Genomic DNA, 57671 nt, shown 5'->3' on the forward strand with positions numbered 1-57671 from the left:
GATGGCCCAGGTGGATCGGGTCGAAGGTCCCACCGTAGTAGAGGTGGAGCTGGGATTGGGGATTGAGGATTGGGGATTCGGCAGAGCAAGGTTCCAGCGCTGCGGACTGGGGATCGGCGTCTGGGGAGATGGGAACCGCGGCGGCCTCAGTGGCAGTTGTCTGCGCTTCCTGGTTCGGGATTGCGCTGTTCTGAGCCTTCAGGGTCCCGGTCTCCACGTTCTGGCCTGCAGTCCCCACATCCACCGCTTTCACACCAGCAATCTCACCGCACGCGCTTCGGCCACGGCCACCAGCAGGCGCTCCAGGCCGACCCAGGCGTCGCCGTCGGCGCGGCCCTTGGCCATGCGATCAACCAGCCCGGCTTCGGCGACGAAGCGTTCCCAGCGGCGCGGTTCGGGATGCCGTTGCAGCGCGCGCTTGAACGGGGCCTGGCGCGATTCCCACAGCCCTTGCGCCTTCATTTCGGCAGCGAGGTTGCCGCCATTTGCCTGCACTTTCGCCAGCGATGCGGTACGCAGCAGTTCCTTGATCAGGATCGGCATCAGTGCGGCCACCGCCTCGCCTTCGGCGCGCAGGCCGGCAAGCATGCGGATCACTGCCGCCGGCTGCCCGGAGAAGGTGGTTTCGGCCAGCCGGAACACGTCGTAGCGGGCGGCATCGGCAACCAGCGACTCCATCGCCTCCAGGTCCAGTACCTTGCCGTCGGCCAGCAGTACCAGCTTGTCGATTTCCTGCGCGGCGGCGAGCAGATTGCCTTCCACCCGCTCGCTCAGGCGCTGCACCGCGGCAGCGTCCGCACGCAGGCCGTGGCTGCGCAGGCGGCGCTCGATCCAGTCGGACAATTCGTGCGGCTTGATCGCCCAGGCTACCGAGATGGTGCCGATGCGGCCGACCGCATCGGCCCACTTGCCCTGGTGCGCCTTGCTCCAGTCGTTGGCGGTGATCAGCAACACCACGTCCGGCGGCGGATTGGCGCAGAAGCGGGTGATGACATCGGCACCGTCCTTGCCCGGCTTGCCGCTGGGCAGGCGTATTTCCACCAGCCGGCGCGGACTGAACAGGCTGGGCGCGTTGAAGGTCGCATCCAGCTGGTTCCAGTCGAACTCGCGGCCATCGGCGTCGAAGACTTCGCGTTCGCCAATGCCTTCGGCGCGCGCTCGGGCGCGCACCGCATCGGCCGCCTCCAGCACGCGCAGCGTCTCGGGGCCGGCGATCAGATAGACCGGCTGCAACGGCTGGTTGGACTGGCCGGCAAGCTGCTCGGGGCGGAGTTCCATGACTGCGAGCGCGCGCGATGCTTAGTTGTTCGACGCAGGCGGCAACGCCGCCGGCACGCTCGACTCAGGCGTGGTCGGCTGCACTGGCGGCGTGGGAGCCTGCGGCAGCGGCGCGGTCGGCGTGCTTTCCAGCGTCTCGCCACGCTGCACGCGTGCGCGCACCACGCTGTCGATACGACGCAGGATCGAGGCCGACATGTCCTTGCGCAATTCGTCGGCAAGGATCTCGCGCTCGGTCGCGGTACCGGTGGCGTCTACCGGCGGCGACACGTAGTCGCGCGAGAGCTCGATCACCTGCTGCGGCACCAGCACCGCGCCATTGGCGGTGGTGACGGTGAAGATGGCGGCGTAGCGCAGGCTGTATTCCTGCGCACGACCCTGGCTGTCGATGGCGATCGGCAGATCGCCCCAGCGCTCGGACAACACCTGCACCTGCGCAAAGCCGGTCTTGGCGTCTTCGTCGGCCAGGGTGGCGCCGGCAGCCTTGAGGCCACGCCGCAGCAACTTGGCCAGCTCGCTGTACTGCACTGCAGACTGCACCTTGACCGCTGGCGTGTCCGGCGGCAACGCCAGCGAATTGCGCAGATGGAAGCCGCAGGCGGTGAGGCTCGAGACGAGCACGAGGGACGCAGCGAAGGCAGTAGGAAATCGAATCATGGGCACAGTCTGGATGAGCGCCCCGGCGGCGGCAACAGGCGGCTAGCCTGACCGACACCGCGTGAATGGGGCTTGAGAGCACCGCAGTAAACCTGCGGCGGCCGGTAATGACAAACGCGTCGCCACGCGCCAGTGAAATGAATCGGCAAGAACGACCGCAGCCCCCTTGCCTGCGCGCCGGTGCAGGAATTACCTGAAACCGCCGCATCAACCTAACCTACGCGCCGCCACGCCGATCCGGCGAACTCCCCGGAACGGCGCCTGCGACCCGACCAATCAGAACCAATCACCCCGCCACGATGTTCACGATCTTGCCGGGCACGATGATGATCTTGCGCACACTCATCCCTTCCAGGAACTTGGCCGCGTTCGGCTCGGCCTGCGCCAGCGCTTCGAGTTGCTCGCGCCCGGCATCGGCAGCCACCTCGATGGTGCCACGCAGCTTGCCGTTGATCTGCACCGCCAGGGTCAGCGCGTCGCGCACCAGCGCGGCGGCATCGACCTGCGGAAACGCGACATCTTCCAGCAACGTTTCGCCACGGCCCAGCACCTGCCACAGCGCGTGGCTGGCGTGCGGGGTGATCGGGTTGAGCAGCAGCACCATCGCTTCCAGCGCTTCCTGCCGGACCGCCCTGCCCTGGTCGCTGGCGTCGTCGAACTTGGCCAGCGCGTTGGACAGCTCCATCACCGCCGCAATGGCGGTATTGAAGCTGTGGCGGCGGCCGTAGTCGTCGCTGACCTTGCCGATGGTTTCGTGGGTCTTGCGGCGGATCGCCTTCTGCTCGGCACTCAACGCGGCGACGTCCAACGCGGCTGCAGCGCCCTCGCCCACATGCTTGTGCACCTGCACCCACAGCCGGCGCATGAAGCGCGCCATGCCGTCGACGCCGGCCTCGTTCCATTCCAGCGACTGCTCCGGCGGTGCGGCGAACATCGAGAACAGGCGCACGGTGTCGGCGCCGTACTTGGCCACCATCGACTGCGGGTCCACGCCGTTGTTTTTGGATTTGGACATCTTCTCGGTGCCACCGATGTGCACCGGCTGGCCATCGGCGATCAGCACCGCGCCGGTGACGCGGCCGCGCTCATCGCGCTGGATCTCGACATCGGCCGGATTGATCCAATCCTTGCCGCCATTGTCGGCGTCGCGATAGAACGTGTCGGCGATGACCATGCCCTGGGTGAGCAGGTTGGTCACCGGCTCGTCGCTGTCCACCAGCCGCGCGTCGCGCATGAGCTTGTGATAGAAGCGGAAGTACATCAGGTGCAGGATCGCGTGCTCGATGCCGCCCACATACAGGTCGGCCGGCATCCAGTAGTTGGCGCGGCGGTCGACCATGTCGCGTGCGTTGGGGCTGGTGTAACGCGCCACGTACCAGCTCGACTCCATGAAGGTGTCGAAGGTGTCGGTCTCGCGCTCGGCCGGGCCGCCGCACTCCGGGCAGGTGGTCTGGCGCCAGGTGGGGTCGGTCTTGATCGGCGAACCGGTACCGGCAAATTCCACGTTCTCCGGCAGCACCACCGGCAGTTGGTCTTCCGGTACCGGCACCGCGCCGCACTTGGCGCAATAGATCACCGGAATCGGGCAGCCCCAGTAACGCTGGCGGCTCACGCCCCAGTCGCGCAGGCGGTAATTGACCCGGCGCTGGCCCTGGCCCTTGCGCTCGAAGCGCTCGGCCAGCGCTTCGAAGGCGCCGCCGAAATCCAGCCCATCGAATTCGGCCGAATTGATCAGCTCCAGTTCGCGGCTCTTGTCGGTGTACCAGTCGCGCCACTGGGTGGCGTCCCAGGTCTGCTCGTCTTCATTGCGCGGCTCGCGCAGCTTGACCACCTGCACGATCGGCAAGGCGTACTTGTTGGCGAATTCGAAATCGCGCTGGTCGTGGCCGGGCACCGCCATCACCGCGCCGGTGCCGTAGCCCATCAGCACGAAGTTGGCCACCCACACCGGCACCTGCTCGCCGCTGATCGGATGTACTGCGGTCAGGCCGGTGGCCATGCCGCGTTTCTCCTGGGTTTCCAGCTCGGCCTCGGAGACGCCGCCGTGCTTGAGCGTTTCCAGCAGCGCGGCCAGTTCCGGGTTGGATTTGGCCGCATGCAGCGCCAGCGGGTGCTCGGCGGCGATCGACACGAAGGTCACGCCCATCAGCGTGTCCGGGCGGGTGGTGAACACGCGCAGCGGATCCAGCGCAGCGCCATTGGTGTCGCGCACGTCGAACTGGATCTCCAGCCCTTCCGAGCGGCCGATCCAGTTGCGCTGCATGGTCTTGACCGAATCCGGCCAGCCGTCCAGCTGATCCAGGCCGTCGAGCAGTTCCTGCGCGTAATCGGTGATGCGCAGGAACCACTGCGGAATCTCGCGTTTTTCCACCAATGCACCAGAGCGCCAGCCGCGGCCGTCGATCACCTGCTCGTTGGCCAGCACGGTCTGATCAATCGGGTCCCAGTTCACCACCGCATTGCGACGGTAGGCCAGGCCCTTGCGCATCAGCCGGGTGAACATGCGCTGCTCGTGCACGTAATAGTCCGGCGAGCAGGTGGCGAACTCGCGCGACCAGTCGATCGCGTAGCCCAGCGACTTGAGTTGCCCACGCATGTGTTCGATGTTGGCGTAGGTCCACTTGGCCGGCGCGGTCTTGTTCTTGATCGCGGCGTTTTCCGCCGGCAACCCGAACGCATCCCAGCCCATCGGCTGCATCACGTTGTGGCCGGTCATGCGCTTGTAGCGGCTGACCACATCGGAAATGGTGTAGTTGCGCACATGACCCATATGCAGCGCACCGGACGGGTACGGCAGCATCGACAGGCAATAGAACTTCGGTTTGTCCGAGTTCTCATCGACCTGAAAGGCGCGGGTGGCATCCCAGAACTGCTGGGCGGAGGTTTCGACCTGCTGCGGGTCGTAGACGTTCGGTTCGACGGTGGACATTGGGAGCGGATGCTCGGGCGGTGCAAAGCGGCACAGGGTACCGCAGTGCAGCAGGCGCTCCAAACCCGCGCGTCAGAAGGCGGGTTTGGCCGGCCAGCTCCAGCCGGCAACCGCCAGCCAGCCTACCCAGGCCAGGAACGCCACACGCTGGGCGATTGCCTGGCGCAGCAACCCCGGCGGCCCGAATGCCAGCACCGCCACCAGCAGCCCGGCGCCCAGACTCAGCAACGCCAGCGTGCGGGTATCGGACTGGTTGAGCAGCGCGGCGGCGATCAACAGCATGGCCGGCACGAACGCCACCGCCCATAGCAGCCAAGCGGTGGCGTGGGCCTGGCTGGCGCGGCCATCCAGGTCGGTGGGATCCAGCGGCAGCAGACCCATGCCCAGGAACGCCAAACCTGCCAGCACGATCAACTGCCCGCCCACGCGCAGGCTCCAGCCGGACTTGGCCGGCATGCGCGCCAGCAAACTGATGCCGGTGGCCATGCCCAACCCACCCACCAGCGCGAACGCCAGCAGGTTGAAGCCCAGCGCGTGCGGAACGCCGTCTGCGCCCAATAACGCCACCGGGTGGCTGGCCTGCAGATAGCCGGGCAACGCCAGCCCGAAGCCGGCCACCGCCAGCACGAACACGGTTGCCGCGATCAGGCCCAGGTAGCGCTGCGTGCCATCGATGCTCGCCATTCGTCTTGCTCCAACGCGGGGCGCAGGTTGCGCCGCCATGACGCGGCATTGTGGTGCCGGGGGCGGGTGGCGTGAACCCCTTATCTGATCCCGGCTGGCCTGATATCGGCCGGCCCGTTTGCTGGCGGCCTGGTTGTCGCCGGCCTCGGCCAGCCTTGTCATGGCCGGCCTGGCGCGCACCGACCTTGGGCCGGTTGGCCTGATCCCGGCCAGCCTTGTGTCGGCCGGGTTTGCCACCATTACGTCCCACTGTTGCCGTCATCTTTTCAGGAAGCCCATGTCCGACAAGCCGCACGTATTCGATGCCACCACCGACACCTTCGAGACCGAGGTCCTGCAGAAATCGTTGACGACACCGGTACTGGTGGATTTCTGGGCCACCTGGTGCGGCCCGTGCAAGTCGCTGACGCCGATCCTGGAAAAGCTCGCCGCCGACTACAACGGTGCGTTCGAGCTGGCCAAGGTCGATGTGGACAAGGAACAGCAGATCGCCGCCGCGTTCCAGATCCGCTCGGTGCCGACGGTCTTCCTGGTCAAGGGCGGCGAGCTGGTGGATGGTTTCCCCGGCGCGATGCCGGAAGGCCAGATCCGTGAATTCCTGACCCAGCATGGTGTGCTGCCAGCCGAGGCGCAGGTGGTCGAAGAACTCCCGCCGGCGCCGCTCGACCCGCAGGACCAGGCCGCCGCGCTGCGCGAGGCGATCGCCGCCGAGCCGGACAAGGACGAACTCAAGCTGGACCTGGCGCTGGCACTGCTCAAGACCGGCGACACCGCCGAGGCCGAGCAGCTGATCGACGCCCTGCCCGCCAACCTGGCCACCGACGACCGCGCGGTGCGTGCCAAGGCGCGGCTGAGCTTTGCCAACGTCCTGAAAGACGCGCCGGATGCGGACGCGCTGCAGGCCGCCGTGGCCGCCAACGGCGCCGACCTGCGTGCGCGCCACCTGCTCGGCGTGCGCCATCTGCTCGACGGCAACGATGAAGCCGCCCTGGAGCAATTTCTGGAGATGCTGCGGCAGGACCGCACCTTCGACGACAACCTGCCGCGCCGCAGCCTGATCGATGCATTCCGCGTGATCGAGGACGAAGACCTGGTCGGCCGCTATCGCCGCAAGATGTCGTCGTTGGTGTTCTGACAGCCGATGGCGCTGCGGCGTCACATGGACACGTAGGAGCGGACCCGGCCGCGACGAGGCGTTACCCGCCAGTCGCCGATAAGGTGTTCCCGGGTAGCGCGCCGTCGCGGCAAGGTCCGCTCCTACGAAGGCTGCCCCGCAACGGCGGGCCCTTGCCCGGGTGTGCACCAAGCGGCGAGGCACAGCGCGCGACTGCTCGGCCGGCGATGACGCGCAGTCTGGACCGGCTCGCAGCATGACACGACCACTTCAATGTCGACCTGCGGCATCCCTCCATACGCATGCGAATGTTATGCTGCGCATCTGCCCTTGCCATGGAATCTGGCCGCATGCGCGCTTCACTGTTCAAGCTCGGCATCAACCTGTGGCCGCCGTATCTGTTCGCCGGCATCCACGTCACCGTGCTGTCGGCCGATTACCGCTATGCACGCGTGGAGCTGCGCCAGCGCCCGTGGAATCGCAACTACGTCGGCACCCATTTCGGCGGCAGCCTGTTCGCAATGACCGACCCGTTCTGGATGCTGCTGACCATGCAGAACCTGGGGCGCGACTACTACGTCTGGGACAAGGCAGGCAGCATCGAGTTCGTCAAACCCGGGCGCGGTACGGTGAGCGCGGATTTCGTCATCGACGACGGCATGCTCGCCGAAGTGCGTCAGGCCACGGCCAGCGGCGAAAAACATCTGCGCTGGTTCGAAAACGACGTGCACAACCGCCAGGGCGAGGTGGTGGCACGGGTGCGCAAGCAGTTGTACGTCAAGCGCAAACCGGCACGCTGACACTGCGCCGTAGGCGCGCTGCCGGATGGCCAACACACTGCATCGGTTTCACGCGCGTCGGCTGGACGTGATCGTGGCGTGCGCAAGCCCGTCGTGCCTCCGCGCACGCTCACAAGGTGTTGCGCGCGGCATGCGGACTCTGGGGTCTCCCAACCCACACGGATTGTCTTCATGAAAACGATCAACGTCATCACCCTGGTGCTTCTTATCGTCGGCGGCTTGAACTGGGGCCTGGTCGGCCTGTTCCAGTTGGATCTGGTCGCCACGCTGTTTGGCGGGCAGGACGCGCTGCTGTCGCGTGTGGTTTACACGCTGGTCGGCGTCTCTGCGTTGTGGCAGCTGGTCCCGCTGTTCCGCAACGACCACACCGCGACCGATCACCACACCAGCCCGCACGTGCGTAATTCGTAAGCGTGCATCACCCGGCATGCAGCGTTGAGATGTCGCTGTCAGCCTGCAGCTTTCAATCCGCAATTGCAGTAGGCAACTGATCGATGACACGACGCCGGCACACTTGCCGGCGTCGTGCTGTGTGGCGCATGTGCTTTGCGTCTTGGCGCGTGGTCGGCAAGAATCAGTCACCTTCTCCGCTTGGCTGCCTTCATGCTCCTGCGCACCTTAGCTTCCGCCTGCCTGCTCGCGTTGTTGTTGCCCGCTGCCGCCAATGCGGCCTATCGCAGCCCGCAACAGATTCTGGACAGCTCGCCGGCCAGCGCATGGCGTGTGCTCGACCCGGACCGCACGCTGTACATGGAACTGGACGGAGGCCGAGTGATCATCGAATTGGCGCCGCAATTTGCGCCCGCCCATGTGGGCAACATCCACACCCTGGCGCACGAGCGCTTCTGGGACGGGCTGACCATCTATCGCTCGCAGGACAACTTCGTGGTGCAGTTCGGCGACCCGGACGGCGAAACCCCGGCCAAGGCCAAATCGCTGGGCGCGGCAAAGACACATCTGCCGGCCGAATTCGAACGCGCATCGCAGGGCCTGGATTTCCAGCGCCTGCCCGACAGCGATGGCTGGGCGCCGCAGGTGGGCTTTGTCGATGGCTTTCCGGTGGGCCGTGACAGCGCCAGTGGCAAGACCTGGCTGGCGCATTGCTACGGCACGTTAGGCGCCGGCCGCAACAACGACGAAGACAGCAGCATCGGCGCCGAGTTGTATGTGGTCACCGGGCAATCGCCGCGCCAGCTGGACCGCAACATCACCGTGGTCGGCCGCGTGGTCAAAGGCATGGAATTATTGAGCGTGACGCCGCGCGGCCCGGACCCGATGGGTTTCTACGAAGACCCTGCACAACGCGCACCGATCCGCGCCATTCGCCTGGCCAGCGAAGTGCCGCTGCCCGAGCGCACCCCTTTGCAGTTGTTGCGCACCGACAGCCAGACCTTTCGCGACGTGGCCGAAGCGCGCCGCAATCGCAAGGACGATTTCTACAAGCGCCCTGCCGGGCATATCGATCTGTGCAATGTGCCGTTGCCGGTGCGCGCGCCGCCAGCGGCCGGCTGATTCGGGATTCGGGATTCGGGATTCGGGATTCGGGATTCGGGATTCGGGATTCGGGATTCGGGAAAGCATAGCCAGGCTCAGACATTTTCAGACCTGCGCGCACGCTTAGCGTGCTCGCTCAGCGGGCGCGCTGACTGAAGGCCACGCTGCCCAGGATCAGCACCGCGGCCACCAGCATGGTCCAGGTCAACGGCTCGCCCAGCAGCGACCACGCCAGTAATGCGCCGAACACCGGCACCAGATAGGTCACCGTGGAGGCACGCGCCGGGCCGATGCGCTGGATCAACCGGTAGTACATCAAAAACGCCAACCCGGTGCACACCACACCGAGTGCGGTGGCGCAGGCCCAGGCCACCGCCGGCACCGGCGTGGTCGGCCACTGCCACCACGCCAGCGGTGCCAGCAGCAAGGCGCTGCAGCCCAGCGTGGATGCCGCCGATGCGGCCGGTGGCAGATCGCCCATATGGCGCTTCACCAGGTTGTAGCCGATGCCGTACAGCAGCGACGCGGTGGCGCCAGCCAGCGCCGCAGGCCCCACGCTCAATCCAGCCGACTTGCCGGTGGCCAACACCAGCACGCCGATGAAACCGATCAGCAACGCCAGCGCGCGACGCGTGCCGATCTTCTCGCCGAAAAACAGAAACGCGATCAATGCTGTGAACAACACCGTCATCGCATTGCAGATCGCACCGACCGCAGCCGGCGCGTGTTGCGCACCCCAGGCGAACAACAAAAACGGCAATGCCGAGTTGAGCACGCCGATCGCTGCCAGCATCGGCCAGCGCTGCAAGGGGAAGCGCTCGCGCGCCAGCCACAGAAACGGCAACAACACCAACGCACCCAGCGCCAGGCGAATTTCCACCAGCACCACGGTGCCGAACTTCGGCGCGGCTACGCGCATGAACAGGAACGAGCAGCCCCAGACGATGCCGAGGAAACCCAGTTCCAGCGGGGTGCGCCATTCGCGTGTTACCGCTCCCGGCTGTGTCGACGGGTGCGCACTCATGAACGTGCCTCCGGACGCTGCTGTGGTGTGCTGAAAAGGCAGGAAACAACACCAGGCAGGCAAACGGACATGGCACGATCATCGCTAAGGGGTAATGCAGCATCGGTTGCAACCGCAGGCACGACAAGCGCGTAATATCGAGGCGAGCCACAAATCTCACTCATGCCTCGATGAATCTGCGTCCGACCCTGTTACCTGCGCTGGGCGTGTTTGTCGCCGCTGCGCGCCACCAGAACTTCGCGCATGCCGCCGAAGAACTGCACCTCACTGCCAGTGCGGTCAGCCACCACGTACGCAAGCTCGAAGCACTGTTGGGCGCGACCTTGTTCCAGCGGCTGCCGCGCGGGGTCAAGCTCACCGCCGAGGGGCGTCAACTGGCCGATGCCGCCAGTGCTGCGCTGGCCGAAATCGCTGCGGTGGCCGGCAACCTGCATCCACGCGAAGACGCCATCCCGCTGCGCGTGACCACACTGCGTTCGCTGTCGTATTGCTGGCTGTTGCCGCGGCTGCCGCGCTTTTGTCGCGCGCACCCGCATATCCGCATGGACCTGCAATCGGACGCGGCATTTTCGCGCTTCGAAGAAGGCGGCCCGGATCTGGGCATTCGCTATGGCCAGGGCGCATGGCCCGGGTTGACCTCGCATCATCTGATGGACGACGAGTTGTTCCCGGTGGCCTCGCCGTCCTTGCCGGAGGTCGCCGCACTGCGTACGCCGGCGCAGATCGCGCAATTGCCGCTGCTGAGCGACATGTCGCCGCAAGGCTGGCGCGACTGGTTCCGCGCCGCGCAGGTGCGCGGCACCACGTTGCCGCCGATGCACACCTTCAACGACAGCACCGATGCCATGCGCGCCGCGGTCTATGGCCTGGGCGCAGTGCTGGCGCGCAAGCACATCGCGCAACCGTATCTGCAGCGCTACGAACTGGTACGCCTGCCCGGCCCCACCCTCAAGGCACGCTACGCCTACTACATCGTGCACCCCAGCCATCGCGTTCCCAGTCCTGCAGCGACGGCCTTTATCGACTGGCTAAAACGCGAAGCACTGGACGAACGCACCCCGATGCCGGCGCTGCCGGCCGAGTTGGTGACGTTGCCGGAAAGCGAGACCTTGAGTAAGGCGCGTGTGGGTCGACGATCGCGCAAGGCGTCGGCGTCGGAATGAGGTCGCGCAGGAATCGTCTTTGCATACAACACGGCGCGAGCATTCCTTCTGCCTCCGGGACATTGCCTCCTTCATGGGAGAAGGTGCCCGAAGCAGCAGCGAAGTCTGGATCTGCTGTCCCTTCTCCCTCCGGGAGAAGGTGCCCCGAAGGGGCGGATGAGGGTACGAGCGAAGCCTAGTGCAGTTAGACGACACAGAGGCTTCGCCCCGTACCCTCACCCCAACCCCTCTCCCGCAGGAGAGGGGCTTCATGTCGAGCGGGGAAAGCGCTCGTTGGGCTACACAGTCGATGGAGCATCTAACGCGCACCATCACCTCGTTTTTTCCTGTCGATGCCTAGGCTTTAGCTCCCCAACCCCTAGGACATTCCCATGCCAACTCTTCGCATGCGTATCACCGGCACCGACGACGACGCGCGTGCCATTGCCAATCTGCTGCAAAGCATCGAAGGCATCGAGCACGTGGAAGAAGTGGACGATCTGATGCCGCATCTGGACGACGATGATTCCAGCTCGGCCGGTCTGTCCGACGACGAAGGTCCGGGCAGCCACGAGTTCGAAGTGGAAGCCGGCAACGAAGCCACCGCGCAGAAGGTGCGCGATGCCGTGCAGGAACTGGCGCTGCAGCTGGACGTGTTTGTCGAATACGAAGTCGACGAAGGCTGAGCACGCCGCAGCGACGACTGCGCGGCCATGGCGCACGCGCGGTCCTCGCTCAGCGGTGTTGCATCACAGCGTTCGCTGCAATGCCGCCTGCGTCAGGCAGGCGGCGCGCACACGCACTCTCGCTTTTTAAATAAAGCCGAGCACGTGCAAGCTGGTGCAGCATCGCCGACCAGCTTGACCACCAGACCGAAAATGCTGCGCTGAGCCCGGCAGCTTCCCGACGTCACCGCGTAATGCGCCGCCGCCGCGCACGCCAGCGCCAGGCCTGCAGCAGCAACCAGCCGGCAATCACCGCGACCACGGCGACCGGCAGCAATGCCGCAACCGCGCGTATCACGAAGGCCACGCTGGACGCGAACACCTGGCCGAACTCGGCGCCCGCTTCGGCAATCTCGCCCCTGCCCTGCTCGCCGCCGGTGCTGCGGAAGTTGAGCGTGAGCAGTTGCGTGCGCACACGGCGTTGTTGCTGCGCCGCTTCTTGCTGAGTCTGTTGCGCCTCGGCTTCGATTTCGGCCAGGCGCTTGGACAATGCCAGCAGATCGGTCACCGCCAAATCGCGGCGTTGCTGCAATTCCAGCAAGCGTGCGTGTTCTTTCTGCAAACGCGCCTGCGCCAGGCCGGTGTCGGCGATCTGCTGCGCCAGGTCCTCGGCACGCGTGCTGCGCGCGGCGACATCGCCGTGCTGGCCGGCCAGTTGCACCATCGGCTCGATGCCATCTGGCGCCAGCCGCACGCTGACGCTGCCGCTGGGGTCGCGACCACCCGTTTGTTCGACTGCCAGCAACGCGCAGTCGCCGAACTGCGCCGCCTGGCAGGCATTGCGCACCGCCACGATACGTTGGCCGATCTGGTCGGCGGGCAGCTCGATGCGTACATCGTGCTCATACGCCAATGCATTGCCCTGCGCGGCGGGCGGCGCCGGTGCCGGAGCGCCACCGTCTGCGGCCATCTCTGCCGAGTGCCTGGCGCACCCGCTCAGCGCCCAGCCCAGCAGCAAGCCGACCGCGTAACGCTGCGCGCCGCGCCTCATCGGCTGGCTCCATCGACCGCATGTACCTGCAACGCGGTCAGATCCAGAGTGGGAAGGCAGCGCACATTGACCGCCACACTGGCCTCGCCGGTTCGGGGATTCATGCCCTCGCTGAACGGGGCAATGCCGCAGTGCGGGCAATGATGATGATCGACGTGATGCTGATTGAAGCGGTAGGTTCCCAGCGCCTCCGACTCACTCCGCAGACGCAGTTGCGTGCGCGTCCCGAACCACAGCAGGCCGCCGCGGCGACGGCACAACGAACAATTGCAGTCGTACGCCTCGGTGATCGGCGCATCGGTCTGAAGATCGAACGCGATGCGTCCGCAATGACAGCTACCGGCGTAGTGCATGGTGATCCTCCTTGGAATCAGGCCACTCTAAACCAATGGCGGATGCGGACAAGCGCGCACATGCCTATGCTGGCGGATTGCTTCGATCGGAATCCACCATGCGTCAACGCCTGCTCGTCCTCGCCCTGCTCGCCGGCCTCAGCGCCTGCCAGCAGCAGCCCGAATCACCCCGCGCCGGCACCAGTGATGCCAGCACCCAGGACGCACAGACGCCGGACGCGCGCTTTGCCGCACTGTCCAAGCGTGCACTCGACACCTGGATGCAGCTGTCGCCGGTCACTGCCACCCAGACCGGCGATCACCGCTTCGACACGCAGATCGACGACCTGAGCACCGCCGGCCGTCAGCGCAGCCTGGATGCGGGTAAACAACTGCTGGCCGAGCTGGATGCCATTGAGGTCGCCAAGCTGTCGCGCGAGAACCAGGTCGATGCAGCCATTTTGCGCAATCAGCTGCAATCGGAAATCTGGAACACCGAGGTGCTGCAAAGCTGGGCCTGGGACCCGCAGGTCTACAACGGCCTGGCCGGCAGTGCGCTGTACGGCTTGATGGCGCGGGAGTTCGCGCCGCTGCCCGAGCGGCTGACCTCCGCCACCCAGCGCATGGAGAAGATTCCCGGCATCTTTGCGCAGGCGCGCGAAAACCTGGACCCGGCCCGCGTGCCGAAGATCCACGCCGAGACGGTGGCCAAGCAGAACAAGGGCATCCTCAGCATCGTCGATACCTTTATCGCGCCCAACATCGGCCAGCTCGGCCCGATCGAAGCCGCGCGCGCGCAAGCGGCCATCGACAAGCTGCGCAAGGCCGTGGCCGAGCAGCAGACCTGGCTGGACACCGTGCTGGTGCCAAATGCCAAGGGCGATTTCCGCGTAGGCGCGCAGATTTACGATCAGAAGCTGAAATTCGCGCTGCTGTCGTCGCTGTCGCGTGCCGACATCAAGCAGCGTGCCGAATCCGAACTCAAGCGTGTGCGCAGCGAGATGTACGGCATCGCCCGCACGGTGCTCAAGGACAAGCCTGGCGCACCGAAACTGCCCGCTGCCCCCAGCGACGATCAGCAGCAGGCCGCGATCGAAGCAGCGTTGGAACTGGCCTATGCCGACAAGCCGGCACGCGACAAGGTGGTGGACGCTGCCAAGGCCGCACTGGCGCAGTCCACCGAGTTCGTGCGTCAGAAAGATTTGATGACACTGCCCGATTCGCCGGTGGACATCATCCTGATGCCGGAATTCCAGCGCGGCGTGGCGGTGGCGTATTGCGATTCGCCCGGCCCGCTCGACAAAAATCTCAAGACGTTTTATGCGGTGTCGCCGATTCCCGACGACTGGAACGAGAAGCAGGTCGATTCCTTCCTGCGCGAGTACAACAGCCGCATGATCCACCTGCTCAGCATTCACGAAGGCACCCCTGGCCATTACCTGGAAGGCTGGCACTCGGGCAAATTCCCCTCCACGCTACGCGCAGTACTGCGCTCGGGCATGTTCGCCGAAGGTTGGGCGGTGTATACCGAGCGCATGATGCAGGAACAGGGGTATCTGGATAACGACCCGTTATTCCATCTGGTGCAGCTCAAGTTCTACCTGCGCACCATTGCCAACGCCATCCTCGACCAGGGCGTGCATGTGGACGGCTGGGAGCGCGACAAGGCGATGCACCTGATGACCCACGACACCTTCCAGCAAGAGAGCGAAGCCTCGGGCAAGTGGGTGCGTGCGCAGTTGTCGTCCGCGCAGCTGCCAACCTACTTCGTCGGCGTGCAGGAACATCTGGATACGCGCAAGGCGGTGCAGGCCAAGCTGGGCGACAAATTCAACCTCAAGGCCTACCACGACCAGATGCTGTCGTATGGCGCCCCACCGGTGCGCTTTGCACGCGAGTTGATGTTGGATCAGCCGATCGAGTGAGTAGTCCCTTCTCCCCTCGGGAGAAGGTGCCCCGCAGGGGCGGATGAGGGTGCGGGCGAAGCTTCGTGTGGTCCAACTAGCGAGTAGCTTCGCTCCGTACCCTCACCCCAACCCCTCTCCCGACGGGAGAGGGGCTTAATGAAGAGCTGCCTACATCCCTTCTCCCCTCGGGAGAAGGTGCCCCGCAGGGGCGGATGAGGGTACGGGCGAAGCCTCGTGTGGCCCAACTAGCAAGTGGCTACGCCCCGTACCCTCACCCCAACCCCTCTCCCGTAGGAGAGGGGCTTGCCAGTGCCGTTGTTGCGCGTTTTAAGCAATCTACCAACCAACTACATCACCCATCCGCCGCAACAAACCCACCCGTCTGCCGCGCCCACAGCCGTGCATACAGCCCGCCCTGCGCGATCAATTCCGCATGCGTGCCGGTTTCGACGATGCGTCCCGCATCCATCACCACCAGCCGGTCCATGCGCGCGATGGTCGAAAGCCGGTGCGCAATTGCGATGACCGTCTTGTCGCCCATCAACGCGTCCAGACTGTCCTGGATCGCCGCTTCCACTTCCGAATCCAGCGCAGAGGTGGCTTCATCCAGAATCAGGATCGGCGCGTCCTTCAGCAACACGCGTGCAATCGCGATGCGCTGCCGTTGACCGCCCGACAGCTTGACCCCGCGTTCGCCCACATACGCATCGAAGCCGCGGCGGCCCTCGCCATCCACCAGCGTGTCGATGAAGCTCTCGGCGCGCGCCTTGCGCACAGCCTCCAGCATCTGCGCTTCGGTGGCCTGCGGCCGCCCGTACAACAGGTTGTCGCGAATCGAACGATGCAGTAACGAGGTGTCCTGCGTGACCAGGCCGATCTGCCCGCGCAGGCTTTCCTGCGTCACCTGCGCGATGTCCTGCCCATCGATCAGGATGCGCCCCTGCTCCAGGTCGTACAGCCGCAGCAGCACGTTGACCAAGGTCGACTTTCCCGCACCGGAGGGCCCGACCAGGCCGATCTTCTCGCCCGCACGCACCTGCAGATCCAGCCCGGCAATCACGCCGCCACGTTTGCCGTAATGGAAATGGATGTGCTCGAACTGCACCTGTCCCTGCGTCACCTGCAGCGGCACTGCATCGGGCACGTCCTGCACCAGCACCGGCTGCGAAATGGTCTGCATGCCGTCCTGCACGCTGCCGATATCTTCGAAGATGCCGTTGACCGTCCACATGATCCAGCCGGACATGTTGTGGATGCGGATCACCAGGCCGGTCGCCAGCGTGATCGCGCCCACGCTGATCTGGCCGCGGCTCCACAGCCACAACGCCAGCCCGCAGGTGCCCACGATCAGAAAGCCATTGGCCACCGCAATGGCGGTATCCATGACGGTGGTCACGCGCGTCTGGCCGCGATGCTTGACCGTCAATTCATCGATCGCATCGCGCACATACGCCTGCTCGCGGCCGGCATGTGCAAACAGCTTGAGCGTGGAGATATTGGTGTAGCCATCGACAATGCGCCCGGTCGCCTTGGAGCGTGCATCCGATGCGATCCACGCACGCGCCTTCATGCGCGGGACGAAGAACGCCATCAGCGCCACGTACACCACCAGCCAGAGCGACAACGGCAGCATCAACCATGGATCGGCCTGCGCAAACAGCCACAACGCGCTGCCGGTATAGACCACGATGTACCAGAGCGCATCGACCATCTGCACCGCCGATTCGCGTAGCGAAGTACCGGTCTGCATCACGCGATTGGCGATACGCCCGGCAAAATCGTTGTGGAAAAAGCCCAGGCTCTGCCGCACCACGTAGTTGTGCATCAGCCAGCGCGAGCGGTTGCTCAAGCCCGGCACGATCGCCTGATTGACCAGCAGGTTATGCAGGCCGGTGAACAGCGGCCGCGCGACCAGCGTGATCAGCGCCATCCACACCAGTTCGCCAGCATGGCGACGGAAGAACTCCGGCCCCGGCCGCTCGGCCAGCATGTCGACGATGCGACCGAGGAAGTCGAACATCGCCACTTCCACCAGCGCGAGCAGCAACCCGGCGATCAGCGTCGCCAGCAGGATCGGCCACAACGGCCGCAGATAATGCAGATAGAACCGCCATACGCTACGTGGCGGCATTTCCCGCTCGATCGGCGGGAAGACATCGATCAGGGATTCGAACCAGCGGAACATTGCAGACACTTTGGAAAAACCGGGAGATCAGGCTAGCCGATCACGCGTCAAGCCGCAGTGGCGTTGGCGCTGGATGGCTGTGTCGTCAAGGATGACGGTTCGCTACGGGTTGTCAGCCATGTCTAGTCGCGAACACGTGCCAGCAACCGGTTGACCTCGTCCAGATCGAAATGCGCCGGATCGAAGCGACCACCCAACGTCGCCAGCACTTGCACGTGTTGCGCATGGCTTGGGTCGTCGATGATCTGCAGAAATTCCAGGTAATCCTCGATGCCTTCGCTGTTTTCCGGCGGGCAGGCATTGGCGCCGTCCACGCAACGGGCGCCACGCAGGCCTGTATACGGCGGCAGGATCGCCTCCACCTGCAGGCGATGCTGCCAGCCCGCACCACTGCCGTAGAAATAATCGAACCACTCCAGCTCGCCCACCGCGCTTTCCAGCGTGACGCGGCCTGCATGCTTGAGCCGTGGGCGGTCGGGAACATCGAGCCCGGACTCGCCGTAGCGGCCGCCACCCAGGTCGAACTCGTACGGATGCGCGTTATTCCAGCCCATCGCCGGCTGCAGCACGCGATGCAGCGTTGCCAGGCGTAGCGACCCGGCCACCAGCAATCGGCGCCACACCAGCGGCATGCTACCCACCAGCGCGAGATGCAGCTGATACACCGGTACGGGTGCCTGCACCACCTGCTGTGCGGCTTTCTTTTTTTTGGCCTTGCTCATCGTGTCTTGGCTACCTGTTTGCGGTGCAAGTATGCAGCGATGCGCCACCGGCTGCATCGCTGCATACTTGCAGCCGCCCAATTGCAGGTGGTCAATATCGATGACGCATGCAAGGACGCAAGCAAGCGCACGCAGATGGCAGACGCGCTTTCAGTACCTCGCAGCGTGGCGTGGCGGCATCAAGTAGTTCCACCGCAGCGCGACGCCAGTTTGGCCCTGCATCTACAGAATCTGCGAAGCAACCTCAGCGCTGCTGCAGACTCGGCACCGCATCGGTCACGTGCGCATGGCGGCGCATGATCCAGTTGAACAGCGGCGTGGCCATCAGCGTGGACAGGATCGCCATCAGCACCAGCACCGAGAACAGGCCTTGCTCGATCACGCCGGCCTGCAAGCCGATATTGATGATGATCAGCTCCATCAAACCGCGTGCATTCATCAGCGACCCGATCGCCATCGCATCGCGATTGTTCTCGCCGGTGATCCGTGCAGCGGCCCAGCAGGCCAATCCCTTGCCAATGAACGATGCCGCCAGAATCGCCACGCCGGCCAGCATGATCTGCGGCTGCAGCAGCACGCTGAGCTGGGTCTTGAGACCGGAATAGGTGAAGAACATCGGCAGCAGAAAGACCACCACGAACGGCTGCATCATCTCGCGCAGTTTTTCGGTCAACGCGCCCCTGGGCAGGCAGACGCCGAGCAGGAAGCCGCCAAACACTGCATGGATGCCGATCGCATCCATCGCCCAGGCGCTGAGGCAGAACAGCATCAGGATCACCGCCAACACGCCGTTGCTCAGCGGCTGGTCCGCCACCACGTAATTCTCGAGCCGCCGCAGCAGATGGCGGCCGACAAAAATCATGAACAACGCGTAGGCCACGCCACCGCCGATGGCCAGATACGCGCCTCCCCAACTGCCGCCGAAACTGGCCAGCACGATCGCCAGAATGCACCACGCCGCCGCATCGTCGAACGCGCCGGCCGTCAACGCCAGCGTGCCCAACGGGCTATTGGTCAGACCACGCTCGTGGATGATGCGCGCCAGCATCGGGAAGGCGGTAATGGCAATGGCCGCGCCCAGAAACAGCGAAGCTTCCGTCAACTTGGCTTTTTCCGAAAACAAGCCATCCACGTTGATCAGCCACGGACACATCGCAAAGGCCAGCGCGAACGGCACCGCGATCCCCGCCAACGACACGCTCATCGCGCTGCGATAGCGCGCGCGGAAATGGTCGCTGCGGAAGTCGGTACCGACCAGGAACATGTACAGCCCCACGCCGAACTGGGCCAGCACGTACAGCACGTCCAGCGTCTGCTTGGGAAACAGCGCCGCCTGCACATCCGGCAGCAACATGCCGAACAACGAAGGGCCCAACGCCACGCCGGCAATCATCTCGCCCACCACTTGCGGCTGCCCCACCCGCTTGGCCAACAAACCCACCAGACGGCAGATCAGCAAGATCACTGCAGCCTGCAAGAAGAAATACACCGACATCTGCGGAGTGGTCATGCGCAAGGCAACATCTTTGAGGGTGCGCGGATCATATCGAGCCGTGCCGGCGGGCGATAGCCATCGTGCAGCTGGCACGCAGGCATCGCCCGGGGTCGGCAGGGCTGTGCTGCACCGGCAAGCCAAGCGACGTGGTGATGCGCGCCGAGCTCGGTTGCCCACACGCGCCGTGATCAATGCCTTGCTGACGCTCGTGCTGCAGCGCAGATCGTGATCCCGATGCGGTGCAGTCGGTTGGGGGGTAGCACTGGACGATGCGCCCAGGCTGCCGTGGCCGCCAGCCACTACACGCTCCGTGCATTGGCTGTGGCCCGCCTTCGCAACCAACAGCGCATCACTTCTGCGTCGGCTGCCCTTCTGCCACCGGCGTCAACACCAGATCCTGGAAATCGAAGCTGAAATCGGTCAACGGCGAGATTGCCTCCATGCGCATCTCCCGGACCGCGCCATCCGGAGTCAATGCGAAATTGACGAAGGCATCGGCATTCAAGCTGCGGTCGTCCCAGCGCACGATAAAGCTGTCGTGCTGCCAATGTTCCAGCGTGCCGACCAGCTGCGCGGTCTTGGAAAACTGCAGGCGCAGGCGCTTGCCATCCTGGCGAATCACCACATCGCCGTACCACGGGTCGCGATAGGTCGCCGCATAACTGCGCAACGGCAACGACGGCGTGGAGCGGGCTGCGCGTGCGTCCAGATGCTTCTTCCAGCTGGTGTCCGCATCGCTGTCGGCCTTGTCCACCGCCTTGGCATAGGCAGCCGTCCAGTCGGTGGCCGGCACCTGCAAGAACGCATCCAGCACCTGCAAGGTCACCGCATTGAACGCTGCACCGACTTCCTGATTGGTCAGCACCACCACGCCCAGGTGTTGATCGGGCACCAGAGTCAGCCGCGACACCATGCCCGGCCAGCCGCCGGTGTGCCACACCAGCCGATGCCCGCGATAATCGCTCAGGCTCCAGCCTTCACCGTAGCCGGCAAAGTTGGGGCGTGCTGCGGCCAGCTCCGGTACCGCCGGCTCGGCGATCGCAATCGGTGTGATCATCGACCACATGTCCTGCTGCCGCTTGGCACTGAACAACGCGGTGCCATCGGGCAACGCGCCAGCGGCCAGTTGCAGCTTCATCCACAGCGCCATGTCATGCGCGCTGGAATAGATGCCGCCGGCACCGGAATTGTTGGACCAGGTCAGCGGCGCGACCGTGCGCAACTCGGTGAAGTCGTACTTGGCATGGCCCACTGCCGCGTTGTCGCCAGGCTGCAGATGATCGGCGTTGAAACGCGTACCGCGCATGCCGACCGGGGCAAAAATGCGTTGCTGCAAAAACGCCGCATAGGTCTGACCGGACACCTGCTCGATGACCTTCTGCGCAACTGCATACAGGATATTGTCGTAGGCGTAGCGATCACGAAAACCGCCCTTCAACGGCACGTTGGCCAAGCGCTGCACGACCTCTTCGGTGCTGTAGCTGGTGGTCGGCCAGAACAACAGATCACCTGCGCCCAGGCTCAAGCCGCTGCGGTGCGCGAGCAGATCGCGCAGGCGCATCTCACCGCTGACATACGGCTCGGACATGCGAAACCACGGCAAGTGGTCGATGACCTTGTCGTCGAACGAGAGCTTGCCCTCGTCGGCCAGCATCGACAACGAGGCCGCCGTAAATGCCTTGGTGTTGGATGCGATGGCGAACAAGGTATCGGCCTGCACCGGCGCGGGCTTGCCGATCTCGCGCACGCCGTAGCCACGCTCCAGTACCACCTGTCCATCCTTGACGATGGCCACTGCAATCCCGGGCACATCGAACTGTTTGCGCACGCGCTCCATCTGCGCATCGAACTGCTGCATGCCAGCGGGAAGCTCGGCTGCCTGCGTTGTCGTCATCACGCCTGCCAGCATCAGCACGCCTCCACTCAGCCATCGGTTCAAGGTCACCAGCACGTCCTTATTTTCTCGATCAAATCGGTCCGCCGGCACTGTCCAACGACAGCGGCAGCGCTGCCACCAACACGCCGTTGGCATCGGCGTACAGCCAATGGCCCGGCACGAACGCCACCCCGGCGAAATTCACCGGCACCTCCACCTCGCCCAGATCGCGCCGCTCGGTGCGGCGTGGGCAAGCGCCCAACGCCAGCACGCCCAGCGGCAGCGTGGCGAGAATCTCCACATCGCGCACGCAGCCGTGGATCAACACGCCGGCCCAGCCATTGGCCACTGCCTGCGCGGCGATCTGGTCGCCCAGCAACGCGTGCTTCAACGAGCCCTGCCCGTCCACCACCAGCACCCGCCCATCACCAGGCGTGGCGGCCAGCTCGCGCACGCGCGAGTTATCCTCGAAACAGCGCACCGTCGCAATTGGCCCGTAAAACGCCGCACGCCCGCCGAAGTGGCGGAACAGCGGCTCGGCGACATGCACCTCTGGGAAGCGGTCACACAGATCAGGCGTGGTCCAGGTCATCGGTGCGATCTCAAGCGGCGATATCCGATGGTAGCGGCATGGCAGCATCCGTGTAAGCCGATGGTCGGCTGGTAGGCAGAAGGTGTGTCTGCAGCGCTTACGCCTTGCAAGTGCGCGGCGCCGTTTTTTTGAATGGCCACAACGATGCATGACGTCACCCGACCAACTTGATCACCCGTGCATGCCACATGCGCACCCAACAGTCCCTGGTCGCTGGGCCTTCATCCCTGCAAGCCCGGCGACGCTATCATCCAGCCAGGCATGCCTCGATCTGCCCGCAGCTGGGCACACGTGGCTGTCATTACGCCACTGTGGAGCCCGCCATGACCGACCTATTTGACGCACCCCCGCCCGCGCTCGATGGCATCCATGTCGGTATTGGCGGTTGGGTGTATGCGCCGTGGCGCGGGGGCATGTTCTATCCGCATGGGTTGGTGCAACGGCGCGAGCTGGAATACGCCAGCCGCCACGTCACTGCGATCGAAATCAACGGCACTTACTACGGCGCGCAAAAGCCGGCGACGTACGCGAAGTGGCGCGACGAAGTGCCGCCGGGATTCGTGTTCTCCGCCAAGGCGCCGCGCCGTATCACCCAATCGCGCAAGCTGGCGGGCACCAAGGCGCAGGTGGAAGACTTCATCGGTGGCATTGCCGAGCTTGGCGCCACGCTCGGCCCGTTGGTGTGGCAGTTCGAACAGGGGCATCGCCTGCAGGCCGATGACCTGGATGGTTTTCTGTCGCTGCTGCCCAAACGCGCCGGCAAGCGCGTGCTGCGGCACGTGCTGGAAATCCGCGACCACGACGCGGTGGACGCCTCGCTACTGGCATTGGTGCGCCGGCACGGCGTGGCCACGGTGTTCACCGATTCGGAGGAGCATCCATCCTTTGCCGATCTGTCCACCGATTTTGTCTATGCGCGCTTGATGCGCAGCCAGGCGCGTCTCACTACAGGTTATCCGGCGCCGGCGTTGGCGCGCTGGGCCGAGCGCATCCAGGCCTGGCGGCGTGGCGAGGATCCGGCGGATCTACCGCACATTGATGCCGAGCCTCAAGCCAAAGCCACACCGCGCGAGGTGTTCGTGTTTTTCATCAGTGCTGCGAAAGAGCGTAATCCCGCTGCTGCGATGGCGTTGCTGCAGACGCTGGGTTCGCGCTAGTCCCGCCAGCGCGTGCCGCCGTCAGCAACCCGCGTGCATGGCCGCTCGACGTGGTTGGCGCGCAAGCGGCGCGTGTTTGGCGGCATGACGAATTAGGCGACAATGGCGCATGCCCACGACCGATCTGCGCAAGGCGCAACTGCAAATCCATTTCTGCGTCCTGCTCTGGGGCATCACCGCGATCCTGGGCAAGCTGATCACGCTGCCGGCGTTGCCGTTGGTATGGTGGCGGATGTTGATCGTGGTGGTGGCGCTGGCACTGTTGCCGCGCGTCTGGCGCGGACTGCGCGGCTTGTCCGGGCGGGTGGTGCTGGGCTATTGCGGCATCGGCGCACTGGTGGCGTTGCATTGGTTGACCTTCTACGGCGCGATCAAGTTGGCCAATGCATCCGTGGCGGCGACCTGCATTGCGCTGGCGCCGGTATTTACCGCAGTGATCGAGCCGTGGGTGACGCAGCGGCCGTTCCGCCCGCGCGAATTGCTGTTCGGGCTGGCGGTGTTACCGGGCGTAGCGCTGGTGGTCGGCGGCGTGCCGGATGGCATGCGTGCCGGCGTGGTGGTTGGCGCTATTTCGGCGGTATTTGTCGGGTTATTCGGCTCGCTCAACAAGCGCATGGTGACGCATGCCGACCCGCTCACCGTCATTGCCTTGGAACTCGGCGCCGGCACGTTGACCTTGACCTTGCTGGCACCGGCAATGCCGCTGCTGTTGCCGTCGTTGCATGGCAATCTGCTGATTATTCCCAGCCTGCACGATGGCGTGCTGCTGCTCGTGCTGTCGCTGGCCTGCACCTTGCTGCCGTTTGCACTGGCACTGGTGGCCTTGCGCCATCTGAGCGCCTACTCGGTACAGCTGGTGACCAACCTGGAACCGGTCTACGCCATCGTGCTGGCAATCGCGCTGCTCGGCGAACAGCGCGAGCTGACCCTGCAGTTCTATCTGGGCGTGGCGATCATTCTCGGCGCCGTATTCCTGCATCCCATGCTGGAACGCCGGCGCAAGATCGTGCACCCGGAATTGCTCGGTACCGCCGAAGCGAAAAATATCGTCGATTGACTGCGCAGCGCAATGGAGCATCGCCAAATTCCATCGAACGCCATCGTAGGAGCGGCCCAGGCCGCGACAGGCATTATCGATGAAGCATCGGCACGCGCAGCAGCACCGCCCTACCCCAACGCCACCACCTGATCACGCCCGCCGCGCTTGGCCGCATACAAGGCCTGGTCGGCGCGCTTGATCACCGCTTCCACGTTTTCCTGCGGATGCAGCGTTGCCACGCCGATACTTACCGTCACCGGCAGCGCGATCGTCATCACCGCCACGCTCTGGCGCAGGTATTCGCATTGCACGCGCGCCTGCAGCAGATCCACATTGGGTAGCAGCAACACGAATTCCTCGCCGCCGTAACGCGCGATGGTGCCGGCACCGGCGACATGCGCGCGCAACAACGCCGAGAGCTCACGCAGCACCACATCGCCCTGGTCGTGGCCGTGCACGTCGTTGACGGTCTTGAAGTGGTCCACGTCCAGCAACGCCACCGACAACGGCTGGCCTGCCGCACGCGTCTGCTCGGTCGCCGCGGCCAAGGCAGCCGCAAAGGCACGCCGGTTGGGCAAGCCGGTCAATGGATCGGTGCGGGTCTGCTCGACCAGATCCGCGTTCAACGCATCCATCTGCGCGTAATAACCGGCCATCTGCTGCTCGTACCATTCGCGCTCATGCAACTGCTGACGCAGGCGCTTGCCGGCCAGGCGCAACTCCAGCAGATACGAGGCCTGCCGCGATAACGCTTGCAAGGCTTGCCGCTGCTCATCGCGCAGATGCGTCGGGCTCTGGTCGAAGACGCACAGCGAGCCCAGTGCCATCCCTTCACTGGTCACCAACGGTGCACCGGCGTAGAAGCGCACCGCAGAAGTGCCGGTCACCATCGGGTTGTCGTGGAAGCGTGGGTCGAGCAAGGTGTCGTCGACCATCAACACTTCGTCCGGGCGCAGGATCGCGTGCGCACAGAACGAGATGTCGCGCGGCGCTTCGCCGCGTGGCGCGCCATGCGCAGACTTGAACCACTGGCGGTCTTCGTCCACCAACACCACGGCCGCCATCTGCGTCTCGCACAGCGTGGACGCGATCATGGTGAGATCGTCGAACGCGCGCTCAGGCGGCGAATCCAGCACCTCGTACTGGCGTAGCGCTGCAAGCCGCTCGGCCTCGTTGTCCGGCAATTCCGGTTTGATCACCTGCCCGCTCCCCAGCTGGCTATTTGCGGCGAAAGTATGACCGAGCGCGTCAAGCTCGACTATCGGGATGCGCCGGACTACCCGAGACACCGTGTCGCTTCCGTTCAGCCCATGCCTTGCGGCGTCACCACTCGGTGCGCTGCGGCAGCAAGCCGCGCAGTTCCGCATCGCTGAGGTTGCGCCACTGCCCCGGCTTGAGCGCGGCCAGCTTGATGTTGTCGATGCGCACCCGACGCAGCTGGGTCACGCGGTAGCCGAATTCGGAGGCCATCAGGCGGATCTGCCGATTCAAGCCCTGCTCCAGCACGATGCGGAAGCCGAACTTGGCGATGCGCGCGGTGCGGCACGGCAACGTGGTCTCGTTGTGGATGCGCACGCCGCGTGCCATGCCACGCAGGAATTCGTCGGTGACCGGCTTGTTGACCGCCACCAGATATTCCTTCTGGTGGCGATTTTCCGCACGCAGGATCTCGTTGACGATGTTGCCGTTACTGGTCATCAGGATCAGCCCCTCGGACTCCTTGTCGAGCCGGCCGACCGGGAAGATGCGCTGCTCGTGGCCGACGAATTCGACGATATTGCCCTTGACCGAGCTCTCGGTGGTGCAGGTGATGCCGACCGGCTTGTTGAGCGCAATGTAGACATGCTTGCGGCCACCGGGCTTGCTGGCAGCGCGGGTGCGCAGCGGCTGGCCGTCCACCAGCACGGTATCTTCCTCGCCCACCACCGCACCGGTGCCGGCAGGCACGCCGTTGACGGTGACGCGGCGTTCGCCGATCAGCCGATCGGCCTCACGGCGGGAGCAGAAGCCGGTTTCGGCGATGTATTTGTTGAGTCGAGTTGTCATCTGCCGATTATCGGCGATTTATCGGCAATCGTGAGCCGTCGCAGCTATCCGGGCACCGCCATCAACGGCAGGGAGGCCTGCACCAGCTCGTCCAGCGGGCATGGGCGATGCAGGCTGAAACCCTGCACCTGGCCCACGCCGGCCTCGCGCAGGCCGGCGATATCGGCTTCCGACTCCACTCCTTCGGCCACCACTTCGATCCCCAGCGCCAGGCCGACCTGCGCGATCGAATGCACTGCGGCGCGATCGACCGCGTCGTGCGCGTAATTGCGCACGAAGCCGCAATCGATCTTCAGCACGTCCACGGTGAACTGTTTGAGATAACCGAACGAGGCCAGACCGCTGCCGAAATCGTCCAGCGCCACATGGCAGCCACGCGCCCGCACGCTCTGCACGAAACGCTGCGCCTGCTCCAGATTGCCGATGACCGCGGTCTCGGTGATCTCCATGCACAGCTTGGGCACCAGCGTGGGGTAACGCTCGAACAAGGCGCACACGAAGTCGAGAAAATCCGGCTGGGCGATCGATTGCGCCGACAGATTCACATGGCAAAGATCCAGCCTCGCCACATGCAGCGGGTTGGCCGCCAATTGCGCGCACAAGGTTTCCAGCACATGCACATCGACCATGCGACCCAGGCCATAGCGCTCCACCGCAGGCAGGAATTCGCCCGGGCTCAGCACGCGGCCGTCGCGCGCGCGCATGCGCACCAGCACTTCGTACTGCAGGCGTCCCGGGTCGCTCAGCACCTGGATTTTCTGCGCATACAGCAGCAAACGCTGTTCGGCAATGGACTGCTGCACCGCGCTGATCCAGCCACCGTCGTGGCGACGCCGCGCCAGCGCCAGATCGTTTTCGTCGAAACAGCGAATGCGGTTACGCCCTTCTTCCTTGGCCGCATAACAGGCCAGATCGGCAGCGGTCATCAAGGCGTTGAGATCACTGGCGCCCTGGCGGATTTCCACCACGCCAAAGCTGCAACTGGGCGTCAGCGGCTTGCCGCCCTGATGGCTCCACGGCTGCCCGAGCACGCCGTGCATATGGGTAAGCAAGGCCTGCGCCTGCAGCAGATCGGTATTGGCCAGCAGGATCGCGAACTCGTCGCCGCCCAGCCGCCCCAGCCAATCGCCGGGCCGCAGCTGCATGGTGATCACGTCGGCGAAATGGCACAGGAATTTGTCGCCGACCGCATGCCCGAAGGTGTCGTTGACCAGCTTGAAATGATCCAGGTCCACAAAGCACAGCGCATGGCACAGCTGCGGCGATTGCGGTGGTTCGATCAGGCGCAGCAGCCGGCGCTCGATCTCGTGGCGATTGATCAAGCCGGTCAAGGCATCGTGGCGCGCGTGGAAAGACACTTCGTCGGCCAGCTCGTGCGCATGCGAGACATCTTCGATCACCGCCAGCACCAGCGTCGGTTCTTCCGGGCCCGGCTCCACCAGCGAGGCGCTCCAGCGCCCCCACATCACTCCGCCGTCGGCGCGCAGAAAGCGCAGTTCGCCGGACTGCATTAATCTGGGCCAGTCGATCATGCCGCGGCTGTCCAGCGCGATATCGTCCGGATGCATCACCTCGGCCAACGTGCAGGCCTGCAGTTCCTCGGGCCGGTAGCGCAGGATGTTGGCCATCGAGGTGTTTGCATCGAGCACGCGACCGCGCAGGTCGAACTTGACCATGCCCAGCGCCGCCTGCTGAAACGCAGTGCGGAAGCGGCCCTCGTGCGAGAGCAGATAATCGCGGATGCGGCGCATCGCCAGCACGCAGGTGGTCAGCACCAGCAGCAAGGTGGCCACGCTGCAGAACACCATCACATCGTGCAGCAGTCGCGCGCAGCGGATCAGCAAGGCCTGAAATTTTTCGGCATCGCCGCGCATGCGCGCATCCAGCAGATGCAGGTCCTCGCGCAGGTTCTGCAGCGCGCGCGGGTCCGGCCGGCTGGTGGCTTGCGCCGATGCCGCCCTGTCGGCCAGCACGCTCAGCTGCAGGATATCGGCGTCGGTGTGTTTCCACAGCGCGATCGCCTCGCTCAGGTACGGAAACACCTGGCCGTAGCGGTACAACCGCACCATTTGCGGCATGTCCTGGCGGGCATTGCGCCCTGCAGCGAGACCGGCGTACACCGCGTCCCAGTCGATCACCGGCTGTTCGACCGCCTGACGCGCCGCACGATCGCCCAGTGGCACCTCCAGTGCGCGACAGGCGGCCTGCAGGTCGGCCGGATCGCCGCTCACCAGATAGCGCTCCAACCAGTACACCGACTCCTGCTGGGCGTTGGACCAATGGCTTTGGCCGACGATCCAGGCGGTGGCGCCGGACTGGACCTCGATCATCAGCGCAGAGAGCATCGCCATGCCGACAGCGACACCGATCAGCAATGCCAAGGGAAGTGTCAGCCAGCCGCGCATCACGTGCATGGTCCGACCACCGCTTTTGCCGCGTGCCGCCTGCGCCATCGCCATCCTCGTCCCCCCGCCGCTGCCCAATGCGATTCAGGCGCCCAGTGGGCGCCTGAAGGCTGTAGCGGCCGCAACGACCGAGTCTGTATGGCAATACGCACCCGGCGAGCACAACTGCCTCACGGACTTAGCATGACTAACAAAGGGTGGTTCGCGATGGGCAACGACTGCAGAACCAGACGCGTGATCCGGTATGCGTCAATACACATACCGGTTCCGAACGCCGACTACGTGGACCGGGCGGCCACACGCAGCCGGTTTGTCAGCTGCGCTTACTCGCCGCGCGGCTTGGGCGGACCCTTGCGATGCGGCGCACCGGCACGGTCCATCGGACGGTTCGGCCCATTCGGGCGACCGGCCGGCTTGCCACTACGCGGGAAGCGCGGCTTGGACGGCGACGCCGCGGCCTCGCCCTCTTCCAGCTTGCGCATGTTGAGCTGCTGACCGGACACCCAGACCTTCTTCAGGTGCGTCAGCAATTCGCGCGGCATGTCGGCCGGCAGATCCAGAATCGAATAATCGTCCTGGATGTCGATACGGCCGATGTAGCGGCTTTCCAGACCCGCTTCGTTGGCGATCGCGCCGACGATGTTGGCCGGCTTCACGCCGTGGGTGTGGCCCACTTCGATGCGGTAGCTCTCCATGCCGACTTCCGGTTCGCCACGCGGAGCGACCGGGTCGCGACGCGGACGCTCGGCGCCAGCACCGTCACCGGCAAACGCAGGGCGCTCGGCACGCGGCGGACGCGCGGCGCGCTCGCCATCGGCACGCGGGCCACGCTCGAACTTCGGCTCGAAGCGTGGACGCTCGCCACGATCGCCGCGATCGGCACGCTCGTTGCGCTGCGGTGCGAATTCCTCGCGTGCGCCACGCACCGGTGGGGTCAGCAGGAACGGCGAATCGCCTTGCAGCAACTTGGCCATCGCCGCGGCGATATCGATCGCCGGCACGTTGTTCTCGCTCTCGTAGCGCTGCAGCAGATCGCGATACATCTCGATCTGGCCGCCGGCCAAGGTCTCGGTGATGCGGGTCATGAAACGCGCCACGCGAGTGTCGTTGACCGCATCCACGCTGGGCAGCTGCATTTCTTCGATCGGCTGGCGGGTCGCGCGCTCGATCGAACGCAGCATGCCCTTCTCACGCGGGGTGACGAACAGGATCGCATCGCCGGTGCGGCCGGCACGGCCGGTACGGCCGATGCGGTGCACATAGCTTTCGGTGTCGTACGGGATGTCGTAGTTCAGCACGTGGCTGACGCGCTCCACGTCCAGGCCGCGTGCGGCCACGTCGGTGGCAACCAGGATGTCCAGCTTGCCGTCCTTGAGCTGGGCAATGGTCTTCTCACGTGCCGCCTGCTGCATGTCGCCATTGATGGCGGCAGCGGCCAGACCGCGCGCCTGCAGCTTCTGCGCCAGTTCTTCGGTACCGGCCTTGGTGCGCGCGAAGATGATCATGCCGTCGAACGGCTCGACCTCGAGAATGCGGGTCAGCGCATCCAGCTTGTGCAGGCCGCTCACCCACCAATAGCGCTGGCGGATGTTGGCCGAGGTGGTGGTCTTGGCCGCGATGGTGACTTCGGCCGGGTCCTTCAGATAGGTCTGCGCGATCCGGCGGATCGCCGGCGGCATGGTCGCGGAGAACAGCGCCACCTGGCGCTTTTCCGGCAGCTTCTTCAGCACCGCTTCGACGTCGTCGATGAAGCCCATGCGCAGCATTTCGTCGGCTTCGTCCAGCACCAGCGTCTTGAGCTGGGACAGATCCAGGGTGCCGCGATCCAGGTGATCGATCACGCGGCCGGGAGTGCCCACCACCACATGCACGCCGCGCTTGAGCGCGCTCAGCTGCTGGGCGTAGGGCTGGCCGCCGTACACGGGCAGCACGCGGAAGCCGGGAATGGCTTCGGCATATTTCTGGAAGGCCTCGGCGACCTGGATGGCCAGCTCGCGGGTCGGGGCCAGCACCAGCGCCTGCGGCTTGAGCTGGTTCAGATCGGCGTTGGACAGCACCGGCAGCGCGAACGCGGCGGTCTTGCCGGTACCGGTCTGTGCCTGGCCGAGGACGTCGCGGCCGGCAAGCAGCGCGGGAATGGTGGCAGCCTGGATCGGCGACGGCGACTCGTAGCCAACGTTGGCAACGGCTTTCATCACAGCGTCCGAGAGGCCGAGGTCTGCAAACAGCAGCGGCGCGGAAGATTCTTGGGTCATTGGTAACTCCGGAGGCGCCGCACGGATCCGGCAAGCGCAAAGCAGCATAGTGTGCGCCTTCAGGCCCCCTGCTGTCGAAATTTTCATAACAGTCCGTTCAGGTTGTGAGGATTTGCCCTGCCTGGCGAATCATCTCTTCGAACCTTCTTATCTACTTGCGCGGCCGGAGCCATGTCCCTGGAAACAGACCTGCACACCCGCTTCAACGCCTTGCTGCAGCATCACCGCGGCATCGTCGTGAAGGTCGCGGCCAGCTATTGCTGGAACCCGGACGACCGCGCCGAGCTGGCGCAAGACATCACCGTGCAGTTATGGCGCGCGTTTCCTGGCTACGACCCAAACCGGCGTTTTTCCACCTGGATGTACCGCATCGCATTGAACGTGGCGATCAGCGATCTGCGCGGCCGCAGCCGGGCTGCGCACGACCCGGTGCCGCTGGAGGCGGTGGCCGACAGCATCGCCGATCCACTGGCGCGCGACCCGGCGCACGAGCAGCAGATCGCCGCGCTCTACCGCTTCATCGCGCAACTGCCGCGGCTGGAGCGCGCACTGGTGCTGCTGTACCTGGACGACCACAGCTACCGCGAGATCGGCGAGGTGCTCGGCATCAGCGAGACCAACGTCGCCACGAAACTCAGCCGTCTGAAAGCGCGCATCCGCGCCGAACTCTGACCCACCCGACCCACAAGAGGAGCAGCACATGGAACTCGACGACATGCAACGCGCCTGGCACGCAGTGCACCACCGCCTGGATCAGCAAACCGCACTTACCGGCCAACTGATCGGCGAGGTGCGCGGCCACGCAGCGCGCGCCAGCCTGCGACCGCTATGGGCGAGCCAGATCGCGCAGTTGCTGTGCGCCGTCGCGCTGAACATCGTGATCGCACGCAGTTGGCTTGCCCACGCGGACCAGGCTGCGGCGATCATCGGCGGCGTGCTGCTGCAGGCGTGGAGTGTGGCGCTGGCAATCTCCGCGCTACGCCAACTGCAATTGGTGTCGCAGCTGGATTTCGCCGGACCGCTGCTGCAGACACAGCAGACGCTCGCGCAACTGCGGCGCTGGCGCACGCGGGTGGCGCCGTGGCTGGGCATCGCGTTCTGGGTACTCTGGGTCGCAGTGGCCGATGGCCTCTGGCGCACGCTCACCGGCATGACGCTGCCGCACAGCTGGCTGCTGATCAATGCGCTGGTGGGCGTGCTCGGCGCCATCGGCACCTGGCTCGGCTACCGGCGACTGCAACGCACCCAGCATCCCTGGCTGGAACGTATCGACAACGCGCATGCCGGCCCAGGCGTCATCCGCGCCGAAAGCATGCTGGACGAGATCGCCCACTTTCGACGCGAATAACCCACCGGCGCCACACGCGAACCACAGCGTGTTGGATGCTGCCAAAGCGCTTGCGTGGTGGCGTATCGATCCAGCTGCCGCCCTTCACCTTGGCGCAGTGGTGTTGTCGCCTGCGACAGGCGGATAATCGCCGTCTTCCTGTTAGCGAGCGCACCATGCAATTCCTGGAATTCGACCTGGACGGCGAGTACATCGAACTCAACCAGCTACTCAAGCTGGCCGGCATTGCCGACAGCGGTGGCCAGGGCAAGGCGATCGTCGCCAGTGGTGCGGTCAGCGTCGATGGCGTGCAGGAACTGCGCAAGACCGCCAAGATCCGCCCCGGCCAGCTGGTGCAATTGGACGATGTGGAAATCCGCGTGCTGGCGCTGGGCCCCGATGCGGAGCCGGCAGAATGAAGGTGGTGCAGGTCAGCTGGCGCAATATCGCGCCCTCGGCAGAAGATCCGGACCACGATGTCTATATTTTTTCGATCGATGCCGATTCGGCGACGCCGTTCTGGTTCGAGCAGTCGATTCGTGGTGGCCACGCCGAGCGTGGCGGTTGCAGCATGCTGGCCTTGCACGAGCTGGAAGGCTGGCCTGGCGGCTGGCGCGCAGATGTGACCAAAGCCGGCTGCGTCTGGGTGATTCCGCTGCTGGAAGAAGCCCTGCGCAGCGGCGATGCGCAGACCGCGATCGATGCGATTCTTGCGCGGGTGGGCGCAGCTGCCTGATTGCAGTCTGTTTGGCGGCAGTGAGCATGAGTGCATCACGGGCAACCCCGAATGATCGGCCGATCATGGTGTCCGCTCACGAATTGCGAACCCTTGCAACGCAATCTCGCAGCGCGGTGCCCCCCTTGCGTAATGCGTGACGCCTACATAGCGACAGCCTGATGATCGCCTGACACCACTGTCCGATCACGCATTGAGAGCCATCGCAAAACAACCTCGCCCAGCGATGCACCAACGTGGCGCGGCAGGTTCTGCTTCCACCGCGATCACTTCAACGCATCAAACGCTCCGCTGCGTCAAATGCGCCGCAATCGCCTGTTTGAACGGAGCCACCGCATGCGCCGCACGCAGTGCGCCGTGTCGCAACAAGCGTGCCGGCGCGCGATCGTCGGTGTAGAGCGCGGCCAGCACATTGGTCGCTTCGTACAGCGGTCGCGTTGCCAGCCGATGCGCGCGTTCGTAGCCGTGCAACAGCGACGCAGCGCCGATATCGCGCCCGGCACCTGCGGCGGCACGCACGCGCTCGGCCAGGCGTGCCTGGCTCTGCAAGCCGAAATTGAAACCGTGCGCAGTGACCGGGTGCATGCCCACTGCCGCATCGCCGATCAGTGCGGCACGCTCAGCCACAAAACGCTGCGCGTACGCCGCCACCAACGGATACGCATGCCGGCTGCCGTCCTGCTGCATCGGGCCGAGCCGATGTTCGAATGCCTCGGTCACCGCGGCGCTGAAGTCCGCCTCATTCATCGCCAGCAAGGCCTCTATCTGGCGCGGCGGCAGTGTCAGCACTGCGCCGGCGCGATTGCCCTGCAGCGGCAACAGCGCCAACGTCTTGCCATAGCCGAACCACTCCCATGCCGCGTGCCGGTGCGGCAGCGCATGACGCATGCGGCACACCAGCATGCTCTTGCCGAAATCACGCAGCTGCGCGCCGATACCAAGCAGGCGCCGGGTGCTGGAAAATCGACTGTCGGCCGCCACCAACAGGCGCGCCGACAGCGTTTCCCCATCGGATAACTGCAGCACCACGCGGTCGCCACACTGCTGCACGGCCTGCAGCGTGCAATCGCAACGGATCTGCAGCGCAGGTTGTGCCTGCACGGCCTGCCAGGCGGCGCGACGGATCAGATGATTCGGCACCAGCCAACCCAGATCGCCAGCGCTGCGTGCGGAGGCCGCAAAGGTCAATGCGAACTGCGAATGCCCATCCATGACGCGTGCATCGCGCAGCGGGGAGATTGCATCTGCGGAAAACTGCTGCCAGATCCCCTGTTTTTCCAGCAGCGCACGCGAGGCGTGGGTCAACGCGATCTCGCGTCCGTCGAAGGCAGGATCGGCGAGTTGCGCGCGGGTTTGCTGATCGACCAACACCACCGACAGGCCACTGCCGGCCAACGACCGCGCAAAACTCAGTCCGACCGGCCCTGCACCAATCACCGCGATATCCACTGATTGCATGCTGCGCTCCGCCACCACCGATGCGCTTAAGTTTAACGGCAGTGGTGTCGGCTGGCCTTGATCAGAATCAAGCAGCACACGAACAATCAGCCAGGCCTATCTCGCGGCGAGGCGACTGCTCGCAACGTTCTGTCAGCCACGCGTCAGCCGTCTGCGCGAACGCAGACCAAAGCGCATTACCAGCCCAACAGCGCCCGCACCAGCTTGACGATGCCCCAGAACGACACTACCCAGATCGCACTACGCAGATAAGGGATGCCTGCTGCATAAACCGGCACATAGGCCACGCGCGCCCACAGATACAGCTGCACAGCGAGCGCGGTCTCTGCGTTGGTGCGTCCGGCAATGCTCACCGCAAGCACCGCAGCAGCGAAGATCGGGAAGGTTTCCTGATAGTTGCGGAAGGCGCGGTCCAGCCGCGCCGCAACACCGGTCAACGGCTTGGTCTCGCCATCGCGCGCGCTGGCGTTCCACTTGCTGCCGCGCTGGGCGGTCATGCTGGCCGAGGCGGCCAGCAATTGCGCCAGGCCGAGCACCATCGCCCAGCCCAGCATCTTTAGTTCGATCGTCAGTTCCACTTCGAGTCTCCGGTTGGCCGAGGCATCACTTGATCGACGCGCGCAGGCTGTAGCCGGCAAGCCGCCAGGTCTTGTCCTCGTCCAGCCGGAACGACACTAGCTCGCGCACCGGTTGCTGGGCCTTGGCAAACCGGGTCGGGAAGCTGACATTGATGTACAGCCCTTCCGGCACCTGCGCGCCGGGGCCGTACTTGACCCGTGTCACCGAGCCCTGCCCGCGGCCGACCACTGCGCCCAGGCGCGCGCGCTCGGCGCCGATCTGGCTGACGAACACATCGCGCTTGACCGCCGTCTTGGCCACCGTGGAGGCGCCATCCCATAGCGGTGCGACCTGATTGGTATCGACCATCTGCGCCACACGCAATGCGGCCTGGGTCATCTCGGTGTTCTGCTTGACCAGCTGCGCTTGCTGCGCGGTAGTGGCTGCAGGCGTGCCTGCGGTTGTTCCGGCGGCGGTTGTTCCGCCAGCAACCGGTGCGGCGGCCGGGCGAGCGCCGGTCTGAGGTTGTTGTGCGAAGGCAAGCGACGGAGCCAACACCAACACGGCAAGCAAACGGGGACGGAACATTGAGTAGATGACCTTTGTGCGTATCGATGGAGAGAGAACCGTCGCACGCTGGGCGCGCCCGGAACGGCAGTCTAGTGTGTGTTGCGTCTATGACATTGAGCGAGCAGCGCCATGGCGCATCGACATCAGGCGTGTTGGCAACAAGTTTCACTGCATGACCGGCAGCGTCAGGCGTCTCCGCTCGGCGGGACCGTCGCAACGCTGCGCGGCCGCCATAGCCGCCAGCTGATCCACAGCGCACGCGCAGTGGCTGCAATCAACGCGACCAGACTCAGCCAGACCGCCAGCGTAGCCGGCCATTGCACTTGTTTGGCTGCGGCGATCATCTGCAGGAGCTCGGCAATCCCGAACCCGCCCAGCACCAGCAGGGCCGATGGCAGATACGCCAGCATCACCCCTTTCGTTTTTCCGATCATGTTGCCCCCCCGGCTCCGTTGTGTTCCGCGACGATAGGCAGCGGCCGGTGCGGTAGGCGTGAAACTCAACCTTCGCGATGAACAGGGGCGGGCGCAGGCTCGGAGGCCGAGTCGGCTGCCGGGGCCGCTACCGGCGTGGTCACTTCTGGGCCGGCTGCAGCTGCGTCCGCCGGGTCGGAAGTCGCAGGCAAGGCGGCCGCGTCGGTTTCGGCCAGCGGGCTTTCTTCCGGGCAGGCCGCATCTGGGAAACCGAAGCGTTGCTTCAAGGCCAGGCCGCAGGCGTTGACCGCCTCCAGATCGGCGCCCTCGCCCTTGCACTTCTGATCGAAGGCGACCAGAAACGCATCCTTGCGGCGCACGAAGGCATCGCCGCACTTGCGCATCTGGCGGATGCGCTCCAGATCGTCCTGCACCGCGTTGGTGCCATCCAGCCCGTACTCGCGCAGCTCGTCCATCGTCAGCAGCCGCAGGCTGCGGTTGGGCACGGTCATCATCAGATCGGCCACTGCCACCGCCACGCCGTTGCGCTCCAGATAATCCTTGACGTTGCCGTAGACCTCGCGCAATTCGCGATTGAGTTCCGCGCGCGAGGTGGCCTTGGAACTGATCCGCATCATGCGATGGATGCCGATCTTGCCGGCCACCAACCGGTTGTCGCCGGCAGCCAGCACGAACACGCAGGCGCTGTGGCAGATCGAGCCTTCGCGCACCCAGATGGTCCAGTTGGATTCGCCGATCGTATCGCCGGCGCGGATCGCCGCTTCCACCTGCCCGCCGCTGGAATCCAGATCCAGGATGCGATGCGGCAGCTGCAGTTGCTCGGCCACTGCTGCCAGCCGCCACACCAGCGCAGCGAAGCCGGCGTTGATCTTGCCGGCGTAACGCACCCGCAGCAGCCCGGTGTCGCGACACGGCGCCAGCGCCGCTTCCACACTGGCGCGATCCAGCGCCGGCAGCAGCGTGCCATCGCCGGCTTCGCTGCTGTAATCGGTGGCGCAGCTGATCCAGGCCTTGCCGGCTTCCAGTTCCGCCTGCGGCCACCCCGCTTCGCCCGTTTGCGCGCGCGGGCGCGGCGGCGGCGCCACCGGTTCGGGCGTATCCACCGAGACCATATGGTCGCCATCGCCGGCCTGCCCCGCGCCGTTCTGCTGCGCACCCGCGGCATCGGCCGACGTGCCGGTGCGATCGCAACCAGACAGCGCCAGCACGCAGCAAAAAGAGAGACAGAGCAGTTTCAGCATGAGGTAGGACACAGACCGCGACCGGGATCACCCTCAGTCTATGGCTGAATGGGCCAACCGTTTGACCCTGCCATGAACACGCATGCCCTGCGCAGTGCTGTCCGAAAACGGCCAGCCTGGGTCGGGACGAGCGCATAGACTAGCGCCATGCAGACCGCCACGCCCGACCGAATTCAATGCGACCGCGCCCGCTTGGCGCGCGATGCACGCTTCGATGGGTTGTTCTTCACCGCCGTGCGCAGCACCGGTATCTACTGCCGCCCGGTGTGTCCGGCACCGCCGCCCAAGCCGGGCAATATCAGTTACTACGCAACTGCGGCAGCGGCCAGTGCGGCCGGCTACCGGCCATGCCTGCGCTGCCGGCCGGAACTGTCGCCGCAGGCGCAGCAGCATCTGGGCGAAGAAAGCGTGCAGCGTGCGTTGGCGATGATTGTCGAAGGCGCCCTGCAGGAGCAGCCGGTACAGACGCTGGCCGATGCGGTCGGTTTGAGTGCGCGCCAGTTGCAGCGGCAGTTCGTGCAGCAGCTCGGCGCCACGCCGATCCAGGTGCATGGCACGCGCCGGCTGCTGCTGGCCAAGCAACTGCTGACCGAAACCGCATTGCCGGTCACCGAAGTCGCACTGGCGGCCGGCTTCAACAGCCTGCGGCGCTTCAACGCGGCGTTTCTGGATGGCTGCGGCATGCCGCCATCGGCGTTGCGCAAGCAGCGTGCCGAGGTGCCGGGTGGCGAACTGACCTTGCGACTCGGCTATCGGCCGCCGCTGGATCTACCGGCGATGCTGGCGTTTCTGCAGCGGCGTGCGATTCCCGGCATCGAGCAGGTCGACGCCAGCGGCTACCGACGCGTGATCGGCACGCCGGGCAACGCGACGCTGATCGACGTCAGCGCGGCGCCGCAGCGTGCGGAGTTGTTGTTGCGCATCGGTGCGACCGACCCGCGCCAGATTCCGCAGATCGTGCGACGCGTGCGCCGGTTGTTCGATCTGGATGCGGATCTACAGGCGGTGCACGCCACGCTGGCGTCCGAGCCGTTGCTGGCCGAGGCGATCGCGCGCCGCCCCGGCCTGCGTGTTCCAGGCGGCTGGGATGGCTTTGAAGTGGCAGTGCGCGCGGTACTGGGCCAGCAGATCAGCGTGGCCGGTGCGGCGACGCTGGCGGCGCGGCTGGTCGAGCGCCATGGCGGCCATCATGTCGACATGCCGCCGGGCCTGGATCGCATCTTTCCCACGCCGGAACAGCTGGCCGAGGCGCCGCTGGAGCAACTCGGCCTGCCACGTGCACGTGCCGCCACACTGCGTGCATTGGCATCGGCATGCGCACAAGGCCGGCTGCATTTCGGCGCCGGCCAGCGCCTGCCCGAGTTCGTCGCCGCCTGCACGGCGTTGCCCGGCATCGGGCCGTGGACCGCGCAGTACGTCGCCATGCGTGCGCTATCGCATCCGGATGCGTTTCCGGCCGGCGACCTGATTCTGCAGCAGGTGCTCGGCACGCCTGAGCGTCTGACCGAACGCGCCACCGAAACGCGCTCGCAGGCATGGCGGCCGTGGCGCGCCTACGCCGTATTGCACCTGTGGCATCTCGCCGTCGATCGCAAGGACACCCGTTCATGAGCACGTTGTATTACGACACCTTCCCCTCGCCGATCGGCGCACTCAGCGTGGCTGCCGATCATGCCGGCGTGCACCACATCCTGTTCGCGCAGAATCGCTACGACGCGCTCGGCCGCGCGCGCTGGTTGCACGATCCCGATGCACCATTGGTGCGCGAGGCACGCGAGCAATTGCTCGACTATCTGTACGGCGGGCGGCGCAGTTTCGATCTGCCGTTGATACCGACCGGCACGCCATTTCAGCTGCAGGTCTGGCACACGCTGGCGCAGATTCCGTTCGGGCAGACCTGGAGCTATGCGCAACTTGCACATGCGGTGGGACGGCCGGCCGCGAGCCGCGCAGTCGGTGCCGCCAATGGCCGCAATCCGCTGCCGATCGTGTTGCCCTGCCATCGCGTGATCGGTGCCAATGGTGCATTGACCGGCTTCGGCGGCGGCCTGCCGACCAAGCAGGCGTTGTTGCAGCTGGAAGGGTGGTCGCCGCGCCAGCGCGCACCTGCCGACGATCTGTTCGCCGAACTCTCTGCAACCAAGGTGCGCTGACTTCGCGAAGTCATTGCCACGCCGTAAACTGGCGCGATGATCGATCGACGTTTTGTGTTCGCCGCCACCGCGTTTGCGCTGCTCGCGGCCTGTACCAGCACTCTGCCGCGCAGCGCGCCACCGGCCGTCTCCAGCGAACCGGCATCGGCAGAAGCGCCATCCAGCGACACGCCGCATCCCTTGCTGCTGATTTCCATCGACGGCCTGCGCGCCGATATGCTCGATCGCGGCATCACGCCCAACCTGTCGCAGCTCGCGCACGACGGCGTGCGTGCGCGCTGGATGACGCCGTCGTATCCATCGCTGACCTTTCCCAATCACTACACGCTGGTCACCGGCCTGCGCCCGGACCACCACGGCATCGTGCACAACAGCATGCGCGACCCGGTGCTCGGCAGCTTCTGGCTGAGCAAGCCCGAGGCCGTGGGCGATGCACGCTGGTGGGGCGGTGAGCCGATCTGGGTGGGTGCCGAAAACAACGGCCTACATGCAGCGACCTGGTCGTGGCCCGGCAGCGAGGCGGCGATCGCAGGTGTGCGCCCCACGCGCTGGCGCCACTACGAAGAAGGCACCGGTCTGGACGCGCGCGTGGACGAGGTGCTGGGCTGGCTGGACGAATCAGGCGCTGCCACCAACCGCCTGGTCACGCTGTATTTCGAACACGTGGACGAAGCCGGTCATGACCATGGCCCGGAGTCGCGCGAGTACGCCGACAGCGTGCGCGCGGTGGATGGCGCGATCGGCCGCCTGCTGGCCGGCATGCAGCGCGACGGCACGCGCAGCCGTACCAACATCATCGTGGTCTCCGACCACGGCATGGCCGAGGTGCCCCCGGGGCATGCGCTCAGCGTGGAAGACCTGGCGCCGCCCACCATCGCCACTGCAATCACCGAGGGCCAGGTGATCAGCTTCGATCCCGTGCCCGGGCAGCAGGCGCGCGCCGAAGCCACCCTGCTCGGTGCGCATGCGCAGTACGACTGCTGGCGCAAGGCAGCGCTGCCCGCACGTTGGCACTACGGTACGCATCCGCGCATTCCGCCGATCGTGTGCCAGATGCACGAAGGCTGGGACGCACTGTTTCCGGACAAGCTGGCCAAGCGCGTGCCCGGTCAGATGCGCGGCTCGCACGGCTTCGATCCGGCGCTGCCGTCGATGCGCGCGGTGTTCCTGGCACAAGGCCCGGATCTGGCGCAGGGCAAGACCTTGCCGGGCTTCGATAATGTCGATGTGTATTCCCTGATGACGCGGCTGTTGGGAATTCCCGCCGCGCCCAACGATGGCGATCCCGCCACCTTGTTGCCGGCCTTGCGCGTGCCGCCGGCCGACGCACGCTGAGTGACGCGTCGCGGCCACGGCGCGCCGATGCGACAATAGCGGCATGTCTGCTTCCGATCCCTCGCCGCGCCGGCTTCGGCTGCGGCCGTTGTTATCCAGCGAAGGCTGGCGTCGCCGCGCTGCACTGTGGGGTGGCGCCATTGCGGTGGCGCTGGTGGCGATTGTGTTCGCCAAGGCCAGCGATGCGGCCTTCCAGTTGTTTCAGCGCATCACCGCGCATTCGATCTGGTGGGCGCTGCTGCTGACGCCGGGCATCTTCGCCTTGCTGGCCTGGCTCACCTCCGGCGCGATGCGACCCACGCGCGGTAGCGGCATCCCACAGGTCATCGCTGCGCTGGAACACAACGATCCGGCGTTTCGCGAAACCAATCTGTCGCTGCGCGTGTCGATCGGCAAGCTCGCCTTGACCACCTTGTCGCTGTTCGGTGGCGCCTCGGTGGGCCGCGAAGGTCCCACCGTGCATGTCGGCGCCAGCCTGATGCATGTGTTCGGGCGTTGGTTCGGGTTTCACGATCCGCGCGAGCTCTCGCATTTTCTGCTCGCCGGCGGCGCGGCCGGTATCGCGGCGGCGTTCAACACGCCACTGGCCGGCGTGGTGTTTGCGATCGAAGAATTGAGCGGGCGTTTCGAGCACCGCTTCTCCGGCACCCTGCTCACGGCGGTGATCGTCGGTGGCGTGGTATCGCTGGGCCTGCTAGGCAACTACACCTATTTCGGCAAGGTGGCGGTGGCCTTGCCGCTGGGCCAGGCGTGGTTGGCGATCGCGCTGTGCGGCGGCGTGGCCGGTCTGCTCGGCGGGGTGTTTGCGCGCCTGGTGCTGGCCAGCGTCAGTGGCAAGCCGCGCTGGCTGGCAACGCTGCGCCAGCGCCATCCGGTGCTGCTGGCCGCGCTGTGCGGGGTGGCCCTGGTCGGCCTGGCGCTGGTGTTCGGGCAAGGCGCGTTCGGCACCGGCTACGAGCAGGCGCGCAGTCTGGTGCAGGGGCATGCGGTGGTCGGCCACGAATTCGGGCTGATGAAGCTGCTCGCCAATCTGGTCTCGTACCTGGCGGGCATCCCGGGCGGATTGTTCTCGCCGGCACTGGCGGTAGGCGCCGGCATCGGCCACAACCTGTCGGTGCTGATGCCGGGCGTGGACCCGCGCACCTTCGTGCTGCTGGGCATGTGCGCCTATCTGACCGGCGTGACCCAGGCGCCGCTGACCTCGGCGGTGATCTCGCTGGAACTCACCGACACCAGCCAGATGCTGCTGCCGATCCTGGCCACCGTGCTGATTGCGCGTGCGGTGTCCGGGCTGGTGTGCAAGACGCCGATCTATCGCGGACTGGCCGAACAGTTGCTGGCGCCGGCGGCGGCCAGCCAACCGCCAGTTGCGGAAACGACGCGCTAGCAACAACGCGCGCGCGTTTGCGCTGACCTCGGACATAAAAAAACGCGGCGCAAGCGCCGCGTTCTGGTGTCGCGAAGCGGGCTAGAAATCAGCCGGCCTTGGCGACGGTCTTCTTGGCTACAGCCTTCTTGGCCGGGGCCTTGACCACGCCCTTCTTGGCAACCGGGGAAGCTGCACCCACGACAACCTTGCTCACCGCGTGCGAACGCGAATTGCCGTAGCTGGAATTGTAGCGCTTGCCCTTGGCGGTCTTGCGGTCACCCTTACCCATGTTCGTCGACTCCTGAATGTGAATACTGAATACAAAATCCCCGCGCTGAACACGGGTCTGGCGAGGTTTACGCCGGCGGCGCCCTCGCGCAAGGCCGGCAAGCCTACCACGACGGCCCCGGCCCGCGCAGCCTGGGCTAGTGTGCGCAGCTGGCGTCGTGAACGTGGGCATGCCCGTGGTTCAGACGCAGATTGACAAGATGGGCGATACCGACCAGCGCGCCGCCCAGCGTCATCACCACCGCATGCGGGATCGCCGCGTGGTGCAGCGGGTCGTACAGCAGGCCGGCCCACAGCAGCAGCAAACCCGGCAGCAGCAGCGCCAGCGCATGCAGCGCCTTGTGCCGGCGATAGCCCAATACCAGGCTAAAAAGGCCCAGCAGGCTCACGAACACCACGATCGCCAGCTCGACACCATCGCCCAGCCAGAACGACAGGCCTAACGACGGCGCCAGCGCCAGTACCAAGGGCAGCACGGCGCAATGCACGGCACACAGCAGCGAACCGGTCGCACCGAAGCGGTCGAGCACATGGCGAAGGGACGGTAGAGGCATGACTTCCAGCAGGTGTTCGCGGCGACGTGGAATAATATAACATCTTGCTTGTTCCAGAGCTTACTCGCTCCCGGATCCGCGCCACTGCACTATGCAGCCGCAGATCTCGCCGTCGGCCCAGCAGCCAAGCTGCGCCTTATCATTGATATAAAGTAACAATCACAGAGTCCGGCCCGCCATGCATCCTCGCCTCGCTTCCTCGTTTCGCCGCTCCACGCTCACGCTGGCCCTGACCAGCCTGCTGACCCCTGCCCTGGCCATGGCCGAGGACGCGCCGGCTCCGGCCGACCCGCAGACCCCGCCCAGTTCGGACACGCGCCACGACGCCACCCATTCCAGCGGCCGCCATATCAAGGACCTGGACAAGGTGGTCGTCACCGCCAGCCCGCTGCGCGATGCGGCCGGCGAGTTGAGCCGCCCGGTCGAAGTGCTGGCCGGCGAGCGTCTGGACGAAGTGCGTAGCGAGAGCCTGGGCGAAACCGTGTCCAGCCTGCCCGGCGTGCAGAGTTCCAACTTCGGCCCCGGCGTCGGCCGGCCGATCATCCGTGGCCTGGACGGCCCGCGCGTGGCGGTGCTGCGCGATGGCCTGTCGACCCAGGATGTGTCCACGGTCAGCCAGGACCACTCGCCGGCGATCGAGCCATTCCTGGCCAACCAGATCGAAGTGCTGAAGGGCCCCTCCACCCTGCTGTACGGCTCCGGCGCGATCGGCGGTGTGGTCAACGTGGTCGACGGACGCATTGCCGAAACCCCGGTGGACGGCTTCAGCGGCCGCGCCGAAGTGCGCTTCGACGGCGGCGACAAAGACGGCAACACCGACATGTTCCGCGTCGATGCCGGCAACGGCAGCGGGCTGTCGATCCATGCCGACGGCGTGTACCGCAACCAGAACGATTACGACACCCCGCAAGGTCGACAGGCCAACTCCTGGATCGACTCCAAGGTGGGCTCGATCGGCGCGTCGCTGTCGGGCGATTGGGGCTTTGTCGGCCTCTCGGCGTCGCGCTTCCGCGACAACTACGGCAATCCCGGCGAGCCGGGCGATCTGTCGATCGGCGAGCGCGGCGTGTCGTTGAAGCTGCAGCAGGACCGCTACGACCTCAAGGGCGGGCTGACCGATCCGTGGGGCGAAGGCAGCGCGTTGCGTTACAGCTTCGGCCACACCGATTACGCGCACACCGAGTTCGAAGGCGAAGAAGTCGGCACCGTGTTCACCAAGCGGGCAAACGAAGGCCGCGTGGAAGCCTCCTTCACCTTCAGCGGCGGCTGGCAGACCGCGTTCGGCCTGCAGGGCAGCGACACCACCTTCCAGGCCGTGGGCGAAGAATCCTTCGTGCCCAAGACCGACACCCGTTCGCTCGGCGTGTTCGGCGTTGCGCGCAATAGCTGGGATCGCGTCACCGCGGAACTCGGCGCACGCGTGGACAAGGTCAAATACCAGACCGACATCGGCGTGGACCGCGACTTCACCCCGACCAGTTTCTCGCTCAGCGGCGGTTTCCGCTTCAACGAACAATGGCGTTTGACCGCCAACCTCGACCACGCCGAACGCGCGCCGGCCGAAGAAGAGCTGTTCGCCAACGGCCCGCATATCGCCACGCTGGCCTTCGAGATCGGCGATGCGAATCTGAAGACCGAAAAAGCCAACCAGGCCGAGCTGGGCCTGAACTTCCAGAACGAATGGGTGGATGCCAAGGTCGCCGCGTACTACAACCGCTACAACGACTTCGTCTACATCGTCGACACCGGCAACCAGTGGTTCAATGAGGAAGACAACGACTTCCTGCCGATCCGCCAGTGGACCCAGGCCGATGCGATCTTCCACGGTTTCGAAGGCGAGGCCACCTTCCATCTGGCCAACAACGACACCGGCGCGTGGGATCTGCGCGTGTTCGGCGACACCGTGCGTGCGCGCCTGAACGATGGCGGCAACCTGCCGCGTATCGCCCCGGGCCGTGTCGGCGCGCAGATGCGCTGGAATGCCGACCAGTGGCGCGCTTCGCTCGGTGCAACCCGCACCATGAAGCAGGACAAGATCGCCGTGAACGAAACCGCGACCGACGGCTATACGTTCGTCGATGCGCATCTGGCCTACCACGTGGACCGCGGCAGCAATGCGTGGGAAGTGTTTCTGGATGGCAACAACCTGACCAATCAGGACGCACGCGTGCACACCTCCTTCCTCAAGGACGATGTGATGCTGCCTGGCCGCAGTGCCTCGTTCGGCGTGCGGATGTTCTTCTGACGGTACCCTCTCTCCCGCCGTCATAAGCGAGGCCGCCTTCGGGCGGCCTCTTTTTTGGCGTTGCCTATCCGATCGCTGCGCCAACACTGCATCGCGTACCGAAAAGTGCATCGTGCCGGTGCGACCTGCTCAGCGGCCGAGGCCGGCCCGCCTTCAGGCTCGACTGTCAGGCGAATGCACTGCCCGCAGCATAGGGGCTCTCACGCACAACCAAGCGACACGGCTGGAGATCGCAAGCCATCGACAGCGGCCAGCGTTCGCATGGATAGCGACAGCATCTTGAACTTCCAACTAAAACTTGCAAATGGGTGCATATACACGCATTCTGCCTTCCACTGTGGAGGCATCCCATGTCCAAGCTCAGCGGCTGTACCTGCTTTCAGCTGCGCCGTGCTGCACGGCGTACCTCCCAACTGTACGACCGCGCGTTGGCGCCGGTGGGTCTGAGCCTCAACGAGTACTCGATCCTGCGCCGGCTGGACGCGGCGCAATCGCTGGGCGCGCTGGCACACACGTTGGGCATGGACCGCACCACCCTCACCCGCAACCTCAAACCGCTGCTGGCGGCTGGATGGATCAAGACCCAGCGCGGCGAGGATGCCCGGCAGAAATGGCTGGTCCTGAGCCGCAGCGGCCGCGGCTTGCTGGTGCGCGCACGACCGCACTGGCTGGCGGCGCAGGAACAGCTCGAGGCGCTGTTCGGTACGGCACCGACCGCACAGTTGCATGCAACGCTGGAACGCCTGGATGGATTGCTGGAGACAGCCGCATGAGCGCCCCGGTGACAGCGCGTGCGAGCGCGCAGTGGGGATTGCTGCTCACCGCGTCGGCGATGTTGATGCTGACGATGGGAGCGCGCCAGACCACCGGCTTGTTCGTGGAGCCGATCCATCGCCAGACCGGGATCGGCATCGCGTCGATCAGCTTCGCGCTGGCGGTGGGGCAATTGGTCTGGGGCGCGGTGCAACCGGTGTTCGGTGCGATTGCCGACGAGCGCGGCCCGTTGCCGGTGCTGCTGTTCGGCGGCGTGTTGTTGTCGCTGGGCTTGGGGCTGAGCCCGTGGATGGCCAGCGAATGGGGGCTGATCGTCTCGCTTGGCATCCTGGCTGCCGCCGGTGCGGGCGCAGGCAGTTTTTCGGTGCTGATCGGTGCCACCGCCGGTCGTATTGCGCCGGAGCGGCGTTCGTTCGCGGCCGGGCTGATCAATGCCGGTGGCTCGCTCGGGCAGTTCGTGTTTGCGCCGCTGGTGCAGTTGATGATCGGCGCAGCCGGCTGGGCCAGGGCGATGACTGGGCTGGCAGTGATCTCGTTGCTGACCTTGCCGCTGGCCTGGCCGCTGCGACGCAGATCATCGCCGCCAGGTGCGCGCAGTGCGACCGCAAACGACGACATCGGATTGCGCGCGCAATTGCGGCTGGCAGTGCGCGATCGCAGTTACTGGTGCCTGCATCTGGGCTTTTTCACCTGCGGGGTACACATCGCGTTTCTGGTCACGCACCTGCCCGGCGAAATCGCACTGTGCGGGCTGCCCGCCAGCGTGTCGGCGATATCGATCGCGCTGATCGGCTTGTTCAACGTGGCCGGCAGCCTGGTCGCCGGCAAACTGGGCGAACGCATCCGCATGAAGTGGTTGCTGTGCGCGTTGTACGCCAGTCGCGCGGTGTTGATCGGCCTGTACCTGATTGCGCCGCCAACGCCACTGACCTTCTACCTGTTTGCCGCGGCACTGGGCTTTACCTGGTTGGGCACGGTGCCACCGACGGCAGGATTGATCGGCAAACTGTTCGGCCCGCGCTATCTGGGAACGTTGTTCGGGCTGACCTTGTTGTCGCATCAGGTGGGCGGTTTCTTCGGCGCGTGGCTGGGTGGGCTGGCGCTGGAGCGCTTCGGCGATTACAGCTGGATGTGGTACGCCGACATGGCGCTGGCAGTGGTCGCCGCACTGATCAATCTACCGATTCGGGAAGCGGCACCGGTCCGCGCGGTGGCGTAAGGCGCGGGCAAAGCGCGTGGGCATGGGTTGACGCGGCGCACAACAGCTTTTGCTGGCAACTCCGTTAGAACAGCAACGCAACGTGTGTTACCGCGTTGCGCTACCGGCGCTGTGATGTGCTGCCGGTCACTTTGTTGGCAGAGCGCGCGCGACTGCACGCATCGCTGCCAGTTGCGACGCTTCTAAGGAGAGCTTTCATGTCGTCATCGATGCCCCGCTATGCCTTGTCCCTGGCCATTGGCGCACTGCTTACGCCCGCTGTGCATGCGCAAACCTCGACAGCAGAACCGCGCACCGACGCCACCACACTGGATGCGGTGATCGTCAGCGGCACGGCACGCTTCAAAGGCCTGGCCAAGCGCGATGCCAGCTTTTCGATCACCACCGCCAGCGCAGAACAGATTCAGCAGGCTGTGCCGCAGAGCACAGCGGACCTGTTGAAGATCGTGCCCGGCGTGTGGGCCGAGCCCAGCGGCGGCGGCACCGGTGCCAACATCTTCGTGCGCGGCATGCCCTCCGAAGGCGACGCGCCATTCGTGACCATGCAACTGGATGGCTCGCCGTTGTTTCCGCCACCGACCTTGTCGTTTCTGGAGAATTCCACCTTGTTCCGCGTCGACGATACCGTCGAGCGCATGGAAGTGTTGCGTGGTGGTTCCAGCCCGATCTTCTCCAACGGGCAGCCGGGGCTGACAGTCAATTTCATCCAGAAAAAGGGCCAGGACGAACCCGAGGGTAGCGTGCGCCTGACCGGCGGCAACAACGACCTGCGCCGCATCGACGTGTTCAATAGCGGGCCGATGGGCAACGGTTGGTACTACAGCGTGGGCGGTTTCTTTCGCGAGACCGATGGCGTGCGCGACCCGCAGTTTTCCGCCGACAAGGGCGGCCAGTTCAGCGCCACCTTGAGCAAGCGCTGGGACGGCGGCGAAGTGTCGTTGTACGCGCGGCATACCGACGACAACAACGCCTTCTATACCGCCATTCCACTGCTATCGCGCAACAACGGCAGCGATCTAGCCAGCTTTCCCGGCTTGAATGCGCAGACCGGCACCCTGCTCGGCCGCGACTTCCGCAATGTCGATCTGCTGGTCGGGCCGAATGGACAAACCATCCGACGCGATCTGGCCGACGGACGTGGCGTCAATATCGATGTGTTCGGTGGCGAATTGAACTGGGAAACCGGCGCCTGGACCATCGCCGATCGCTTCAACGTGATGAGCGGCAGCGCGCCGACCTATGCGCTGTTCACCGGCGACGCACCGCAGCGCTTGAGCGACTTCATCGCCAGCTACGGCACCACCGGCAGCGGCAGTTTCACCAACGGCGGTGGTGCGGTCGACCCGAATCAGCAGGTGCTCGAAGCCGGCTGGTGGTCGGTGGACAAGCGCCTGAACTCCTTTACCAACGACTTGCGCCTGAGTCGCGAACTGTTTGCCGGCAATACGCTCACCGTGGGCGCCTACTACGCCAAGTATTCCTCGGCCGACACCTGGTATCTGGGCAACACCATGTTGCTCACTGCACAGAACAACGCGCGGCGTATCGATCTGGCCTTGGACAATGGGCAACAGGCCACGCGTCAGGGCTTCACCAGCACCGCATTCTTCAACCTGCGCGCGAACTACGATGGCGAGAACATCGCCGCCTTCGTTGCCGACGAATGGGAACTCAACGAGCGCTTGCGCCTGGACCTGGGTGCCCGTTACGAGCGCCAGAGCGTGACCGGCGACGTGCACGATACCGCCAGCGTCGATCTGGATGGCAACCCGGCCACGTTGTACGACAACGCCACCTCGCTGGCACTGGCCAGCACGCGCCGCATCGATCAGGACGATGAGGCGTTCTCGTGGACTGCGGGCTTGAACTTCACGCTCGATCAGCACAACAGCCTGTTCGCGCGCGTCAACTCCGGGGTGAAGTTTCCCGGCTTCGACAATCTGCGCGATGGACAGAATCGCGTGCAGGAAGTGGATCAGTACGAACTCGGTCTCAAGTCCGGCGCCAGCAACTACGATCTGTACCTGACCGCGTTCTACAACACCTTCGAGAACTCGCCGTTTCAGGCGTTCCTGGCCGATGGGACCAACTTCACCGCAGTCGGCGATTCGCGCGCCTACGGCATGGAAGTGGAAGCGGCGATTCGCCCGTTCGGCGGCTTCGAGCTGGCCAGTACCGGCGTCTGGCTGGATGCCAAGTACCAGGATTATCAAAACTTCACGGGCAATCAGGTGATGCGCCAGCCCAAGCGCCAGTTCCGCATCACGCCCAGCTATTACTGGATGCTGCCGTTCGGCGATCTCAAGCTGTTTGCCACCTATTCCTACGTGGGCGAGCGCTTTGCGGATCTGGCCAACAGCCAGCGCCTGCCGTCCTACGACATGGTGGATATCGGCGCCAACCTGCATGTGGGCGAGCATTGGGAAGTGACTGCCAGCGGCAGCAACATCACCGACACGCTGGGCCTGACCGAAGGCAATGTGCGCGTGCAGGGCGCGGCGACCGGCGGCGTGTTCATGGGCCGGCCGATTGCCGGGCGGCAGTACCAGATGTCGGTGGCGTATCGCTGGTAGGTGCTGCAATCGAGAAGTGTGGGCGCTGACGCCTCGCCACGCGCGGCATCAGCGCCTGCGTTCGTCCTGCTGGCAACTGACGTTGTCACATTGGAGGTGCGTGCATGTGCGCAGCGCTGAACGGTGCCAGATGCATGCATGGAGGCGCAGGTAACAGTGGCCGCTTCATAAAGCACTACAGCAGCGACGCATCTGATGCGTGCATGCTGCGACCAGGGCGCATTACCTTCGCGATCGGCGTAGCGCGTCGATCCAAATGCGAAGCAGATTCGCGCATCGTGATGCTTTCTATCAATAGATTCCGGATAGATCGCAAAATATAGCGGCCAATCTCGTGCCGAAAACTTCGCATTGCGTGCGTGAATCGGCATGCCTTGCATAAACTGCGCAGCGGGTCACGTGCATCTCACCTGGTGCCTGGCTTGCGAACGAGAATTGACCAATCTTTAATCGGATCGCTGTCGGTGCATGCGCATCGCCAGCGTCGGCTGCGCGGACGCGCACAGGGGAGCCGACGGACGACCTGGTCGCATCCATCCAGCGTTTCGGACGGATGCGTTTCACTGGCTCTTTCGGGATACACGGACATGGACCCTGTTGCTGCCTGTTGGCATTCTTCTTTTGCACGCTGCATTCAACTCGACCTGGTACTGACGACTTGCCCGTACTGCCAGGCACATGCCTCCGGCGTTGCCTGATCGGGTTTCCTCAACGCGGCTATTGCCGCGTGAATTCACTTTTCAACGTCTACTGATTCTGCCGATTCGGGCTCGATAGGCACGGCCCGAATGTGTTGAAGCAGTTGCACCGGCCGATGACCTGATCGACCGGACGGGGAACTGTGTCGCTTTGACCGTGCCTACCCTTTGACCGGAATCAAACGGAATGAACCTTTTTCACAGGCGACACCTCGCACTGCTGATCGGCGCCGTGCTGATCGGCAGCCCACCAATCGCTGCGTTTGCCGCACAGCCGGCGACCGCTGCCCGGGCCAACGCAGGCGACCCGCTGCTGCGTTATCAATGGCACATCTCCAACCAGGGACAGGCCGTGATCGGCGACAGCCGTCCGGTCCCTGGCGTGGATATGGATGTGGATCTCCTGCATGACATCGACATTCGCGGCCGCGGCGTGCGGGTTGGCGTGGTGGATGACGGTCTGGAACTGCGCCACGAAGATCTGGCCGACAATATCCTGCCGAATGGCTCGCACAACTTCGAAGACGGATCGCACGACACAACTCCCATCGATCCCGAGAAAGCGCATGGCACGTTGGTGGCCGGCATCATCGGTGCGGTCGGCTGGAACGGCCGCGGTGGGCGCGGCGTCGCACCGGAAGCGCTGCTTGCCGGCTTCGACTTTCTGGGCCGGGCGTCGTCCAACTCCAATGCCAGCGTGCGTTATGCGTGGGGCGATGGACCGGAGGCGCGCAACATCGATGTGTTCAACAATAGCTGGGGAATGGTCGCGCCGATCTACTTCGATTTTCCGGTGGAGGATCAGCAGTCCTGGGAAGCCTTGATGCGATCGACCCGCGGCGGTCTTGGCGGCATCTACGTCAAGTCTGCGGGCAACAGCTTCAGGCGCCTGCGCGTGCCGGACCAGAGCGGAACGCCCGTCAACATCTGCAGCGCGCTATCGCGCACATTGAATGTCGGCTGCGCTCTGGCCAACATCGATCCGCTGGCCAACCTGCCGGGCACCATTGTCGTTGCCAGCGTCAATGCCAAGGGGCAACGCGCCTCGTATTCGTCGTCGGGCTCTGCGTTATGGGTATCCGGTCTGGGTGGCGAGTTCGGGCGACAACGCAAGTTCTATCCCAACGCAGCGCAGATCTTCCCGGCGGATACCGCGCCGTTCGCTTACGACCCGGCCATCGTCTCCACCGATCTGAGCGGCTGCCAGGCAGGCTATAACGTCGACAATCCCGCGGCGGTATTGAACGCACTGGACAGTAGCGCCTCCAGGATCGATGCATCCTGCAATTACAGCGGCATCATGAATGGCACCTCGGCAGCGGCGCCTACTGTCTCCGGTGTGGCCGCGTTGATCCTCAGTGCCAATTCCAGCCTGAGCGCGCGCGACGTCAAGTACATCCTGGCCACCACCGCGCGGCAGATCGATCCGTGGCAACCACGTGTGGCCTATCAGGGCAGCGTGATCGATCCGGGCTGGATCACCAATGCCGCCGGGCATCGCTTCAGTAACTGGTATGGCTTCGGGTTGGCCGATGCGGCGGCGGCCGTTTACAAGGCCAGCAACTTCACGCCACTGCCGCCGATGCGCGACACACGCTGGGTCAAGTCCGGCAATGCAGGCAGCCAGATCGGTGGGCCGGCGCGGCCGGCCACACAGCGGATTCGCATCAAGCAGGCAATGAAGATCGAATCGGTGCAACTGTCGCTGGAAACCGCGCATCTGACGCCCAGCAATCTGCGGGTGGTGCTGGTATCGCCCAGTGGAACACGCAGCTATGTGCTCACGCCGTTCTCGGCGCTGGATGCCGATGCCTATGCCAAGACCGGGTTCTATATCGACCTTACCTCCAGCAACGCGTTTCTGGACGAAACCTCGCAGGGCGTGTGGACGCTGGAAGTCACCGACATGAGCGAGCCCAGGACCACTGCTGCACTCAAGACGTTCAAACTTCGCATCGTGGGGCACTGACATGAAGAACACACTTGTTGTTTCGTTGTTGCTCGGTTGCGTTGCAGTGTCCGGCCTGGCGCAAGCCGCGCAGTACATGGATGCCAATACGCTCAGCGCTGCGGCCACTGGCGAGCGTTTCAAATCCGGAGCGGACATGTTCCGCATGCTGCCAGGCTCGGTGGTCGCCGAGACCCTGCCGGCTGACGATGCGGAACGATCAGCGCCCTTGTCCGGCAAGGCGCGCGCAAGTGCTACTTCTTCAGTAGCCACAGGCAAGGTTGCCGCACGCATCGGCCCGTATGCCGTGGTGCTGGATAACACCGCGGGCGCTGCGCGCAGCGCTGGCGTCTCCGGCACCGAACGCACGCTGGCAGCGGCAGTGAACGAGCGCACCGGACGCGTGGTGCTGGTCAGGCCGCAACTGAAATTGACCGGCACCACGCCAGCCACCGCGACGTCGCTGGCAGGCAGCTCCGGCGGAACCATCGCCTATGCCTCCGAGGTGGATGGCAGCGCGGTGATCACCTATGCATCCATCGAACAGGCGCAACGCGCGCTGCCAACCGTGCAACGCAGCAGCGGCATCGCGCAGGTATCGCTGGTGGTGATGCAGGCAGTCATGCAACCGATGTGAGTGCCACGGCCGCAGGCAAACGCTGCGGCCGTTGCCTCTGGCGCGCCGTCGGCGGCGCCATCTCCGCGTCCACCACAACATCCTCGCTCACCATTCAAAGGGACCCTCTTGATGACTTCTCTCCCACAACGGCAACGGCTGTTTTCCGCCATGTTGCTGGCCCTGTGCGGTATCACGCCCATTGCACCTGCGGTGGCTCAAACCACTGCATCGCCGCTGGCGCAACCAAGACCGCCGGAAGCAGGCGACCCCTTGTTTCGCTATCAATGGCATCTACTCAACAATGGGCAAACGGTGATTGCAGATACGCGCCCCACCGCAGGAATCGATCTGAATGTCGAGCCGCTGCATACGCTGGGCATGCGCGGTCAAGGCATCACCATGGCCGTTGTCGATGACGGGCTGGAGCTGCGCCATCCCGACCTGCTTGCCAACGTGGTGCCCGGTGGTTCAAAGAATTTTGTCGACGGGTCCAACGACCCGACGCCACGCAACGGCGATTCGCACGGCACGATGGTCGGCGGCATCATGGCAGCGGTCGGCTGGAACGGCATCGGTGGCCGCGGCGTTGCTCCCGGCGCACGGCTGAAAGGCTTCAATATTCTGTCTTCCGAAGAAAGCCCCACCGACTTCGATACCAATCTGCGTGCGTCGTGGGGCAACGCTGCCGAAGCGCGCGATGTGCAGGTTTTCAACAACAGCTTTGGCGCCGACCTGACGTTCTACCCGACCGTGTCTCCTGCGGCCGAGCGCTCGCTGGAGCGGCTGATGCGCAGCGGCAGAGGCGGCAAGGGCGGGTTGTACATTCAATCAGGCGGCAACACGTTCCAGAGTTTCACCATCCCGGATGCCCAGGGCAATGACGTCGAGCAATGCACTGCGTTGGCTGCATCGTTGCAGGTGACCTGCTCCACTCCGGCGACCGATCCGGTCAGCAACCAACCCTTGATCATCATGGCTGGCGCGGTCAATGCAAAAGGCGTTCGATCGTCTTACTCCTCTGCCGGCGCGGCATTGTGGGTCAGCGGCTTTGGCGGCGAATTCGGCTTGCAACGCCGGTTTTTTGGTGATTTTCCGCAAGCCGTTTTGTACGACCCCGCCATCGTCACCACCGATTTGACCGGCTGCGCGGTCGGTGACAACAGGAACGATCCAAATTCTCCACCGCTCAACGCCCTGGATACCAGCAGTTCGTCGATCGATGCATCCTGCAACTACACCGCCACCATGAATGGCACCTCGTCGGCAGCGCCCACGGTGGCCGGCGTGGTCGCACTGATCCTGCAAGCCAACCCTTCGCTCAGCGCGCGCGATCTCAAATACATCCTGGCCACCAGCGCGCGCCAGATCGATCCGGCGCAACCGGTGGTCCGTTACCGAGATAGCGTGATTGAGCCGGGCTGGATCACCAACGCCGCGGGCCACACCTTCAGCAATTGGTACGGGTTCGGCCTTGTCGACGCGGCCGAGGCGGTCTACCGGGCGTATTCCTTCAAACCGTTACCGGCACAACGCGATCTGGGCTGGAAGGCCGCTCGTGCAGGTAGCTCGGTTATCGGTGGGCCCGACGCGCCGGCCACGCTGCAGCTGCGTCTGGGCGACACGCTCAAGGTCGACACCGTGCAATGGTCGATGCAGACCACCCACAAGACGCCGACCAACCTGCGCGTGGTGCTGATTTCACCTAGCGGAACGCGTAGCCATGTGCTGACGCCGTTCCAGGCGCTCGACCCGATCACACAGGGAACCGGCTTCGATATTCCACTCTCTACCAGCAATGCGTTTCTCGATGAGAACGTTGCCGGCGCATGGACATTGGAAGTGACGGACATGACCGGCTCGGACGTTTCCGCCCGATTGACGGGTTTCAAACTGCGCATACTGGGACATTGACATGAAGCTAATTCTCGGCACGACCCTCTTCCTCTGCATGCTCGCCAGCGTGCCCGCAGCAGCGCAACAAGCCGAACGGCTGGAATTTCAGCGCGCCGCCACCGGGCAACGTTTCAAAATCGGCGACACCGACTTCAGGCTTGTCCCCGGCGCCAGGATTCAACGCCAGGTGCAGGCAGGCCCGCGCAACGAGGCACTCGACACGCCCGGCGCGCGCCGCGCCAGCGCTGCGGGCAATGTCGGGATACCCGCACGCGTCGGCCCGTATGTGCTCACGCTCGGCCAGGCAGCGCGTAACGCGGCTAGCAGCCCTGCTGGCACTGCCGATGAGGCCCCGTTGATGGTGGCGGTCAATCAACGCAATGGCCAGCCGGTCGTTGCATCGCCACGCCTGGAAGTCTATGCGAGCGACGCCGATGCCATTGCCCGGCTGGCACGGCAGACCAACGGCACGGTACTGGAGGCCGCGCAGGACGGCACTGGCATGATTGGTTATCCCTCCGTACCCACCGCCCTTGCGGCCTTACCGACGGTACGTCGTGGCGGTGGCGTCAGTGAGGCGGTCCTGCATGTGATCCAGGCCGTCCCACGGCTGCGCTGAAGGCGCAGACCATTCTGGTTAAGCGGCATCGGCCCGCATGGCGGCCACCCTTCACACACATCGGCACGCGTGCCTGCCGCTGCGGGCACGCGTTGTCGCACGACGACCCTGGCGTGCGCTTGCTCCCATTGGTCGGCGAGCACTCCGGTCACCCCATGCCGGAAGATCAGCTTTCTGCGCGCTTGTGAAGCGGCTGTGGTGACGCAGGCCACGCTGCAGCGATCGGGTTGCAGCGTGGTGCAACGGCGCAGCCCGGATTACACCGGCAGCGGGCTGCGCTCTGCAAAGTGCCCGCGCCAATAGGGGTAGTACGGATATGGCGGCTCCACCGCACTCACCGCATCCAGGCGCGCACGCTGCTCCGGTGTCAGCGACCAACCGACCGCGCCCAGGTTCTGGCGCAGTTGCGTTTCGTCGCGTGCACCGATCAGCACCGTGCTCACGGTGGGCCGTTGCAGCAGCCAGTTGATGGCAAGTTGCGGCACGCTGCGGCCGGTTTCTTCGGCAATGGCGTCGAGCACATCGACGATGTCGAACAGGCGTTTGTCGCTGATCGCCGGGCCAGCGGCGGCAGTGGCATGCAAGCGGCTGTGTTCCGGTAGCGGTTGGCCGCGGCGCAGTTTGCCGGTCAGCCGGCCCCAGCCCAGCGGGCTCCACACCACCGCGCCAATGCCCTGGTCGATGCCCAGCGGCATCAGCTCCCATTCGTAATCGCGCCCGGCCAGCGAGTAATAGGTCTGATTGGCGACGAAGCGGTTCCAGCCCTGCGCATCGGCCACCGCCAACGACTTCATCAGCTGCCAGCCGGCGTAGTTGGACGCGCCCAGATAACGCACCTTGCCGGCGCGCACCAGCGCATCGAGCGTGGACAGGGTCTCCTCCACCGGCGTCATCGCATCGAAGGCATGCAGCTGCAGCAGGTCGATATAGTCGGTGCGCAGGCGTCGCAATGAAGAATCCACTGCACGCAATAACCGGAAGCGCGAAGCGCCTGCATCGTTGGGCCCATCGCCTAACCGCAAGCCGGTCTTGGTGGAGATGATCGCCTGATCGCGGCGGCCCTGCAGTGCCTGACCGAGGATGTCCTCAGAAGCACCATCGGAATACACATCGGCGGTGTCGAACAGGTTAATGCCTGCCTCCAGACACAGATCGATCATTCGCCGTGCCTGCGCCACATCGGTGTCGCCCCATGCGGAAAACAGCGGCCCCTTGCCGCCGAAAGTGCCGGCACCCAGGCCAAGCACCGGCACCTTGAAACCGGAACGGCCGAGAAAACGTGTGTCCATCAGATACTCCTGGAAATCGAAAGAAACGCGCGCAGTGCCGGTCGATCGAAGGAGCGAATCAACCCGCCTGCACGCATGCGGCTGGCGCTTTCGCTTCACGACGCTGCAGATGCACGCTCCACAACGCGATGCCCAGGCCCACGGCGGTGAGCAATGCGGCAACCCACGGTGTCGCCACCAGCCCGGCGCGCGTGGCGATGACCAGCCCGCCCAGCCACGCACCCAGTGCATTGCCCAGATTGAACGCGGCGATATTGAGGCTGGAGGCCAGGTTCTGGCCGGCGCCGCGCGCATGCTCCAGCACGCGCAACTGCAGCGGCGCCACGGTGGCGAACGCGGCCACGCCCAGCAGGCCGACGAAGGCCACCATCGCGGTCTTGCTATGCAGGAAAAAGCCCATCGCACCCAGCACCACGACCAGCGCGGCCAGGCTACCCAGCAGGGTCGCGGTGGGGCGCCGATCGGCCAGGCGACCGCCCAGCAGATTGCCGACGATCATGCCCATACCGAACACCAACAACACCGGCGACACCGCCGCCTGCGTAAAACCGGTGACATCCACCAGCAGCGGCTGGATATAGGTAAACACCGCAAACACGCCGGCGTAGCCGATCACCGTCATCGCCAAAGCCAGCAGCACCTGACCGCGTGCCAGCACCGCCACTTCCTGGCGCCACGGCACCGGCACGGCAGCGCCTGCGGCCGCCGGCACCCACAGCGCCACCGCAGCCGTGGCCAGCACGCCGATCACCGTCACTGCCCAGAAGGTCGCGCGCCAGCCCAACTGCAGGCCCAGCCACGCACCGGCCGGCACACCCAGCAGGGTGGCGACGGTGAGGCCGGCAAACATCAGCGAAATCGCCGAGGCGCGGCGGTCGGCCGGCACCAGCGAGGTCGCCACCACCGCGCCCACGCCGAAGAA

General features: G+C 65.0%; 51 protein-coding genes (2 of these 51 cut by a window edge). 25 read left to right on the plus strand and 26 right to left on the minus strand.

Translation table 11 applies throughout. From position 1 onward, the window contains the following. From nadD to FFY45_RS17565, 5 genes are all read right to left on the minus strand, one after another. Positions 1-97, minus strand: the 5' end (the start) of a protein-coding gene (nadD, locus tag FFY45_RS17545; protein ID WP_255172057.1) for a nicotinate-nucleotide adenylyltransferase. The gene continues 614 nt to the left of window position 1, outside the view; the window shows 97 of its 711 coding nt (coding positions 1-97); its start codon is at positions 95-97; the stop codon falls past the left edge of the window. 152 nt (positions 98-249) lie between these two features. Then, a complete protein-coding gene (gene holA, locus FFY45_RS17550; protein WP_023903362.1) occupies positions 250-1278 on the minus strand; it encodes a DNA polymerase III subunit delta in 1029 nt (342 codons plus the stop codon). A 21-nt stretch (positions 1279-1299) separates the two neighbouring features. Continuing rightward, positions 1300-1935, minus strand: a complete 636-nt coding sequence (locus FFY45_RS17555) for an LPS-assembly lipoprotein LptE (protein ID WP_023903361.1) — start codon at positions 1933-1935, stop codon at positions 1300-1302. A gap of 286 nt (positions 1936-2221) precedes the next feature. Further along, positions 2222-4864 carry a leucine--tRNA ligase gene (leuS, locus tag FFY45_RS17560; protein ID WP_176341399.1) on the minus strand — a complete coding sequence of 881 codons (2643 nt, stop codon included), beginning with the start codon at positions 4862-4864 and terminating at the stop codon, positions 2222-2224. Between the two features lie 72 nt (positions 4865-4936). Continuing rightward, positions 4937-5548, minus strand: a complete 612-nt coding sequence (locus FFY45_RS17565) for a DUF998 domain-containing protein (protein ID WP_176341400.1) — start codon at positions 5546-5548, stop codon at positions 4937-4939. 277 nt (positions 5549-5825) lie between these two features. On the opposite strand from FFY45_RS17565, the gene trxA reads away from it, so the two are divergent. From trxA to FFY45_RS17585, 4 genes are all read left to right on the plus strand, one after another. Further along, positions 5826-6683: a thioredoxin gene (trxA, locus tag FFY45_RS17570; RefSeq protein ID WP_176341401.1), complete on the plus strand. Its 858-nt coding sequence runs from the start codon at positions 5826-5828 to the stop codon at positions 6681-6683. A gap of 329 nt (positions 6684-7012) precedes the next feature. Next, positions 7013-7462 (plus strand): DUF4442 domain-containing protein, encoded by a 450-nt coding sequence (locus FFY45_RS17575; protein ID WP_176341402.1) that lies wholly within the window; start codon positions 7013-7015, stop codon positions 7460-7462. 171 nt (positions 7463-7633) lie between these two features. Then, positions 7634-7873: a DUF378 domain-containing protein gene (locus tag FFY45_RS17580; RefSeq protein ID WP_176341403.1), complete on the plus strand. Its 240-nt coding sequence runs from the start codon at positions 7634-7636 to the stop codon at positions 7871-7873. Between the two features lie 192 nt (positions 7874-8065). Beyond that, positions 8066-8974 (plus strand): peptidylprolyl isomerase, encoded by a 909-nt coding sequence (locus FFY45_RS17585; protein ID WP_255172051.1) that lies wholly within the window; start codon positions 8066-8068, stop codon positions 8972-8974. Positions 8975-9092: 118 nt separating this feature from the next. Here FFY45_RS17585 and FFY45_RS17590 read toward each other — a convergent pair whose 3' ends face one another. Continuing rightward, the gene (locus tag FFY45_RS17590) at positions 9093-9980 is read right to left on the minus strand and encodes a DMT family transporter (RefSeq protein WP_176341405.1); all 888 of its coding nucleotides are present in this window, start codon (positions 9978-9980) and stop codon (positions 9093-9095) included. Positions 9981-10150: 170 nt separating this feature from the next. Here FFY45_RS17590 and FFY45_RS17595 point away from each other — a divergent pair, with 170 nt between their 5' ends. Both FFY45_RS17595 and FFY45_RS17600 read left to right on the plus strand, forming a co-directional pair. Next, positions 10151-11143 (plus strand): LysR substrate-binding domain-containing protein, encoded by a 993-nt coding sequence (locus FFY45_RS17595; protein WP_176341406.1) that lies wholly within the window; start codon positions 10151-10153, stop codon positions 11141-11143. 371 nt (positions 11144-11514) lie between these two features. Further along, positions 11515-11808, plus strand: a complete 294-nt coding sequence (locus FFY45_RS17600; protein ID WP_023903350.1) for a hypothetical protein — start codon at positions 11515-11517, stop codon at positions 11806-11808. Positions 11809-12031: 223 nt separating this feature from the next. On the opposite strand, the gene FFY45_RS17605 is transcribed toward FFY45_RS17600, so the two are convergent. Both FFY45_RS17605 and FFY45_RS17610 read right to left on the minus strand, forming a co-directional pair. Further along, a complete protein-coding gene (locus FFY45_RS17605; protein WP_176341407.1) occupies positions 12032-12838 on the minus strand; it encodes a DUF4349 domain-containing protein in 807 nt (268 codons plus the stop codon). Continuing rightward, positions 12835-13191 (minus strand): GFA family protein, encoded by a 357-nt coding sequence (locus FFY45_RS17610; RefSeq protein ID WP_176341408.1) that lies wholly within the window; start codon positions 13189-13191, stop codon positions 12835-12837. Before FFY45_RS17610 ends, FFY45_RS17605 begins: the two co-directional genes overlap by 4 nt. 98 nt (positions 13192-13289) lie before the next feature. Here FFY45_RS17610 and FFY45_RS17615 point away from each other — a divergent pair, with 98 nt between their 5' ends. Further along, entirely contained in the window at positions 13290-15095 is a 1806-nt protein-coding gene (locus tag FFY45_RS17615; RefSeq protein ID WP_176341409.1) for a DUF885 domain-containing protein, read from the plus strand. Between the two features lie 334 nt (positions 15096-15429). Here FFY45_RS17615 and FFY45_RS17620 read toward each other — a convergent pair whose 3' ends face one another. The 5 genes from FFY45_RS17620 to rraA all read right to left on the minus strand — a co-directional run bounded on the left by FFY45_RS17620 (position 15430) and on the right by rraA (position 21947). Next, on the minus strand, positions 15430-17262 hold the full coding sequence (locus FFY45_RS17620; RefSeq protein ID WP_176341410.1) for an ABC transporter ATP-binding protein: 1833 nt from the start codon (positions 17260-17262) through the stop codon (positions 15430-15432). Positions 17263-17384: 122 nt separating this feature from the next. Beyond that, positions 17385-17984, minus strand: coding sequence for a plasmid pRiA4b ORF-3 family protein (locus FFY45_RS17625; protein ID WP_176341411.1), 600 nt, complete (start codon positions 17982-17984; stop codon positions 17385-17387). Positions 17985-18228: 244 nt separating this feature from the next. Next, complete coding sequence (locus tag FFY45_RS17630) at positions 18229-19494, minus strand: cation:proton antiporter (RefSeq protein WP_043889313.1); 1266 nt, start codon at positions 19492-19494, stop codon at positions 18229-18231. 334 nt (positions 19495-19828) lie between these two features. Further along, a complete protein-coding gene (locus tag FFY45_RS17635) occupies positions 19829-21424 on the minus strand; it encodes a serine hydrolase (protein ID WP_176341412.1) in 1596 nt (531 codons plus the stop codon). A gap of 22 nt (positions 21425-21446) precedes the next feature. Then, a complete protein-coding gene (gene rraA / locus FFY45_RS17640; RefSeq protein WP_176341413.1) occupies positions 21447-21947 on the minus strand; it encodes a ribonuclease E activity regulator RraA in 501 nt (166 codons plus the stop codon). 323 nt (positions 21948-22270) lie between these two features. On the opposite strand from rraA, the gene FFY45_RS17645 reads away from it, so the two are divergent. Together FFY45_RS17645 and FFY45_RS17650 are read left to right on the plus strand one after the other, a co-directional pair. Next, positions 22271-23104, plus strand: a complete 834-nt coding sequence (locus FFY45_RS17645) for a DUF72 domain-containing protein (RefSeq protein WP_176341414.1) — start codon at positions 22271-22273, stop codon at positions 23102-23104. A 109-nt stretch (positions 23105-23213) separates the two neighbouring features. Next, a complete protein-coding gene (locus tag FFY45_RS17650; RefSeq protein ID WP_176341415.1) occupies positions 23214-24161 on the plus strand; it encodes a DMT family transporter in 948 nt (315 codons plus the stop codon). A gap of 110 nt (positions 24162-24271) precedes the next feature. Here the strand turns inward: FFY45_RS17650 and FFY45_RS17655 are convergent, their stop codons facing one another. The 4 genes from FFY45_RS17655 to FFY45_RS17670 form a co-directional block, all read right to left on the minus strand. Next, positions 24272-25405 (minus strand): diguanylate cyclase, encoded by a 1134-nt coding sequence (locus FFY45_RS17655; protein WP_176341482.1) that lies wholly within the window; start codon positions 25403-25405, stop codon positions 24272-24274. 61 nt (positions 25406-25466) lie between these two features. Further along, the gene (locus tag FFY45_RS17660; RefSeq protein ID WP_176341416.1) at positions 25467-26189 is read right to left on the minus strand and encodes a pseudouridine synthase; all 723 of its coding nucleotides are present in this window, start codon (positions 26187-26189) and stop codon (positions 25467-25469) included. Between the two features lie 44 nt (positions 26190-26233). Continuing rightward, a complete protein-coding gene (locus tag FFY45_RS17665; protein ID WP_176341417.1) occupies positions 26234-28642 on the minus strand; it encodes a putative bifunctional diguanylate cyclase/phosphodiesterase in 2409 nt (802 codons plus the stop codon). A gap of 275 nt (positions 28643-28917) precedes the next feature. Continuing rightward, positions 28918-30849 (minus strand): DEAD/DEAH box helicase, encoded by a 1932-nt coding sequence (locus FFY45_RS17670; RefSeq protein ID WP_176341418.1) that lies wholly within the window; start codon positions 30847-30849, stop codon positions 28918-28920. 171 nt (positions 30850-31020) lie between these two features. Here FFY45_RS17670 and FFY45_RS17675 point away from each other — a divergent pair, with 171 nt between their 5' ends. The 4 genes from FFY45_RS17675 (at position 31021) to FFY45_RS17690 (ending at position 32912) form a co-directional block, all read left to right on the plus strand. After that, positions 31021-31521 (plus strand): RNA polymerase sigma factor, encoded by a 501-nt coding sequence (locus FFY45_RS17675; RefSeq protein ID WP_115040507.1) that lies wholly within the window; start codon positions 31021-31023, stop codon positions 31519-31521. A gap of 28 nt (positions 31522-31549) precedes the next feature. Further along, entirely contained in the window at positions 31550-32197 is a 648-nt protein-coding gene (locus tag FFY45_RS17680; RefSeq protein WP_176341419.1) for a hypothetical protein, read from the plus strand. Positions 32198-32352: 155 nt separating this feature from the next. Next, a complete protein-coding gene (locus FFY45_RS17685; protein ID WP_023904509.1) occupies positions 32353-32595 on the plus strand; it encodes an RNA-binding S4 domain-containing protein in 243 nt (80 codons plus the stop codon). Beyond that, the gene (locus FFY45_RS17690; RefSeq protein ID WP_176341420.1) at positions 32592-32912 is read left to right on the plus strand and encodes a hypothetical protein; all 321 of its coding nucleotides are present in this window, start codon (positions 32592-32594) and stop codon (positions 32910-32912) included. Before FFY45_RS17685 ends, FFY45_RS17690 begins: the two co-directional genes overlap by 4 nt. A gap of 279 nt (positions 32913-33191) precedes the next feature. Here FFY45_RS17690 and ubiM read toward each other — a convergent pair whose 3' ends face one another. The 5 genes from ubiM to FFY45_RS17715 all read right to left on the minus strand — a co-directional run bounded on the left by ubiM (position 33192) and on the right by FFY45_RS17715 (position 37173). After that, a complete protein-coding gene (ubiM, locus tag FFY45_RS17695; RefSeq protein ID WP_176341421.1) occupies positions 33192-34370 on the minus strand; it encodes a 5-demethoxyubiquinol-8 5-hydroxylase UbiM in 1179 nt (392 codons plus the stop codon). A 176-nt stretch (positions 34371-34546) separates the two neighbouring features. After that, a complete protein-coding gene (locus tag FFY45_RS17700; RefSeq protein ID WP_176341422.1) occupies positions 34547-34948 on the minus strand; it encodes an MAPEG family protein in 402 nt (133 codons plus the stop codon). Between the two features lie 25 nt (positions 34949-34973). Then, on the minus strand, positions 34974-35516 hold the full coding sequence (locus tag FFY45_RS17705; protein ID WP_043889315.1) for a DUF4019 domain-containing protein: 543 nt from the start codon (positions 35514-35516) through the stop codon (positions 34974-34976). A 167-nt stretch (positions 35517-35683) separates the two neighbouring features. Next, positions 35684-35932 carry a hypothetical protein gene (locus FFY45_RS17710; RefSeq protein WP_023904514.1) on the minus strand — a complete coding sequence of 83 codons (249 nt, stop codon included), beginning with the start codon at positions 35930-35932 and terminating at the stop codon, positions 35684-35686. 65 nt (positions 35933-35997) lie between these two features. Beyond that, a complete protein-coding gene (locus FFY45_RS17715) occupies positions 35998-37173 on the minus strand; it encodes a COG3904 family protein (protein ID WP_176341423.1) in 1176 nt (391 codons plus the stop codon). Between the two features lie 147 nt (positions 37174-37320). Between FFY45_RS17715 and FFY45_RS17720 the strand changes: the two genes are divergently transcribed. Genes FFY45_RS17720 through FFY45_RS17735 form a run of 4 tightly spaced genes read left to right on the plus strand, consistent with a single transcriptional unit; the run spans position 37321 to position 42048 of the window. Next, positions 37321-38784 carry a DNA-3-methyladenine glycosylase 2 family protein gene (locus tag FFY45_RS17720; protein ID WP_176341424.1) on the plus strand — a complete coding sequence of 488 codons (1464 nt, stop codon included), beginning with the start codon at positions 37321-37323 and terminating at the stop codon, positions 38782-38784. Continuing rightward, positions 38781-39326: a methylated-DNA--[protein]-cysteine S-methyltransferase gene (locus FFY45_RS17725; RefSeq protein ID WP_176341425.1), complete on the plus strand. Its 546-nt coding sequence runs from the start codon at positions 38781-38783 to the stop codon at positions 39324-39326. The genes FFY45_RS17720 and FFY45_RS17725 overlap by 4 nt, the downstream gene beginning before the upstream one ends. Positions 39327-39362: 36 nt before the next feature. Further along, positions 39363-40661, plus strand: a complete 1299-nt coding sequence (locus FFY45_RS17730) for an alkaline phosphatase family protein (protein ID WP_176341426.1) — start codon at positions 39363-39365, stop codon at positions 40659-40661. Positions 40662-40704: 43 nt separating this feature from the next. Then, on the plus strand, positions 40705-42048 hold the full coding sequence (locus tag FFY45_RS17735) for a chloride channel protein (RefSeq protein ID WP_176341427.1): 1344 nt from the start codon (positions 40705-40707) through the stop codon (positions 42046-42048). Positions 42049-42136: 88 nt separating this feature from the next. On the opposite strand, the gene FFY45_RS17740 is transcribed toward FFY45_RS17735, so the two are convergent. Beyond that, on the minus strand, positions 42137-42319 hold the full coding sequence (locus tag FFY45_RS17740; protein WP_006450150.1) for a 30S ribosomal protein THX: 183 nt from the start codon (positions 42317-42319) through the stop codon (positions 42137-42139). A gap of 136 nt (positions 42320-42455) precedes the next feature. Continuing rightward, complete coding sequence (locus FFY45_RS17745; protein WP_006450151.1) at positions 42456-42872, minus strand: MerC domain-containing protein; 417 nt, start codon at positions 42870-42872, stop codon at positions 42456-42458. 178 nt (positions 42873-43050) lie between these two features. Here FFY45_RS17745 and FFY45_RS17750 point away from each other — a divergent pair, with 178 nt between their 5' ends. The 8 genes from FFY45_RS17750 (at position 43051) to FFY45_RS17785 (ending at position 55460) form a co-directional block, all read left to right on the plus strand. Further along, a complete protein-coding gene (locus FFY45_RS17750; protein WP_176341428.1) occupies positions 43051-45117 on the plus strand; it encodes a TonB-dependent receptor in 2067 nt (688 codons plus the stop codon). 350 nt (positions 45118-45467) lie between these two features. Then, on the plus strand, positions 45468-45890 hold the full coding sequence (locus FFY45_RS17755; protein WP_176341429.1) for a MarR family winged helix-turn-helix transcriptional regulator: 423 nt from the start codon (positions 45468-45470) through the stop codon (positions 45888-45890). After that, positions 45887-47110, plus strand: coding sequence for an MFS transporter (locus tag FFY45_RS17760; RefSeq protein ID WP_176341430.1), 1224 nt, complete (start codon positions 45887-45889; stop codon positions 47108-47110). Before FFY45_RS17755 ends, FFY45_RS17760 begins: the two co-directional genes overlap by 4 nt. A gap of 197 nt (positions 47111-47307) precedes the next feature. Continuing rightward, complete coding sequence (locus tag FFY45_RS17765; protein WP_176341431.1) at positions 47308-49683, plus strand: TonB-dependent receptor; 2376 nt, start codon at positions 47308-47310, stop codon at positions 49681-49683. A gap of 918 nt (positions 49684-50601) precedes the next feature. After that, entirely contained in the window at positions 50602-52350 is a 1749-nt protein-coding gene (locus tag FFY45_RS17770) for a S8 family peptidase (protein ID WP_439333550.1), read from the plus strand. A gap of 1 nt (position 52351) precedes the next feature. Next, positions 52352-52966, plus strand: coding sequence for a hypothetical protein (locus FFY45_RS17775; protein WP_176341433.1), 615 nt, complete (start codon positions 52352-52354; stop codon positions 52964-52966). A gap of 150 nt (positions 52967-53116) precedes the next feature. Beyond that, positions 53117-54859: a S8 family peptidase gene (locus FFY45_RS17780; protein WP_176341483.1), complete on the plus strand. Its 1743-nt coding sequence runs from the start codon at positions 53117-53119 to the stop codon at positions 54857-54859. Between the two features lies 1 nt (position 54860). Further along, complete coding sequence (locus FFY45_RS17785; protein ID WP_176341434.1) at positions 54861-55460, plus strand: hypothetical protein; 600 nt, start codon at positions 54861-54863, stop codon at positions 55458-55460. 257 nt (positions 55461-55717) lie between these two features. Here the strand turns inward: FFY45_RS17785 and FFY45_RS17790 are convergent, their stop codons facing one another. Next, positions 55718-56749, minus strand: coding sequence for an aldo/keto reductase (locus tag FFY45_RS17790; protein ID WP_176341435.1), 1032 nt, complete (start codon positions 56747-56749; stop codon positions 55718-55720). A 58-nt stretch (positions 56750-56807) separates the two neighbouring features. Next, positions 56808-57671 carry the 3' portion of an MFS transporter gene (locus FFY45_RS17795; protein WP_176341436.1) on the minus strand. The gene runs 348 nt beyond the window's last position, so only the last 864 of its 1212 coding nucleotides appear in the window; its start codon lies off the right edge, out of view; the stop codon is at positions 56808-56810.

The organism is Xanthomonas hortorum (assembly GCF_011305375.1).
Classification (GTDB): domain Bacteria; phylum Pseudomonadota; class Gammaproteobacteria; order Xanthomonadales; family Xanthomonadaceae; genus Xanthomonas; species Xanthomonas hortorum_E.

Bases quoted from the DNA above. Each gene is read 5' to 3' on its own strand.
- FFY45_RS17625 (WP_176341411.1), bottom strand. From the start codon at position 17,984: ATGAGCAAGGCCAAAAAAAAGAAAGCCGCACAGCAGGTGGTGCAGGCA.
- FFY45_RS17725 (WP_176341425.1), top strand. From the start codon at position 38,781: ATGAGCACGTTGTATTACGACACCTTCCCCTCGCCGATCGGCGCACTC.
- FFY45_RS17685 (WP_023904509.1), top strand. From the start codon at position 32,353: ATGCAATTCCTGGAATTCGACCTGGACGGCGAGTACATCGAACTCAAC.
- FFY45_RS17745 (WP_006450151.1), bottom strand. From the start codon at position 42,872: ATGCCTCTACCGTCCCTTCGCCATGTGCTCGACCGCTTCGGTGCGACC.
- FFY45_RS17555 (WP_023903361.1), bottom strand. From the start codon at position 1,935: ATGATTCGATTTCCTACTGCCTTCGCTGCGTCCCTCGTGCTCGTCTCG.
- FFY45_RS17605 (WP_176341407.1), bottom strand. From the start codon at position 12,838: ATGAGGCGCGGCGCGCAGCGTTACGCGGTCGGCTTGCTGCTGGGCTGG.
- FFY45_RS17615 (WP_176341409.1), top strand. From the start codon at position 13,290: ATGCGTCAACGCCTGCTCGTCCTCGCCCTGCTCGCCGGCCTCAGCGCC.
- FFY45_RS17785 (WP_176341434.1), top strand. From the start codon at position 54,861: ATGAAGCTAATTCTCGGCACGACCCTCTTCCTCTGCATGCTCGCCAGC.
- FFY45_RS17755 (WP_176341429.1), top strand. From the start codon at position 45,468: ATGTCCAAGCTCAGCGGCTGTACCTGCTTTCAGCTGCGCCGTGCTGCA.
- FFY45_RS17740 (WP_006450150.1), bottom strand. From the start codon at position 42,319: ATGGGTAAGGGTGACCGCAAGACCGCCAAGGGCAAGCGCTACAATTCC.
- FFY45_RS17780 (WP_176341483.1), top strand. From the start codon at position 53,117: ATGTTGCTGGCCCTGTGCGGTATCACGCCCATTGCACCTGCGGTGGCT.
- FFY45_RS17565 (WP_176341400.1), bottom strand. From the start codon at position 5,548: ATGGCGAGCATCGATGGCACGCAGCGCTACCTGGGCCTGATCGCGGCA.
- FFY45_RS17595 (WP_176341406.1), top strand. From the start codon at position 10,151: ATGAATCTGCGTCCGACCCTGTTACCTGCGCTGGGCGTGTTTGTCGCC.
- rraA (WP_176341413.1), bottom strand. From the start codon at position 21,947: ATGACCTGGACCACGCCTGATCTGTGTGACCGCTTCCCAGAGGTGCAT.
- FFY45_RS17750 (WP_176341428.1), top strand. From the start codon at position 43,051: ATGCATCCTCGCCTCGCTTCCTCGTTTCGCCGCTCCACGCTCACGCTG.
- FFY45_RS17575 (WP_176341402.1), top strand. From the start codon at position 7,013: ATGCGCGCTTCACTGTTCAAGCTCGGCATCAACCTGTGGCCGCCGTAT.
- ubiM (WP_176341421.1), bottom strand. From the start codon at position 34,370: ATGCAATCAGTGGATATCGCGGTGATTGGTGCAGGGCCGGTCGGACTG.
- FFY45_RS17775 (WP_176341433.1), top strand. From the start codon at position 52,352: ATGAAGAACACACTTGTTGTTTCGTTGTTGCTCGGTTGCGTTGCAGTG.
- FFY45_RS17720 (WP_176341424.1), top strand. From the start codon at position 37,321: ATGCAGACCGCCACGCCCGACCGAATTCAATGCGACCGCGCCCGCTTG.
- FFY45_RS17590 (WP_176341405.1), bottom strand. From the start codon at position 9,980: ATGAGTGCGCACCCGTCGACACAGCCGGGAGCGGTAACACGCGAATGG.
- FFY45_RS17735 (WP_176341427.1), top strand. From the start codon at position 40,705: ATGTCTGCTTCCGATCCCTCGCCGCGCCGGCTTCGGCTGCGGCCGTTG.
- FFY45_RS17580 (WP_176341403.1), top strand. From the start codon at position 7,634: ATGAAAACGATCAACGTCATCACCCTGGTGCTTCTTATCGTCGGCGGC.
- FFY45_RS17710 (WP_023904514.1), bottom strand. From the start codon at position 35,932: ATGATCGGAAAAACGAAAGGGGTGATGCTGGCGTATCTGCCATCGGCC.
- FFY45_RS17645 (WP_176341414.1), top strand. From the start codon at position 22,271: ATGACCGACCTATTTGACGCACCCCCGCCCGCGCTCGATGGCATCCAT.
- FFY45_RS17600 (WP_023903350.1), top strand. From the start codon at position 11,515: ATGCCAACTCTTCGCATGCGTATCACCGGCACCGACGACGACGCGCGT.
- FFY45_RS17650 (WP_176341415.1), top strand. From the start codon at position 23,214: ATGCCCACGACCGATCTGCGCAAGGCGCAACTGCAAATCCATTTCTGC.
- FFY45_RS17670 (WP_176341418.1), bottom strand. From the start codon at position 30,849: ATGACCCAAGAATCTTCCGCGCCGCTGCTGTTTGCAGACCTCGGCCTC.
- FFY45_RS17675 (WP_115040507.1), top strand. From the start codon at position 31,021: ATGTCCCTGGAAACAGACCTGCACACCCGCTTCAACGCCTTGCTGCAG.
- FFY45_RS17585 (WP_255172051.1), top strand. From the start codon at position 8,066: ATGCTCCTGCGCACCTTAGCTTCCGCCTGCCTGCTCGCGTTGTTGTTG.
- leuS (WP_176341399.1), bottom strand. From the start codon at position 4,864: ATGTCCACCGTCGAACCGAACGTCTACGACCCGCAGCAGGTCGAAACC.
- FFY45_RS17690 (WP_176341420.1), top strand. From the start codon at position 32,592: ATGAAGGTGGTGCAGGTCAGCTGGCGCAATATCGCGCCCTCGGCAGAA.
- FFY45_RS17660 (WP_176341416.1), bottom strand. From the start codon at position 26,189: ATGACAACTCGACTCAACAAATACATCGCCGAAACCGGCTTCTGCTCC.
- FFY45_RS17790 (WP_176341435.1), bottom strand. From the start codon at position 56,749: ATGGACACACGTTTTCTCGGCCGTTCCGGTTTCAAGGTGCCGGTGCTT.
- holA (WP_023903362.1), bottom strand. From the start codon at position 1,278: ATGGAACTCCGCCCCGAGCAGCTTGCCGGCCAGTCCAACCAGCCGTTG.
- FFY45_RS17730 (WP_176341426.1), top strand. From the start codon at position 39,363: ATGATCGATCGACGTTTTGTGTTCGCCGCCACCGCGTTTGCGCTGCTC.
- trxA (WP_176341401.1), top strand. From the start codon at position 5,826: ATGTCCGACAAGCCGCACGTATTCGATGCCACCACCGACACCTTCGAG.
- FFY45_RS17630 (WP_043889313.1), bottom strand. From the start codon at position 19,494: ATGACCACTCCGCAGATGTCGGTGTATTTCTTCTTGCAGGCTGCAGTG.
- FFY45_RS17620 (WP_176341410.1), bottom strand. From the start codon at position 17,262: ATGTTCCGCTGGTTCGAATCCCTGATCGATGTCTTCCCGCCGATCGAG.
- FFY45_RS17765 (WP_176341431.1), top strand. From the start codon at position 47,308: ATGTCGTCATCGATGCCCCGCTATGCCTTGTCCCTGGCCATTGGCGCA.
- FFY45_RS17680 (WP_176341419.1), top strand. From the start codon at position 31,550: ATGGAACTCGACGACATGCAACGCGCCTGGCACGCAGTGCACCACCGC.
- FFY45_RS17760 (WP_176341430.1), top strand. From the start codon at position 45,887: ATGAGCGCCCCGGTGACAGCGCGTGCGAGCGCGCAGTGGGGATTGCTG.
- FFY45_RS17665 (WP_176341417.1), bottom strand. From the start codon at position 28,642: ATGGCGCAGGCGGCACGCGGCAAAAGCGGTGGTCGGACCATGCACGTG.
- FFY45_RS17610 (WP_176341408.1), bottom strand. From the start codon at position 13,191: ATGCACTACGCCGGTAGCTGTCATTGCGGACGCATCGCGTTCGATCTT.
- FFY45_RS17705 (WP_043889315.1), bottom strand. From the start codon at position 35,516: ATGTTCCGTCCCCGTTTGCTTGCCGTGTTGGTGTTGGCTCCGTCGCTT.
- FFY45_RS17715 (WP_176341423.1), bottom strand. From the start codon at position 37,173: ATGCTGAAACTGCTCTGTCTCTCTTTTTGCTGCGTGCTGGCGCTGTCT.